49 protein-coding genes and 1 pseudogene (2 of these 50 running past the window's edge) are annotated in these 57,671 nt (G+C 60.3%); 28 read left to right on the forward strand and 22 right to left on the reverse strand.

The features are described 5' to 3' along the window. The 10 genes from hutH to HU718_RS02910 form a co-directional block, all read left to right on the forward strand. Positions 1-1,037 carry the 3' portion of a histidine ammonia-lyase gene (gene hutH, locus HU718_RS02865; protein ID WP_095047186.1) on the forward strand. 496 nt of this gene lie to the left of the window's left edge, so the window shows 1,037 of its 1,533 coding nt (coding positions 497-1,533); the start codon falls outside the window, past its left edge; it ends in the stop codon at positions 1,035-1,037. A gap of 246 nt (positions 1,038-1,283) precedes the next feature. Continuing rightward, on the forward strand, positions 1,284-2,489 hold the full coding sequence (gene hutI / locus HU718_RS02870) for an imidazolonepropionase (protein ID WP_186613022.1): 1,206 nt from the start codon (positions 1,284-1,286) through the stop codon (positions 2,487-2,489). Between the two features lie 10 nt (positions 2,490-2,499). Beyond that, entirely contained in the window at positions 2,500-3,303 is an 804-nt protein-coding gene (hutG, locus tag HU718_RS02875) for an N-formylglutamate deformylase (RefSeq protein WP_186613020.1), read from the forward strand. A 243-nt stretch (positions 3,304-3,546) separates the two neighbouring features. Then, on the forward strand, positions 3,547-4,518 hold the full coding sequence (gene pip, locus HU718_RS02880; RefSeq protein ID WP_008080611.1) for a prolyl aminopeptidase: 972 nt from the start codon (positions 3,547-3,549) through the stop codon (positions 4,516-4,518). Next, positions 4,515-4,952, forward strand: coding sequence for a D-aminoacyl-tRNA deacylase (gene dtd, locus HU718_RS02885; RefSeq protein ID WP_095120743.1), 438 nt, complete (start codon positions 4,515-4,517; stop codon positions 4,950-4,952). Before pip ends, dtd begins: the two co-directional genes overlap by 4 nt. A 274-nt stretch (positions 4,953-5,226) precedes the next feature. Then, positions 5,227-7,041, forward strand: coding sequence for a glucan biosynthesis protein G (locus tag HU718_RS02890; RefSeq protein WP_186613018.1), 1,815 nt, complete (start codon positions 5,227-5,229; stop codon positions 7,039-7,041). Continuing rightward, on the forward strand, positions 7,034-9,604 hold the full coding sequence (gene mdoH, locus HU718_RS02895) for a glucans biosynthesis glucosyltransferase MdoH (protein WP_102899536.1): 2,571 nt from the start codon (positions 7,034-7,036) through the stop codon (positions 9,602-9,604). Before HU718_RS02890 ends, mdoH begins: the two co-directional genes overlap by 8 nt. 376 nt (positions 9,605-9,980) lie before the next feature. Beyond that, positions 9,981-10,778, forward strand: a complete 798-nt coding sequence (locus HU718_RS02900) for a transporter substrate-binding domain-containing protein (RefSeq protein ID WP_034152980.1) — start codon at positions 9,981-9,983, stop codon at positions 10,776-10,778. Between the two features lie 130 nt (positions 10,779-10,908). Continuing rightward, positions 10,909-11,868 carry an amino acid ABC transporter permease gene (locus tag HU718_RS02905; protein ID WP_186613016.1) on the forward strand — a complete coding sequence of 320 codons (960 nt, stop codon included), beginning with the start codon at positions 10,909-10,911 and terminating at the stop codon, positions 11,866-11,868. Beyond that, positions 11,861-12,595: an amino acid ABC transporter ATP-binding protein gene (locus HU718_RS02910; protein ID WP_110719494.1), complete on the forward strand. Its 735-nt coding sequence runs from the start codon at positions 11,861-11,863 to the stop codon at positions 12,593-12,595. The genes HU718_RS02905 and HU718_RS02910 overlap by 8 nt, the downstream gene beginning before the upstream one ends. Positions 12,596-12,727: 132 nt before the next feature. Here the strand turns inward: HU718_RS02910 and HU718_RS29950 are convergent, their stop codons facing one another. The 11 genes and pseudogenes from HU718_RS29950 to ubiE form a co-directional block, all read right to left on the reverse strand. After that, positions 12,728-13,600 carry a methyl-accepting chemotaxis protein gene (locus tag HU718_RS29950; protein ID WP_435038515.1) on the reverse strand — a complete coding sequence of 291 codons (873 nt, stop codon included), beginning with the start codon at positions 13,598-13,600 and terminating at the stop codon, positions 12,728-12,730. Further along, positions 13,583-14,644 (reverse strand): annotated as a pseudogene (locus tag HU718_RS29955) (methyl-accepting chemotaxis protein); the annotation flags it as partial. The gene HU718_RS29950 and the pseudogene HU718_RS29955, both read right to left, overlap by 18 nt. A gap of 205 nt (positions 14,645-14,849) precedes the next feature. Continuing rightward, entirely contained in the window at positions 14,850-15,557 is a 708-nt protein-coding gene (locus HU718_RS02920; RefSeq protein WP_186613011.1) for a 16S rRNA (uracil(1498)-N(3))-methyltransferase, read from the reverse strand. Next, complete coding sequence (gene tatC / locus HU718_RS02925) at positions 15,554-16,345, reverse strand: twin-arginine translocase subunit TatC (RefSeq protein ID WP_007909342.1); 792 nt, start codon at positions 16,343-16,345, stop codon at positions 15,554-15,556. The genes HU718_RS02920 and tatC overlap by 4 nt, the downstream gene beginning before the upstream one ends. After that, positions 16,342-16,797, reverse strand: coding sequence for a Sec-independent protein translocase protein TatB (tatB, locus tag HU718_RS02930; protein ID WP_102899531.1), 456 nt, complete (start codon positions 16,795-16,797; stop codon positions 16,342-16,344). Before tatB ends, tatC begins: the two co-directional genes overlap by 4 nt. A gap of 10 nt (positions 16,798-16,807) precedes the next feature. Further along, complete coding sequence (locus HU718_RS02935; RefSeq protein ID WP_003220847.1) at positions 16,808-17,089, reverse strand: twin-arginine translocase TatA/TatE family subunit; 282 nt, start codon at positions 17,087-17,089, stop codon at positions 16,808-16,810. Positions 17,090-17,114: 25 nt separating this feature from the next. Beyond that, positions 17,115-17,447 (reverse strand): phosphoribosyl-ATP diphosphatase, encoded by a 333-nt coding sequence (locus tag HU718_RS02940; RefSeq protein WP_186613010.1) that lies wholly within the window; start codon positions 17,445-17,447, stop codon positions 17,115-17,117. After that, complete coding sequence (hisI, locus tag HU718_RS02945) at positions 17,440-17,841, reverse strand: phosphoribosyl-AMP cyclohydrolase (protein WP_186613008.1); 402 nt, start codon at positions 17,839-17,841, stop codon at positions 17,440-17,442. Before hisI ends, HU718_RS02940 begins: the two co-directional genes overlap by 8 nt. Positions 17,842-17,961: 120 nt before the next feature. Further along, complete coding sequence (gene ubiB / locus HU718_RS02950; protein WP_186613006.1) at positions 17,962-19,566, reverse strand: ubiquinone biosynthesis regulatory protein kinase UbiB; 1,605 nt, start codon at positions 19,564-19,566, stop codon at positions 17,962-17,964. Next, positions 19,563-20,186, reverse strand: a complete 624-nt coding sequence (locus tag HU718_RS02955) for a ubiquinone biosynthesis accessory factor UbiJ (RefSeq protein WP_007909360.1) — start codon at positions 20,184-20,186, stop codon at positions 19,563-19,565. Before HU718_RS02955 ends, ubiB begins: the two co-directional genes overlap by 4 nt. Next, positions 20,186-20,956, reverse strand: a complete 771-nt coding sequence (gene ubiE / locus HU718_RS02960; protein WP_008080626.1) for a bifunctional demethylmenaquinone methyltransferase/2-methoxy-6-polyprenyl-1,4-benzoquinol methylase UbiE — start codon at positions 20,954-20,956, stop codon at positions 20,186-20,188. Before ubiE ends, HU718_RS02955 begins: the two co-directional genes overlap by 1 nt. Positions 20,957-21,122: 166 nt before the next feature. Here ubiE and HU718_RS02965 point away from each other — a divergent pair, with 166 nt between their 5' ends. From HU718_RS02965 to HU718_RS02975, 3 genes are all read left to right on the forward strand, one after another. After that, on the forward strand, positions 21,123-21,398 hold the full coding sequence (locus HU718_RS02965) for a polyhydroxyalkanoic acid system family protein (RefSeq protein WP_077570393.1): 276 nt from the start codon (positions 21,123-21,125) through the stop codon (positions 21,396-21,398). A 248-nt stretch (positions 21,399-21,646) separates the two neighbouring features. Continuing rightward, positions 21,647-22,069, forward strand: a complete 423-nt coding sequence (locus HU718_RS02970) for a phasin family protein (protein ID WP_122599416.1) — start codon at positions 21,647-21,649, stop codon at positions 22,067-22,069. A gap of 10 nt (positions 22,070-22,079) precedes the next feature. Then, the gene (locus HU718_RS02975; protein ID WP_186613004.1) at positions 22,080-23,000 is read left to right on the forward strand and encodes a phasin family protein; all 921 of its coding nucleotides are present in this window, start codon (positions 22,080-22,082) and stop codon (positions 22,998-23,000) included. A 253-nt stretch (positions 23,001-23,253) separates the two neighbouring features. Here HU718_RS02975 and HU718_RS02980 read toward each other — a convergent pair whose 3' ends face one another. From HU718_RS02980 to argS, 9 genes are all read right to left on the reverse strand, one after another. Then, positions 23,254-23,874, reverse strand: coding sequence for a TetR/AcrR family transcriptional regulator (locus HU718_RS02980; protein ID WP_038360043.1), 621 nt, complete (start codon positions 23,872-23,874; stop codon positions 23,254-23,256). A 30-nt stretch (positions 23,875-23,904) separates the two neighbouring features. Continuing rightward, entirely contained in the window at positions 23,905-25,587 is a 1,683-nt protein-coding gene (phaC, locus tag HU718_RS02985; protein ID WP_186613002.1) for a class II poly(R)-hydroxyalkanoic acid synthase, read from the reverse strand. 139 nt (positions 25,588-25,726) lie between these two features. Next, positions 25,727-26,581, reverse strand: coding sequence for a poly(3-hydroxyalkanoate) depolymerase (gene phaZ / locus HU718_RS02990; protein WP_007909378.1), 855 nt, complete (start codon positions 26,579-26,581; stop codon positions 25,727-25,729). Positions 26,582-26,675: 94 nt separating this feature from the next. Then, the gene (gene phaC, locus HU718_RS02995; protein WP_102899527.1) at positions 26,676-28,355 is read right to left on the reverse strand and encodes a class II poly(R)-hydroxyalkanoic acid synthase; all 1,680 of its coding nucleotides are present in this window, start codon (positions 28,353-28,355) and stop codon (positions 26,676-26,678) included. Between the two features lie 258 nt (positions 28,356-28,613). Continuing rightward, positions 28,614-28,985 carry a gamma-butyrobetaine hydroxylase family protein gene (locus HU718_RS03000; protein ID WP_095120731.1) on the reverse strand — a complete coding sequence of 124 codons (372 nt, stop codon included), beginning with the start codon at positions 28,983-28,985 and terminating at the stop codon, positions 28,614-28,616. A gap of 83 nt (positions 28,986-29,068) precedes the next feature. Next, positions 29,069-30,406 carry an ATP-dependent protease ATPase subunit HslU gene (gene hslU / locus HU718_RS03005; protein ID WP_175552953.1) on the reverse strand — a complete coding sequence of 446 codons (1,338 nt, stop codon included), beginning with the start codon at positions 30,404-30,406 and terminating at the stop codon, positions 29,069-29,071. A gap of 54 nt (positions 30,407-30,460) precedes the next feature. Beyond that, positions 30,461-30,991: an ATP-dependent protease subunit HslV gene (gene hslV, locus HU718_RS03010; protein WP_016984593.1), complete on the reverse strand. Its 531-nt coding sequence runs from the start codon at positions 30,989-30,991 to the stop codon at positions 30,461-30,463. A 246-nt stretch (positions 30,992-31,237) separates the two neighbouring features. Beyond that, on the reverse strand, positions 31,238-31,954 hold the full coding sequence (locus HU718_RS03015) for an SPOR domain-containing protein (RefSeq protein ID WP_007909385.1): 717 nt from the start codon (positions 31,952-31,954) through the stop codon (positions 31,238-31,240). A gap of 1 nt (position 31,955) precedes the next feature. After that, complete coding sequence (gene argS / locus HU718_RS03020; RefSeq protein WP_186613000.1) at positions 31,956-33,692, reverse strand: arginine--tRNA ligase; 1,737 nt, start codon at positions 33,690-33,692, stop codon at positions 31,956-31,958. On the opposite strand from argS, the gene HU718_RS29785 reads away from it, so the two are divergent. Beyond that, a complete protein-coding gene (locus tag HU718_RS29785; RefSeq protein WP_256579857.1) occupies positions 33,691-33,813 on the forward strand; it encodes a hypothetical protein in 123 nt (40 codons plus the stop codon). The genes argS and HU718_RS29785 overlap by 2 nt on opposite strands. A gap of 76 nt (positions 33,814-33,889) precedes the next feature. Here the strand turns inward: HU718_RS29785 and HU718_RS03025 are convergent, their stop codons facing one another. Beyond that, positions 33,890-36,109, reverse strand: coding sequence for a primosomal protein N' (locus HU718_RS03025; protein WP_122599408.1), 2,220 nt, complete (start codon positions 36,107-36,109; stop codon positions 33,890-33,892). Between the two features lie 289 nt (positions 36,110-36,398). Here HU718_RS03025 and rpmE point away from each other — a divergent pair, with 289 nt between their 5' ends. The 3 genes from rpmE (at position 36,399) to HU718_RS03040 (ending at position 38,893) form a co-directional block, all read left to right on the forward strand. After that, positions 36,399-36,626 (forward strand): 50S ribosomal protein L31, encoded by a 228-nt coding sequence (rpmE, locus tag HU718_RS03030; protein ID WP_016984589.1) that lies wholly within the window; start codon positions 36,399-36,401, stop codon positions 36,624-36,626. A gap of 14 nt (positions 36,627-36,640) precedes the next feature. Then, positions 36,641-37,441 (forward strand): thermonuclease family protein, encoded by an 801-nt coding sequence (locus HU718_RS03035; protein WP_186612998.1) that lies wholly within the window; start codon positions 36,641-36,643, stop codon positions 37,439-37,441. A 183-nt stretch (positions 37,442-37,624) separates the two neighbouring features. Then, positions 37,625-38,893 (forward strand): malic enzyme-like NAD(P)-binding protein, encoded by a 1,269-nt coding sequence (locus HU718_RS03040; RefSeq protein ID WP_102899524.1) that lies wholly within the window; start codon positions 37,625-37,627, stop codon positions 38,891-38,893. A gap of 319 nt (positions 38,894-39,212) precedes the next feature. Here the strand turns inward: HU718_RS03040 and HU718_RS03045 are convergent, their stop codons facing one another. Beyond that, positions 39,213-41,657, reverse strand: a complete 2,445-nt coding sequence (locus HU718_RS03045; RefSeq protein WP_437180876.1) for a penicillin-binding protein 1A — start codon at positions 41,655-41,657, stop codon at positions 39,213-39,215. Positions 41,658-41,876: 219 nt separating this feature from the next. Between HU718_RS03045 and HU718_RS03050 the strand changes: the two genes are divergently transcribed. From HU718_RS03050 to hemE, 11 genes are all read left to right on the forward strand, one after another. After that, entirely contained in the window at positions 41,877-42,941 is a 1,065-nt protein-coding gene (locus HU718_RS03050) for a pilus assembly protein PilM (protein WP_150692970.1), read from the forward strand. Further along, positions 42,941-43,507 (forward strand): PilN domain-containing protein, encoded by a 567-nt coding sequence (locus tag HU718_RS03055; protein WP_095120724.1) that lies wholly within the window; start codon positions 42,941-42,943, stop codon positions 43,505-43,507. The genes HU718_RS03050 and HU718_RS03055 overlap by 1 nt, the downstream gene beginning before the upstream one ends. Further along, positions 43,504-44,127 (forward strand): type 4a pilus biogenesis protein PilO, encoded by a 624-nt coding sequence (gene pilO, locus HU718_RS03060; RefSeq protein ID WP_150707956.1) that lies wholly within the window; start codon positions 43,504-43,506, stop codon positions 44,125-44,127. The genes HU718_RS03055 and pilO overlap by 4 nt, the downstream gene beginning before the upstream one ends. Next, a complete protein-coding gene (locus HU718_RS03065; RefSeq protein WP_186612996.1) occupies positions 44,124-44,651 on the forward strand; it encodes a pilus assembly protein PilP in 528 nt (175 codons plus the stop codon). The genes pilO and HU718_RS03065 overlap by 4 nt, the downstream gene beginning before the upstream one ends. A gap of 13 nt (positions 44,652-44,664) precedes the next feature. After that, on the forward strand, positions 44,665-46,743 hold the full coding sequence (locus HU718_RS03070; protein ID WP_186612994.1) for a type IV pilus secretin PilQ: 2,079 nt from the start codon (positions 44,665-44,667) through the stop codon (positions 46,741-46,743). A gap of 4 nt (positions 46,744-46,747) precedes the next feature. Further along, positions 46,748-47,266 carry a shikimate kinase AroK gene (gene aroK, locus HU718_RS03075; protein WP_011332081.1) on the forward strand — a complete coding sequence of 173 codons (519 nt, stop codon included), beginning with the start codon at positions 46,748-46,750 and terminating at the stop codon, positions 47,264-47,266. Between the two features lie 152 nt (positions 47,267-47,418). Beyond that, entirely contained in the window at positions 47,419-48,519 is a 1,101-nt protein-coding gene (gene aroB, locus HU718_RS03080; RefSeq protein ID WP_186612992.1) for a 3-dehydroquinate synthase, read from the forward strand. A gap of 10 nt (positions 48,520-48,529) precedes the next feature. Then, positions 48,530-50,122 (forward strand): AAA family ATPase, encoded by a 1,593-nt coding sequence (locus HU718_RS03085; RefSeq protein ID WP_102899518.1) that lies wholly within the window; start codon positions 48,530-48,532, stop codon positions 50,120-50,122. A 350-nt stretch (positions 50,123-50,472) separates the two neighbouring features. Continuing rightward, the gene (gltB, locus tag HU718_RS03090) at positions 50,473-54,918 is read left to right on the forward strand and encodes a glutamate synthase large subunit (protein WP_186612990.1); all 4,446 of its coding nucleotides are present in this window, start codon (positions 50,473-50,475) and stop codon (positions 54,916-54,918) included. A gap of 126 nt (positions 54,919-55,044) precedes the next feature. After that, a complete protein-coding gene (locus tag HU718_RS03095) occupies positions 55,045-56,463 on the forward strand; it encodes an FAD-dependent oxidoreductase (RefSeq protein WP_039757038.1) in 1,419 nt (472 codons plus the stop codon). Between the two features lie 252 nt (positions 56,464-56,715). After that, positions 56,716-57,671, forward strand: the 5' portion of a protein-coding gene (gene hemE, locus HU718_RS03100; protein WP_016983859.1) for a uroporphyrinogen decarboxylase. The gene runs 112 nt beyond the window's last position; only the first 956 of its 1,068 coding nucleotides appear in the window; the start codon lies at positions 56,716-56,718; its stop codon lies off the right edge, out of view.

Raw genomic sequence — 57,671 nt, forward strand, 5'->3', positions numbered from 1 at the left:
AGGGTGAGTGGATGGAAGCCACCGAAGCGCTGAAAGTGGCTGGCCTGACGCCGCTGACGCTGGCGGCGAAAGAAGGTCTGGCGCTGCTCAACGGTACTCAGGTTTCCACCGCGTTCGCCCTGCGTGGTCTGTTTGAAGGTGAAGACTTGTTTGCCGGTGCCTTGGCGTTGGGCGGTCTGACGGTTGAAGCGGTATTGGGCTCGCGTTCGCCGTTCGATGCACGCATTCACGCGGCTCGCGGCCAGAAAGGGCAGATCGACGCGGCTGCCGCTTACCGCGATCTGCTCGGTGAGCGCAGCGAAGTCTCTGACTCGCACCAGAACTGCGAGAAGGTTCAGGATCCGTATTCGCTGCGTTGCCAGCCGCAAGTCATGGGCGCTTGCCTGACGCAGTTTCGTCAGGCTGCTGAAGTGCTGGCGGTTGAAGCCAACGCCGTTTCCGACAACCCGTTGGTCTTCGCCGCTGAAGGTGACGTGATTTCCGGCGGTAACTTCCACGCCGAGCCGGTTGCCATGGCCGCCGACAACATGGCCCTGGCCATCGCCGAAATCGGCTCGCTGAGCGAGCGCCGCATCTCGCTGATGATGGACAAGCACATGTCGCAACTGCCGCCGTTCCTCGTTGCCAATGGTGGGGTGAACTCCGGGTTCATGATTGCTCAAGTGACGGCAGCGGCATTGGCCAGCGAGAACAAGGCGTTGTCGCATCCGCATTCGGTGGACAGCCTGCCAACTTCGGCCAACCAGGAAGACCACGTTTCCATGGCGCCTGCTGCGGGCAAGCGTCTGTGGGAAATGGCTGAAAACACCCGTGGGATTCTTGCGGTGGAATGGCTGGCGGCGGTGCAGGGGCTGGATCTGCGTAACGGTCTGAAGACCTCGGCGAAGCTGGAACAGGCGCGGGCGATTTTGCGTAAGGAAGTGCCGTTTTATGAGAAGGACCGGTTTTTTGCTCCGGACATCAATGCGGCGACTGAATTGCTGGCTTCGCGGTGTTTGACTGAGCTGGTTTCGGCGAAGCTTTTGCCTAGTTTGTAAGTGGACTGTCAGGGGGATTTTTGTTGTTCGAGACATCGATCCCCCTCACCCCAACCCTCTCCCCCAGGGGGGAGAGGGGGAAGGGAGCCAATCTTCATGATTTTCAGAACCTGAGTTCGGCACAGAAATTTCAGGTCGATGTACCTCGACAGAACAACCCGGTCAGTCCCCTCTCCCTCCGGGAGAGGGCTAGGGTGAGGGGCTTTTCAGGGCCGCCCACCAAACCAGCCCCAACGGAGGCCAACAGTGAAAACCCTCTGGCAACACTGCCACGTCGCAACCATGGCGCAGGGCGTCTACTCGATCATCGAAGATGCGGCCATCGTGACGTCCGGTGCGCTCATTGAGTGGATCGGCCCGCGCAATCAATTGCCGTCCGGCGAATACCCGGCGGTCAATGACTTGCAAGGCGCGTGGGTCACCCCCGGCCTGATCGACTGCCACACCCACACCGTGTTCGGCGGTAACCGCAGTGGCGAATTTGAAAAGCGACTGCAAGGCGTCAGTTACGCGGAAATCGCGGCGGCGGGCGGCGGCATCGCCAGCACCGTGCGTGCGACGCGCGAAGCGACTGAAGACGAACTGTTCGTCAGCGCCGCCAAACGTCTGAAAAGCCTGATGCGCGACGGCGTGACCACGGTCGAGATGAAATCCGGCTACGGCCTCGATCTGGTCAACGAACGCAAAATCCTTCGCGTCATCCGTCGCCTGGAAAAAGAGCTGCCGATCAGCGTGCGCAGCACTTGTCTGGCTGCCCACGCGTTGCCACCTGAATACAAAGACCGCGCCGACGATTACATCGATCTGATCTGCACTCAGATGCTGCCAGCGTTGGCCGCCGAAGGTCTGGTCGATGCCGTGGATGCTTTCTGCGAATACCTGGCGTTCTCCCCTGAGCAGGTCGAGCGCGTATTTATTGCCGCACAAAAACTCGGTCTGCCAGTGAAACTGCACGCCGAACAACTGTCGTCGCTGCACGGCTCCAGTCTTGCCGCGCGTTACAAGGCGATGTCCGCCGATCACCTGGAGTTCATGGACGAAGCCGACGCCATCGCCATGGCAGCATCCGACACCGTCGCCGTGCTGCTGCCGGGCGCGTTCTATTTCCTGCGTGAAACCCAGTTGCCGCCGATGGACGCCCTGCGCAAACACAAAGTGAAAATCGCCATTGCCAGTGACCTCAACCCCGGCACCTCGCCAGCGCTGTCATTGCGGCTGATGCTGAACATGGCCTGCACCTGTTTCCGCATGACCCCGGAAGAAGCCCTGGCCGGCGCCACCATCCACGCCGCGCAGGCGTTGGGCATGGCCGACACCCACGGTTCGCTGGAAGTCGGCAAGGTCGCGGATTTCGTTGCCTGGCACATCGATCGTCCGGCGGATCTGGCCTATTGGCTCGGCGGTGATCTGGACAAACGCGTCGTGCGCCACGGCGTCGAATCAAGTCTGTAGGAGAGCGGTTGTGGATAAGGTTCTGAACTTCAAACAAGGTCGCGTGCCGCTGCTGATCAGCATGCCGCATGCCGGTGTGCGGTTGACGCCTGCGGTCGAGGCAGGGTTGATCCCCGATGCGAAAAGCCTGCCGGATACCGACTGGCATATTCCGCAGCTGTATGACTTCGCCGAGGAATTGGGCGCGAGCACTCTGGCTGCCGAGTACTCGCGGTTCGTCATCGACTTGAACCGTCCGTCCGACGACAAACCGTTGTACGCCGGTGCCACCACCGGGTTGTACCCGGCAACGCTGTTCGATGGCATTCCGTTGTTCCGCGAAGGCCACGAGCCGTCGAAACAAGAGCGCGCGACTTATCTGGAGCAGATCTGGACGCCGTACCACCGCACGCTGCAAGAAGAGCTGGCACGACTGAAAGCCGAGTTCGGTTACGCGCTGCTGTTCGATGCGCACTCGATCCGTTCGATCATCCCGCATCTGTTCGACGGCAAACTGCCGGACTTCAATCTCGGCACCTTCAACGGCGCCAGTTGTGATCCGCAACTGGCCAGCCAGCTGGAAGCGATCTGCGCGCGCCACGACGATTACAGCCACGTGCTCAACGGCCGTTTCAAGGGTGGCCACATCACCCGCCAATACGGCAACCCGGCCGAGAACATCCACGCGGTGCAACTGGAGTTGTGCCAGAGCACCTACATGGAAGAGTTCGAACCGTTCCGCTACCGCGCGGATCTGGCCGAACCGACGCGGGTGGTGCTCAAGGAATTGCTGCAGGGCTATCTGGCCTGGGCAAAGTCTCACTACACCGCATAACCCCCTTGTGGGAGCGAGCCTGCTCGCGAAGGCGTCCGTTCAGCCAACATCTACGTTGAATGACACGCCGCTTTCGCGAGCAGGCTCGCTCCCACAGGAGTGTGTACAGCCTGCGAAGTTTATGGCTGACAAACGGTGACTGCGCTGGAGCATGCTCATTGACGTAAATCGGGTTTATGATGCCCAACGGCAGAATAATAGAAGTCCCCCCAGGGATGACCTCGACCCCTTACGGAGCGCGCAATGCAGACTTTGTTTCCGCAGATCAAACCTCACGCCCGGCACGATCTGGCTGTCGATGACACCCATACGCTGTACGTCGACGAAAGCGGTTCACCGGAGGGTTTGCCGGTTGTGTTCATCCACGGCGGCCCCGGCGCCGGTTGCGACGCGCAGAGCCGTCGCTATTTCGATCCGAACCTGTATCGCATTGTCACCTTCGATCAGCGCGGCTGCGGGCGCTCCACGCCGCATGCCAGCCTCGAGAACAACACTACCTGGGATCTGGTCGCCGACCTTGAGCGCATCCGCAAACATTTGGGCATCGACAAATGGGTGCTGTTCGGCGGTTCGTGGGGTTCGACCTTGGCGCTGGCTTATGCGCAAACCCACCCTGAGCGCGTTCACGGTCTGATCCTGCGCGGGATCTTTCTCTGCCGTCCGCAGGAAATCGAGTGGTTCTATCAGGCGGGTGCCAGCCGTCTGTTCCCCGATTACTGGCAGGATTACATCGCACCGATCCCACTGGACGAGCGCGACGACCTGCTCAGCGCTTTCCACAAACGCCTGACCGGCAACGACCAGATCGCCCAGATGCACGCGGCCAAAGCCTGGTCGACCTGGGAAGGGCGCACCGCGACCCTGCGGCCGAACCCGCTGGTGGTCGATCGCTTCTCCGAGCCGCAGCGTGCACTGTCGATCGCGCGGATCGAATGCCACTACTTCACCAACAACGCCTTCCTGGAGCCGAACCAGTTGATTCGCGACATGGGCAAGATCGCCCATTTGCCCGGCGTAATCATTCACGGTCGCTACGACGTGATCTGCCCGCTCGACAATGCCTGGGAGTTGCATCAAGCGTGGCCGAACAGCGAACTGCAGGTGATCCGTGATGCCGGCCACGCGGCCTCTGAACCGGGCATCACCGATGCACTGGTGCGTGCGGCGGGCAACATGGCGCGGCGCCTGCTCGACCTGCCGCCCGAAGAAGCATGAAAGGGCTTTTACAGCGCGTAAGCGCAGCAAGAGTCGAAGTCTCGGGTGAGGTGGTTGGCGCTGTTGATCATGGATTGTTGGTGCTGGTAGCGGTGGAACCCGACGACACGCGTGCCAGCGCCGACAAACTTCTGCATAAGCTGCTTAACTATCGGGTATTCAGTGATGCGGAGGGCAAGATGAACTTGTCCCTCGCCGATGTCGGTGGCGGGTTGCTGCTGGTCTCGCAGTTCACCCTCGCGGCCGACACCAAAAGCGGGTTGCGCCCGAGCTTTTCGACGGCCGCGCCTCCAGCCTTGGGCGAGGAATTGTTCGACTATCTATTGAGCAGTGCGAAACAGGTGCATGGCACTGTGGCATCAGGTAGATTCGGCGCCGATATGCAGGTGCATTTGGTCAACGATGGCCCGGTTACCTTTTTGTTACAGACCTGAATGCGCTTGAAACACCTTTTTGGGAAATTTCGACTGTTTTTAGGGTGTTTTCGCGATAAATACTTTGTTACCCCTGATGCGTTGTCATGCGGGCTACTAGATAATCGCGCGCACTGGGATCAGCGTTCGCTGATCCATTTTCACTTAGGTAGAGACTTGTCCGGATCCGATTGGGGAATCATTTTGCCCCAGCGGAGTCGGAACAATGCTCGCCAACCTGGCATATAGATAGCTGGCCGTTGGTTTTTTGATCTGTTTTCGGCGAGGGTTGCTCGTGATTGTTAGTCCCTGTAATGCAGCAAAATTGTCTGCCAAACGCGTGCGAAGTGCTCTGGTAGCGGGCTCGGCGCTCCTGTGCCTGCTCAGCGCCGGCCAGCTTTGGGCGTTCAATCTTGACGATGTATCGGCGAAAGCTAAAGAACTGGCCGGGCAGAAGTTCGAAGCCCCGCGCAGCAATCTGCCGAACGAGTTCCGCGACATGAAGTTCGCGGACTATCAGAAAATCCGCTTCCTCACCGAAAAGGCTGAGTGGGCTGATCAGAAGACCCCGTTCAAACTTTCCTTCTATCACCAGGGTATGCACTTCGATACGCCGGTGAAAATCAACGAAATCACCGCGAACACCGTCGAAGAGATCAAATACGATCCGACACGCTTCGATTTCGGCGACCTGAAATTCGATCCGAAAGCCACCGAACAACTGGGCTACGCCGGTTTCCGTGTGCTGTACCCGATCAACAAGGCCGACAAGCAAGACGAAATCATGACCATGCTCGGCGCGAGTTACTTCCGCGTTGTCGGCAAGGGCCACACCTACGGCCTCTCGGCGCGTGGTCTGGCGATTGATACCGCGCTGCCGTCGGGCGAAGAATTCCCGCGTTTCCGCGAGTTCTGGATTCAACAGCCGAAGCCGGGCGACAAGCACCTGGTGATCTTCGCTCTGCTCGATTCGCCGCGTGCTACTGGTGCCTACCGTCTGATCCTGCGTCCGGGCAGCGACACCATTGTCGACGTCAAAGCGCAGATGTTCCTGCGTGACAAGGTCGGCAAACTGGGCATCGCACCGCTGACCAGCATGTTCCTGTTCGGCGCCAACCAGCCGTCGAAAGTCCTCAACTACCGTCGTGAACTGCACGACTCCAGCGGTCTGTCGATCCATGCCGGTAACGGTGAGTGGATCTGGCGCCCGTTGAACAACCCGAAACACCTGGCCGTGAGCAACTTCAGCATCGAGAACCCGCGTGGTTTCGGTTTGCTGCAACGTGGCCGCGACTTCAGCCACTACGAAGACCTCGACGATCGCTACGACAAGCGCCCAAGCGCTTGGATCGAGCCGAAGGGTGAGTGGGGCAAAGGCACCGTTGATCTGGTAGAAATTCCGACCGCCGACGAAACCAACGACAACATCGTTGCGTTCTGGAGCCCGGAAAAAATGCCGGAGCCGGGTCAGCCGCTGGACTTCGCTTACCGCATGCACTGGACCATGGACGAAGCGGCGATTCATGCGCCGGACAGCGCTTGGGTTTCGCAGACTCTGCGTTCGACCGGTGACGTCAAGCAATCGAACCTGATCCGTCAGCCGGATGGCAGCGTTGCTTATCTGGTCGACTTCGAAGGTCCATCGCTGGCCGCCCTGGCACCGGATGCCGACGTGCGCAGTCAGGTCAGTGTCGGCGACAACGCCGAACTGGTTGAGAACAGCGTGCGCTACAACCCGGAAACCAAGGGCTGGCGCTTGACCCTGCGGATGAAAATCAAGGACGCGAGCAAGTCGACCGAGATGCGTGCCGCCCTGGTGCAGCCAATCGTCACGGCTGATCTGGCCAAGTCTTCGGTACCGGCGTCCAACTCGTCCGTTGCCAAGGCCGACAAGGTTGCCGCCAAGCAACAAGAGAAAATCGACAAGGAAGCCAAAGCCGCCGAGGCCAAACAGGCCGACGCCAAGCCAGCTGCAGATGCCAAGGACAAGGCCAACAAAGACGCCAAGCAGCCAGTTGCTGCGGACGCGGCCCCAGCCACACCGGAATCGGCACCGACTGAAGAAGTCCTGACCGAGACCTGGAGCTATCAGTTGCCTGCCGATGAGTAACTCTCAAGTACAGCCAGAGACTCTGTCCGAGTATCTGGCGCATCTGCCGATGACCGACGAGCAGCGCGCGGAACTCGCGGGCTGCCAGTCGTTCAGCGAGCTGCATGAACGCCTGTCGTCTTCAACGTTCGACGCTCCTGCCGAGGCCGCCCAGGCTTCGGTGGGCAAGCGCCTGACCCTGAGCACCGCCGAAGAGCTGGAAGACGCGGAGATGCTGGTGCTCGACGCCAGCGGTCGCGTCAGCATGAAGGCAACGCCGCCGATCCGTCGGACCAAGGTCGTGCCGGAGCCGTGGCGCACCAATATTCTGGTGCGTGGCTGGCGCCGTATGACCGGCCGCACCAACCCGCCACAACCGCCGAAAGACGAAAACGTCCTGCCGGCCGCGCGCTGGCGCACCGTCGGTTCGATCCGTCGCTACATTCTGTTGCTGCTGATGCTTGGCCAGACCATCGTTGCCGGCTGGTACATGAAAGGCATCATGCCGTACCAGGGCTGGTCGTTCGTTGATCTCGAAGAAGTTCTGCATCAACCGCTGCTGCAAACCGCCACGCAAGTGCTGCCGTATGCGCTGCAAACCAGCATCCTGATTCTGTTCGGGATTCTGTTCTGCTGGGTGTCGGCCGGTTTCTGGACGGCGTTGATGGGCTTCCTCGAGTTGCTCACCGGTCACGATAAATACCGTATCTCCGGCAAAAGCGCCGGCAACGAGCCGATTGCCAAAGACGCGCGTACCGCGTTGGTCATGCCGATCTGCAACGAAGACGTACCGCGCGTGTTCGCCGGTCTGCGCGCGACGTTCGAATCGGTGGCTGCCACCGGTGATCTGGACCGTTTCGACTTCTTCGTCCTCAGTGACAGTAACGACACCGACATCTGCGTGGCCGAGCAACAGGCCTGGCTGGATGTCTGCCGCGAAGCCAAAGGCTTCGGCAAGATCTTCTATCGCCGCCGCCGCCGTCGCGTGAAGCGCAAGAGCGGCAACCTCGACGACTTCTGCCGTCGCTGGGGCGGTGACTATAAATACATGGTCGTTCTCGACGCCGACTCGGTGATGAGCGGCGAGTGCCTGACCAGTCTGGTGCGCTTGATGGAAGCCACGCCGGACGCCGGGATCATCCAGACCGCGCCGCGTGCGTCGGGCATGGACACCCTGTATGCACGCATGCAGCAGTTTGCGACCCGTGTTTACGGCCCGCTGTTTACCGCCGGTCTGCACTTCTGGCAGTTGGGTGAATCCCACTACTGGGGTCACAACGCGATCATCCGCATGAAGCCGTTTATCGACCACTGCGCCTTGGCGCCGTTGCCGGGTAAAGGCGCGTTCTCGGGTGCGATTCTGTCCCACGACTTCGTTGAAGCGGCGTTGATGCGCCGTGCCGGTTGGGGCGTGTGGATTGCCTACGACTTGCCGGGCAGCTACGAAGAACTGCCGCCGAACCTGCTCGACGAACTCAAGCGTGACCGTCGCTGGTGCCACGGCAACCTGATGAACTTCCGTCTGTTCCTGGTCAAAGGCATGCACCCGGTGCACCGCGCGGTGTTCCTCACCGGCGTGATGTCGTACCTGTCGGCGCCGTTGTGGTTCTTCTTCCTGGTGTTGTCGACCGCGCTGCTGGCGGTTAACACGCTCATGGAGCCGCAGTACTTCCTTGAACCGCGCCAGCTCTATCCGCTGTGGCCACAATGGCACCCGGACAAGGCGATCGCGCTGTTCTCGACGACCATCGTGCTGCTGTTCCTGCCGAAACTGTTGAGCATCATCCTGATCTGGGCCAAGGGCGCGAAAGAGTTCGGCGGCAAGTTCAAGGTGACCCTGTCGATGTTGCTGGAGATGCTGTTCTCCATGCTGCTGGCGCCGGTGCGGATGATTTTCCACACGCGTTTCGTCCTCGCCGCGTTCCTCGGCTGGGCGGCGACCTGGAATTCCCCGCAGCGTGACGACGACTCGACGCCATGGAGCGAAGCGGTCAAACGCCACGGTCCGCAGACCCTGCTGGGTTTCTGCTGGGCGCTGCTGGTGATCTGGCTGAACCCGAGCTTCCTCTGGTGGCTGGTGCCGATCGTCGGTTCGCTGATGCTGTCGATCCCGGTGTCGGTGATTTCCAGCCGTGTCGGTCTGGGCCTGAAGTCCCGTGACGAGAGCCTGTTCCTCATTCCTGAGGAATACAATCCGCCACAGGCGCTGCTGGCGACCGATCAGTACACCCACGAAAACCGTTACCACGCCCTCAACGACGGCTTCGTCCGCGCGGTGGTCGATCCTCAGCAGAACGCTCTGGCGTGCTCGCTGGCGACCTCGCGTCACGGTCAGGCCGAGCCGATCGAGTGGCTGCGTCAGGAACGAGTGCGTCACGCGATCAAGGTTGGCCCGGCCGGGCTGAACAACCATGATCGTCTGCAACTGCTGAGCGACCCTGTGGCGCTGGCGCGTCTGCATGAGCAGGTTTGGGCTGAAGGTCTCGCTGAGTGGCTGGATGCCTGGCGGGCTTCGGTGAAAGCCGATCCGCATGCGCCGTTGCTGCCGTTGCGACCGGTGAGCTTGCAGGCGCAACCGGCCTGATCAGAAAACCCCGCTGATTCAGCGGGGTTTTTTTATGGCGCCGAAAAGCCCCTCACCCTAGCCCTCTCCCAGAGGGAGAGGGGACTGACCGAGGTGTCTGGCGCTATCCGTCGACCTGAAGCATCGAGTCGATTATGGATTCGGCAAATCCGCTTCAGGTCGGCGTACCCCTGAAGCATCCCCCGATCGGCCCCCTCTCCCTCCGGGAGAGGGCTGGGGTGAGGGTCAGCTCTTGATTGTTAAACAAATCGTCCATTAAACCTTGTGCAAAAAAACGAGTGCGTTAGCATCCGTCCCCGAATTGGCGCACCCGGGCTTTTTTGCCCGTCACTGTTGGTTTTCGCGCCGCAAACGCAATGGTTTTGGGGACTTGAAGATGAAGAAGTATCTGTCGATGCTGCTGGTCGGTGTCACGGCACTGGTTGCAGTCAATGCGGCGCAGGCCGGCGCAATCGATGACGCGGTCAAGCGCGGCACGCTGAAAGTCGGTATGGATCCGACCTACATGCCGTTCGAAATGACCAACAAACGCGGCGAAATCATCGGCTTTGAAGTCGACATCCTCAAGGCCATGTCCAAGGCCATGGGCGTCAAGCTGGAGCTGGTTTCCACCGGTTACGACGGCATCATCCCGGCGCTGATGACCGACAAGTTCGACATGATCGGCAGCGGCATGACCCTGACTCAGGAACGCAACCTGCGCCTGAACTTCAGCGAACCGTTCATCGTGGTCGGCCAGACCCTGCTGATCCGCAAGGAACTGGAAGGCACCATCAAGTCCTACAAAGACCTGAACACAGCCGACTACCGCATCACCTCCAAGCTCGGCACCACCGGCGAAATGGTCGCCAAGAAGCTGATCTCCAAAGCCAAGTACCACGGCTACGACAACGAGCAGGAAGCCGTGCTTGACGTGGTCAACGGCAAGGCTGACGCCTTTATCTATGACGCCCCGTACAACGTCGTTGCGGTGACCAAGGTCGGCGCCGGCAAACTGGTGTTCCTCGACAAACCGTTCACCTACGAGCCTTTGGCGTTTGGTCTGAAGAAGGGTGACTACGACAGCCTCAACTTCATCAACAACTTCCTGCACCAGATCCACGAAGACGGCACCTACGATCGCATCCATGACAAGTGGTTCAAGAGCACCGAGTGGCTCAAGGACATGGAATAACGCTGGTCTGCCAGACCGCGTCGCCCCTTTCGCGAGCAGGCTCGCTCCCACATTGGAATGCATTTCAAATGTGGGAGCGAGCCTGCTCGCGAAGAGGGCCTTGAAAGCAACACCAATTCCGGAACCTGCAATGAAACAGAAAAAAGCCCAATGGCCCTGGCACGTCCTCACCGTGCTGGTGCTGGTCGGCCTGGCCGGTGCGTTGTATTACGCCACGTCGCTGATGTCCTACGAATGGCGCTGGAACCGCGTGCCGCAGTACTTCGCCTATCAGGCCGAAGAAACCCAGCGTGCCACCGACATCTCCACTGTCACCGAACTTGTGCGCAAGGGCAGCAGCGCGCAAGTCACCCTGCGTAATGACACCGGTGACGAGCAGCACCTGACCGTCGACGAGAACAGCCTGCAATTCGCTCAGGGCGACGATGTGGCCGAAGGCGACGTCGTGGGCGTCACTCGCCATTGGGCGGCAGGACCGCTGTTGTGGGGCCTTTGGACAACGCTTTGGCTGTCAGTTGTCTCTGGTGTACTCGGTTTGCTGATCGGTCTGGTCACTGGCCTGTGCCGGCTGTCGAACAACCCGACCCTGCGCGACCTGTCGACAATCTATGTCGAACTGGTGCGCGGCACGCCGCTGCTGGTGCAGATCTTCATTTTCTACTTCTTCATCGGCACGGTGATGAACCTGTCCCGCGAATTCGCCGGGATCGCCGCGCTGTCGCTGTTCACTGGCGCCTACGTGGCCGAGATCATCCGTTCCGGCGTGCAATCGATTGCCCGTGGCCAGAACGAAGCGGCGCGTTCGCTCGGTCTGAGTGCCGGTCAATCGATGCGTCACGTGGTGCTGCCGCAAGCGTTCAAACGCGTGCTGCCGCCGCTGGCCGGGCAGTTCATCAGTCTGGTCAAGGACACCTCGCTGGTGTCGGTGATCGCCATCACCGAGCTGCTGAAAAGCGGCCGTGAAGTCATCACCACCTCGTTCTCGCCGTTCGAGATTCTGTTCTGCGTTGCCGGCCTGTACCTGTTGATCAACCTGCCGCTGTCGAAAATCGCCAGCCGGCTTGAGCGGAGGCTCGCGCAAAGTGATTGAAGTCCGCGATCTGGTAAAAGTCTTCGACACCCGTGGGCAAGTGGTGCGCGCGGTGGATAACGTCAGCACCACGGTGGCCAAGGGCGAAGTGCTGGTGGTGATCGGCCCGTCGGGTTCCGGCAAGTCGACCTTCCTGCGCTGCCTCAATGGCCTGGAAGAATTCGATTCCGGCTCGGTGAGCATTGACGGCCTGCAACTGGCCGACCCGAAAACCGACGTCAACGCCTACCGCCGCGAAGTCGGCATGGTGTTCCAGCATTTCAACCTGTTCCCGCACATGACCGTGCTGGAAAACCTCTGTCTGGCGCAGAAAGTCGTGCGCAAGCGCGGCAAGCAAGAGCGCGAAGCCAAGGCGATGGAGTTGCTGAAAAAGGTCGGGATTGCGCAGAAGGCCAACGAGTTTCCATCGCGCCTTTCCGGCGGACAACAGCAACGGGTGGCGATTGCCCGGGCGCTGGCGATGGAGCCGAAGGTCATGCTGTTCGATGAACCGACCTCGGCGCTCGACCCGGAAATGGTCGGTGAGGTGCTGGACGTGATGAAGAACCTGGCCGTGGAAGGCATGACCATGGTCTGCGTGACCCACGAGATGGGCTTTGCCCGGGAAGTGGCGGATCGGGTGTTGTTTTTCGATCACGGCAAGTTGCTGGAAGATGCCGCACCGGCGGAGTTCTTCGATGCGCCGAAGGATCCGCGCGCGCAGGCCTTCTTGCGTCAGGTCCTGTAATTTCAGCATCTCTCAGGACGCCTTCGCGAGCAGGCTCGCTCCCACAGTTGATCGAGTTGTCCAATGTGGGAGCGAGCCTGCTCGCGAATGGCATCACCTCGGTCCAGAGCGAACCGAGGCCGATGAATCACTTCAAACCTTGAATCGGCCCACCAGCATCTGCAGGTGGTTGCCAAGGCGCGCCAGCTCAACGCTGGAAGCCGCGGTCTCTTCACTCGCCGCCGAGGTCTGATCCGACACATCCCGCACATTCAGCACGCTACGGTTGATCTCTTCCGCCACCGCGCTCTGCTGCTCGGCCGCCGCCGCAATCTGCTGGTTCATCGCCTGAATCGCCGACACGGTACGAGTGATGCTTTCCAGCGAACCGCCCGCGCGGCGGGTCAGCTCAACGCTGCTGTCGGTGAGGGTGCGGCTGTTGTCCATGATCGTTGCCACTTGCTGAGTGCCGTTTTGCAGCCCGACGATCAGCTCTTCGATCTCTTCGGTGGACTTCTGCGTGCGCTGGGCGAGGCTGCGCACTTCATCGGCAACCACGGCAAACCCACGCCCGGCTTCACCGGCACGCGCCGCTTCGATGGCCGCGTTTAGGGCCAGCAGATTGGTTTGCTGGGCCACGGATTTGATCACGTCGAGGACGCTGCCGATCTTGTCGCTTTCGCGCTTCAATTCGCCCATGGCTTCAGTGGAATGACCAACCTCAACCGCCAGACGCTCGATCTGCGCAATCGCTTCGCCGACGACTTTGTCGCCTTCGCGGGCCTGTTGGTCAGCAGCGACGGCGGCTTCGGAAGCCTCTTCGGCGTTACGCGCGACTTCCTGCACGGTGGCGGCCATTTCGTTCATGGCCGTGGCGACCTGATCGGTCTCGATTTTCTGATTGTTGACCCCGGCGCTGGTCTGCTCGGTCACGGCCGACAGTTCTTCAGCGGCGCTGGCGATCTGGGTGACGCCATCGCTGATCCCGCCCACCAGTTCACGCAGGCCTTGGGTCATGCTCTGCATCGAGCGTTGCAGTTGGCCCAATTCGTCACGACGCAGGGAAACCAGGTTGTGGGTCAGGTCGCCGGCGGCTACGCGCTCGGCCACTTTCAAGGTCTGGTTCAGCGGGATGATGATCTGGCGAGTGATCGCCCAAGCGGCCAGCAGGCCGAAGGCTACGGCCAGTGCGGTGGCGATCAGCAACAGGTTTTTGGCGCGTGCGGCGTCAGTGTCGCGAACCACAGTCTGCGATTCAGTCAGTTTCTTGCTGACGGCGATCAAAATGTCGCCCTGAGCAGACATGTTGGCCAGTGCTGCAGCGTTTTTTACTTGAGAATCACGGAATTGAGCCACGGCTGCACGGTAAGCCTTAAGCGAGTCGGTGGCTTGCTGCAGGTTGGCGATATGCTGATCTGGGACGCGGGACGGCAGGCTTTCGAGGTTTTTCAGGGCATTGTCGATGGCGGTCAGGGCTGGTTGCTCGGCATCGGCCTTGCCGCTGTAGGTGTAACCGCGCACCTGATAGCGCGCTTGCTGCAGCAGTTTGCTCAGTTCGATCACCGCGTTGTATTGCGCGACGCTGTCGCCTTGTAGCAGTGCGCTCTCGACCTCGCCGACCTTGGACACGGCATTGTCGGCATTGGCGCCTAGTTTGCTGCGTGCGTCTTCACGCTGCACGGTGGCCTGTGTCATTTCACCGAAGGCACGCTTGTATTCGGCCACGGCAGCCAATTGTTGATCGACCATCGCCACATCGGACGGCTGCTCGATCATGCCGCGTGCCGATTGCAGACCGCTTTCGAGTTTGCTCAGGAATTCGTTGGCCGTGCCCGGCCCCTGCTCGCCGCGACGCATGTCGTAGTCCATGCGCGCGAGGCGCAGGTCCTTGGTCAGCTCGTTAAGGCTGGAGATAAACCCGAGTTTGTCACCGCGGCTGATGATGCCGCTCATGCCGGTCCAGCCGGTGAAGGTGATCAACAGTGTCAGCAACAGCACCAGGCCGAAACCGATTCCCAGCTTGCGTTTGACGCTGACGTTTCCAAGACTCTCGGCTAACCAACGGTACATGCGACCACTCCCTTCGGACCACTAATTGGACTTATGGAGAAGGTATCGGCCGAATGATGGCAATCTGTAACACCATTTATCCGCCGGCCCTGCACGGTATCAATGTAGGGAGCTGCCGAAGGCTGCGATCTTTTGATCTTGCTTCTAAAAAACAACATCAAAAGATCGCAGCCTGCGGCAGCTCCTACAGGGGATTGGTGTTGGGTTAGAAGAGCCGGGCGAGCAGGGCGGTGACGGCGGTTTCGACGCGCAGGATGCGTTCGCCCAGTTGCACCGGTTGCAGGCCGGACTTGGCCAGCAGATCGATTTCGTAGGGGATCCAGCCGCCTTCAGGGCCGATGGCCAGTGTCACCGGTTCGCTGAGCGCGCGCGGGCACGGCGGGTAGTTGCCGGGATGGCCGACCAGACCGAGGGTGCCTTCGGTAATCGCCGGCAGCCGATCTTCAACAAACGGCTTGAAGCGCTTCTCGATGATGATCTCCGGCAGCACGGTATCGCGGGCTTGTTCGAGGCCGAGGATCAAGTTTTCGCGAATCGCCTCAGGCTCAAGAAACGGTGTCTGCCAGAAGCTTTTTTCGACCCGATAGCTGTTGACCAGAATCACCTTGGACACGCCCATGGTCGCCACGGTCTGAAACACTCGGCGGAGCATTTTCGGCCGCGGCAGCGCCAGCACGAGAGTCAGCGGCAGTTTGGCCGGTGGCGGCTGATCGAGAGTGACGCGCAGCTCAGCTTCGCCTGTTTCCAGTCGCAGCAACTCAGCCGAACCCATCAGCCCGTTGATGCGCCCGACGCGCAGGCTGTCACCGACTTCCGAACGGTGAACTTCCTGCATATGGGTCAGGCGGCGATCACGCAGCACCACGCGGTCGGCCGCAATGAAATCGGCCTCTTCGAGCAACAGCAGGTTCATGCCTGGGTCGCTGGCGGCTGGTCGTTGTGGTCGTCGGCCGGGTTCTCGTCCGGGCGTTCGCGCTTGCTGATCAGGCCACCGAACAGGATGCCGATTTCGAACAGCATCCACATCGGCACGGCCAGCAGGGTCTGCGAGAAGATGTCCGGCGGCGTCAGGATCATGCCGACCACGAAGCAGCCGATGATCACGTACGGACGGATTTTCTTCAGGTAGGCGACGTCGACCACGCCGATCCACACCAGCAGCACCACGGCCACCGGGATTTCGAACGCCACGCCGAAGGCGAAGAACAGCGTCATGACGAAATCGAGGTAACTGGCGATGTCGGTCATCATTTCCACGCCGGCCGGGGTGGCCGCGGCGAAGAATTTGAAGATCAGCGGGAACACGAAGTAATAGGCGAACGCCATGCCGGTATAGAACAGCAGAATGCTCGACACCAGCAGCGGCACCGCGATGCGTTTCTCATGCTTGTACAGGCCTGGCGCGATAAAGCCCCAGATCTGATGCAGGATCACCGGAATCGCAAGAAACAGCGAGACCATCATCGTCAGCTTCAGCGGCGTCAGGAACGGCGACGACACGTCGGTGGCGATCATCGTCGCACCGACCGGCAGGTACTGGCGCAGCGGCGTCGAGACGAAGGTGTAGATCTGCTGGGTGAAGGCGAACAGCCCGGCGAAGATGATGAAGATCGCCGCCACACAACGCAGCAGACGGGTGCGCAACTCGGTGAGGTGCGAAACCAGCGGCATGTGCTGGTCGTTTTCGGGGAGATCGCTCATGGGGCTCGCGGCGGCAAAGTGGTGTCGTGAGGCGCAGGTGTGATCGGCGCGGCGGTTGGAGATACATGTTCAACCGAAGTTTCTGCAGTAGCGGGCACGGTTTCTGTCGGCGCTACAACGGCAGCAGGTGCAGGTGTCGGAGCAGGTGCAGCGGGCGCATGAATCGTCTGCTGACCCACATGCTCAACCGGCGTCGGTTCCTGTTGAACCGGGCTGAAAATCTTCCGCGCCTCCTGCTCCAGCGACAGAATGTGCTCGTTGTGCAGTTGCCGACGGATCTCGTCGGCACCGATTTCACGTTCAACTTCCTGTTTGATCGCGTTGAAGCTGCGCTTCAGCCGACCGACCCACAGGCCAGCAGTGCGCGCAGCGCCCGGCAGACGCTCGGGGCCCAGCACCAGCAGGGCCACGAGGCCGACGAGCAGCAGTTCAGAGAAGCTGATACCAAACATTAGTCAGTGCTCACACGTCTTTGCGGATCGGCTCTTCGACTTTTTGCGCCTGCACGTCGATGGTGTGCGGCGGGTTGGCCTGAGCGGTGGCTTGCGGCTGCACCGGTGGCACCGGCTGCGCAGGCGTCACGGTTGGATCGGCAGCCGGTTTTTCATCGTCGTTCATGGCTTTGCGAAAGCCCTTGATCGACTCGCCAACGTCGGTGCCGAGGTTTTTCAGTTTCTTGGTGCCGAACACCAGCACCACGACAACCAGGATGACGATCCAGTGTTTCCAGTCAAAAATGCCCATGTTGCTGTTCCTCTCTAAAAATTGTTCAGACGGACGGACGCGAGGCTTTCTCGACGTGTCCGGACAGGCCGAAGCGACGGTCCAGTTCATCCAGCACGGCCTGCGGATGCTGCCCCAGTTGGGCGAGCATGACCATGCTGTGGAACCACAGGTCGGCGGTCTCGTAGATCACGTCGCTGCAGTCGCCGCTGATCGCGGCGTCCTTGGCGGCAATAATGGTTTCGACCGACTCTTCGCCGACTTTCTCCAGAATCTTGTTCAAACCCTTGTGATACAGACTGGCCACATAGGAGCTGTCGGCGGCTGCGCCTTTGCGCTCTTCAAGTACCTGAGCGAGGCGGGTCAGGGTTTCACTCATGTTTGTGTCCTGCGGAATAGATAGCGTGCGGGTCTTTCAGAACCGGGTCGACTATCTTCCAGTCGCCGTTTTCGAAGACACGATAAAAGCAGCTTTGACGGCCGGTATGGCAAGCGATGTCGCCGATCTGTTCAACCATCAGGATGATCACGTCGGCGTCACAGTCCAGACGCATTTCATGCAGGGTCTGCACATGGCCGGACTCTTCGCCCTTGCGCCACAGCTTGCCACGGGAACGTGACCAGTAGATTGCACGGTTTTCCGCAGCGGTCAGTTCGAGCGCTTCGCGGTTCATCCAGGCCATCATTAGCACGCGTCCGGTCTTGTGATCCTGGGCAATCGCCGGCACCAGGCCATCAGCGTCCCACTTGATCTCGTCCAGCCAGTTTTTCATCTTCAATTCCCGAAACGCAGCTACAAGCTTTGAGCTTCAAGCTGCAAGTAAAAGCAGATTGCGGTGTTCCAGTATCGTCAGGCTTGCAGCTCGCAGCTTATAACTTGCAGCTGATTCGTGCTATCGGCGAACGACCAGATACAAGCCCACGGCCACCATGATTCCCGCCGGCCAATGCCCCAATTCGTGCAGCGGGCCACCGATGGCAAGGATCACCCCGCCGGCCAGATGCGCGCAACCGAGCAAGCGCAGGAACCAGCCGTCCTTGCGTTTATGCCATGGCGGAGGCGGGTCGTAGGCGTGCGGCTGGGACATGCGCTCGAGCAGATCACGGGCCATATTCGCCAGGTGCGGCAGTTGCTCCAACTGGCTCTGCACATTGCCCAGCAAGGCTTTCGGGCTGACGCGCTCGCGCATCCAGCGCTCCAGAAACGGCTGCGCGGTGTTCCACAGATCCAGCTCCGGATACAGCTGACGGCCAAGACCTTCGATGTTCAGCAGGGTCTTTTGCAGCAGCACCAGTTGCGGCTGCACTTCCATGTTGAAGCGCCGCGCGGTCTGGAACAGGCGCATCAGCACCTGGCCAAATGAAATATCTTTTAACGGTTTTTCGAAGATCGGTTCGCATACCGTACGTATCGCCGCTTCGAATTCGTTGAGTTTGGTTTCCGCCGGCACCCAGCCAGAATCGATATGCAACTGCGCCACGCGACGGTAGTCACGCTTGAAGAAGGCGAACAGGTTGCGCGCCAGATAATCCTGGTCTTCCGGGGTCAGGCTGCCGACGATGCCGCAGTCGATCGCGATGTACTGCGGGCTCCACGGATTGACGGTGCTGACGAAGATGTTGCCCGGGTGCATGTCGGCGTGGAAGAAACTGTCGCGGAACACTTGGGTGAAGAAGATCTCCACACCGCGTTCGGCAAGCATTTTCATGTCGGTGCGCTGGTCGGCGAGGGTTGCCAGATCGGTGACCTGAATGCCGTAGATACGCTCCATCACCAGCACTTTCGGCCGGCACCAGTCCCAATAGACTTGCGGCACGTAGAGCAGCGGCGAACCTTCGAAGTTACGCTTCAACTGGCTGGCGTTGGCCGCTTCGCGCAGCAGATCCAATTCGTCGTAGATGGTTTTTTCGTAGTCCTGGACCACGTCGACCGGGTGCAGCAGACGTGCGTCGGCAGAGAGTTTTTCAGCGGCGCGGGCGAGGATGAACAGCCACGCCAGATCCTGCGCGATGATCGGCTTCAGGCCCGGCCGGATCACCTTGACCACCACTTCTTCGCCGGTTTTCAGCTGCGCGGCATGCACCTGCGCCACCGAGGCCGAAGCCAGCGGTTCGACGTCGAAACGGCTGAACACGTCGCTGATTTTCTTGCCCAGCTGTTCTTCGATCAGCTTGATCGACAGCTGCGAATCGAACGGCGGCACGCGGTCCTGCAAGCGCATCAGCTCATCGGCGATGTCTTCCGGCAGCAGATCGCGGCGGGTCGAAAGGATTTGCCCGAACTTGATGAAAATCGGCCCGAGATCCTGCAACGCCAGACGCAAACGTGCGCCCCGGCTCAGGTCCAGCGGCTTGCGCGGGAACCAGCGCCACGGCAGCACATAGCGCAGCGCCAGGAGAAACCAGGGCAGCGGCAGATCGAACAGCAGGTCATCGAGGCGGTAGCGGATCACGACAGACTGGATGCGCAACAGACGGCGGACGGCGAGCAGCTTCATGCGTTATCGCTTGGGTCGAGGGATCGGGAAAGGCGCTCGAAACGCGCCTCGAGACGTTCCAGATCAAGTTTGATCCGGTCCAGTTCGCTGAACCGCGCTTCGGCTTCGCGCTGCCCGACAAGGGTGCGCGATTCTTCGGCGAGGTATTCGGCGAGGTTCTGGTTGAGGCTGGCAAATCCTTGTTGATACCAGCGTGCGCGGCTGCGCAGATGGCCACCGACCAGTTGCGTGGCGACCGGGCCGAGCCAGCGCGAGAGTTCGTACTCCCAGTCCAGCTCAAGGTCTTGCAGGACACCCGCCAGCTCCAGCAGCACGCCGCTGTCGCCATCGAGCTCGACTTCCGGGGCGTGCAACACCGCGGTCTTGTCTTTGCTCACGGCCAGTTTGATCAGGCTCGAGGCCGGCGCACGCAGGGTGCAGTCGACGCCGGTTTCCCAGTGCGAGGCCAGCATCAGACCTTCGTCGCTCGGCAGGATGAACAGTTGCAGCGCCGGGCTGCGGCAGTCGACGGCAATCACCTTGCCAGTCAAATGCGCCAGCCGCGGCAACGCCGTGCTGTCGAGACGCAGCACCCGGTTGAGGCCGAGTTCAACGCTGGCGAGCAGCCCGGTGAGCAACATCAGGGCTTGATGCCACGGTGCAGGGCGACGATGCCTGCGGTCATGTTGTGATAGGTCACGCGGTCAAAACCGGCGTCGACCATCATCGACTTCAGGGTTTCCTGATTCGGGTGCATGCGGATCGATTCGGCCAGGTAGCGATAGCTTTCCGAGTCGTTGGTGATCAGCTTGCCCATCAGTGGCATGAAGGCGAACGAGTAGGCGTCGTAGGCTTTCGACATCAGCGCGTTGGTCGGCTTGGAGAATTCCAGCACCAGCAGGCGTCCGCCGGGCTTGAGCACGCGCAGCATCGAACGCAGGGCGTCTTCTTTATGCGTCACGTTGCGCAGGCCGAAGGCGATGGTCACGCAATCGAAATGGTTGTCCGGGAACGGCAGTTTTTCTGCGTCTGCCTGAACGAATTCGACGTTGCCGGCGACACCCAGATCCAGCAGGCGGTCACGACCGACCTTGAGCATCGATTCGTTGATGTCGGCCAAAACGACCTGACCGGTCGGGCCGACCAGGTGCGAGAACTTTTTGGTCAGGTCACCGGTACCGCCGGCGATGTCGAGCACGCGGTTACCGCTGCGCACGCCCGACAATTCGATCGCGAAACGCTTCCACAGACGGTGCATGCCGCCCGACAGAAGGTCATTCATCAGGTCGTACTTGGCGGCTACCGAGTGGAAAACCTCAGCGACTTTTTCCGCTTTCTGGCTTTCCGGAACGTTTTTGAAGCCGAAGTGAGTGGTGGGTTCGGCATCGCTGCCTTTGCGCTGATCAGTCATATCGCTGTCACCAAAAGAGAATGCGCGACATTCTAATCCCCAAGCCATGCTTTGTCTTGGAATGGCTAAAGGTAAGATGGGCAACCCTCGGGACGATTTGCCGCAGCGGCGGTCAAGATTTACCGACACATCTTTTTCGCCCCATTCAAAAAGCAGGAGTCAATCAATGGCCAAAATCACTGTTGAGCGTGCCCACAATCTGGGTAAGGAAGCCGCCCGCGAGAAGGCCGACAAGCTGGCGCAGAAACTCTCCGAGCAATATGGCCTGGAGCCGCAATGGTCCGGCGACACCCTGAACCTCAAGCGCTCGGGCGTGAAAGGTGCGGTGCATGTGGCGGACGATTCGATCAAGGTCGACGTGGAACTGGGCATCATGATGTCGGCCATGAGCGGCATGATCAAAGCCGAGATCGAAAAAGCCCTCGATAAAGCCCTGGTCTGATCGCGATTTTCGGTAAACCGAGATCCCCTGTGGGAGCGAGCCTGCTCGCGAAAGCGGTGCGTCAGTCGACTCAAATATTGACTGATACACCGTTTTCGCGAGCAGGCTCGCTCCCACATTTGTTTTGTGTACGGCCAGAGGTTCATGTCAGTTGTTAGGGTGCCGTTTCTAATTTTTCTGCCTACTTTGTGCCTGAGCCCGACACTTTCGCGGGCAGTTCCTCAAACCTTCTGCGCGTGAGGTGCACCATGGCCAAAGTAATTTTGAAGAAAAAAATCGACGCTTCGACTTCTGCTCTGAGCGACGTCAAATCCTATGCCCGCAAGATCTGGCTGGCAGGCCTGGGTGCCTACGCCAAGGTCGGCCAAGAGGGCAGCGATTACTTTCAAGAGTTGATTAAGGCTGGTCAAACTGTTGAAAAGAAAGGCAAAAAAGCCGTCACCGAAAAACTCGAAGCGGCCAACGCCGAGATCGATGAAGCCAAGAGCGAAGTGAGTTCTTTCAAAGGTCGTGTCGAAGTTCAACTCGACAAGGTCGAGAAAGCTTTCGACACCCGCGTAGCAAGCGCCTTGAATCGTATCGGCATTCCGTCTAAACATGACGTTGAGACACTCTCTGCTAAGCTCGATGAGCTGACGGCATTGCTCGAACGCGTCGCGCGTAAATCTTAAGGAGAACGGGATGGCTGGTAAAAAGAACACCGATAAAGAAGGCAGCTCGTGGATCGGGAAAGTCGAAGACTACTCCCGCAAGATCTGGCTGGCTGGTTTAGGCGTGTACTCGAAGATCGACACTGACGGCAGCAAGCTCTTCGATACATTGGTCAAAGACGGCGAGAAAGCCGAGAAGCTCACCAAGTCCGCAGTCGGCAAAAAAGTCGATGCCGCCAAGGACTCCGCTTCTTCGGCCAAGTCGCGCATCAGCGGCGTGAAAGATCGCGCACTGGGCAAGTGGGACGAGCTGGAAGGGGCTTTCGACAAGCGCCTGAACAGTGCGATCTCGCGCCTCGGTGTACCGAGCCGCAATGAAGTCAAAGCGCTCAATAGCAAGGTCGACACACTGACCAAACAGATCGAAAAACTCACCGGTCTGAAGGCTCAACCTGTGGCGGCGAAAACCGCTGCGGCAAAACCGGCAGCGAAAACTGCGGCGGCCAAACCAGCGGCAAAATCCGCTGCCAAGCCTCTGGCCAAAGCGGCGGCTAAACCCGCAGCAAAAGCAGCGGCCAAGCCTGCAGCAAAAACCGCAGCGGCCAAGCCAGCCAAAGCAGCCGCCAAACCGGTTGCCGCCAAAGCCGCAGCCAAACCGGCAGCAAAACCTGCGGCCAAAACTGCAGCGAAACCAGCCGCAAAGCCAGCCGCGAAAACCGCGGCCGCCAAACCGGCTGCCAAGCCAGCAGCGAAACCGGCTGCAGCTAAAAAACCGGCAGTGAAAAAACCGGCCGCGCCGAAAGCCGCAGCGCTGAAGCCAGCAGCACCTGCTGCAGCCAAGCCGGCTACCCCGGCAGCTCCGGTGAGCGCGTCGAACTCCGCCGCCGCACCGACTCCGGCGGCCACCCCGACTGCTGTATCGACGCCGTCGACGCCAACCAGTCAGTCCTGATTCTTCAGGGCAAAACAAAACGCCCGGCCTGTGAAGGTCGGGCGTTTTTGTATCTGAATTCCAACAGCCCCTCACCCTAGCCCTCTCCCAGAGGGAGAGGGGACCGACCGAGGTGTCTCACGCTATACGCCGACCTGAAAGACCTTATCGATTATGGATTCGGTAACGCACTGTCAGGTCGGCGTACTTCTACAGCATCCCCCAATCAGTCCCCTCTCCCTCTGGGAGAGGGCTAGGGTGAGGGGCTTTTGATTCAGTCATGGTCTTCAAGATACTGAAGAGCCATCCGCTCCGTGGCGACCTTAACCGGCGGCAGCAAATGCGGCGCCACCAGCATCATGATCTGATAAACCACCAGCCTGACCTCCCCTTCACGATCAAGGATCCGCTGATAATCCAGCGAAAACAGCAACGTCATGGTGATCTGCTCCACCAACTGCCCCAACGCCTGCGTATCACTGACCAACTGCCCCGCAGCCTTCAATCGCGCCAGTAACGACGCCAGCGTGCGCTTCAGCGCATTGAGCAAATGTCGAATGCCCTTGGCCAGTTTCGGCAACCGTCCAGCCAAGTTCGACAGGTCCTGAAACAGAAACCGATACTGCGCCAGCCGCTCGACGATCAAATGCAGAAACAGCCAGTAATCCTCCGGCGCCAATTCCACATCCGAGGGCGGATCGAGCAGTGGCGCCAGTTCATTCTGGAAGCGTTCAAACAACCCGAGAATAAGCGGTTCCTTGCCGTGGAAGTGGTAGTAGAGGTTGCCCGGGCTGATCCCCATTTCGTTGGCGACCTCCATGGTGGAGACGTTCGGCTCGCCCTTTTCGTTGAACAGTTGCAAAGCACATTCGAGAATCCGGTCGCGGGTTTTCATCCAGTCTTCTTAGAAAAGTTCGGTTAAGCGTCAGCGCACACGCACGTAAGTACCGGGCGCTGCCTCCATCGGTGGATAGTTCGGATTGCCGAGGGTGAACGAGGTTTCGTGCTGGGCGCCGGAGCGATGCTGAATCCACTCCAGCCACTGCGGCCACCAACTGCCATCGACGTGCTTGCCGTCGTAATACCAGGCGCGCGGGTCGCTGCTCATTTTGCCGTTCTCGACGTACGCGGCTTTCGCGTTGCTTGGTGGGTTGAGGATGCTCTGCACATGGCCGCTGTTGGACAGCACGAAACGCCGCTCGCCACCGAGTAGCAGGGTCGAGCGATACACCGCATCCCACGGGGTGATGTGGTCGTTCATGCCGGCGACGCTGAAGCTGTCGACGGTGACTTTCTGCAGATCGATGGGCGTGCCGCAAACCTCCAGACCACCCGGATGGGTCAGTGGGTTGTGCTTGAAGAAGTCCAGCAGGTCACCGTGAAATGCCGCCGGCAGGCGGGTGTTGTCGTTGTTCCAGTAGAGGATGTCGAAGGCCGGTGGCTCTTTGCCCAACAGGTAGTTGTTGACGAAGTAGCTCCAGATCAAATCATTGGGACGCATCCAGGCGAAGATCCTGGCCATGTCGCGACCGTCGAGCACGCCTTTCTGATAGGAACGGCGCTTGGCGGCTTCGAGGGTTTGTTCGTCGGCGAACAGCGTGGCCGGGGTTTCGATCTGGCTGTCGAGCAGGCTGACCAGATAGGTCGCGCTGGAGACCCGGCGCAGCTGCCGCTTGGCCTGCAGGTGGCCTTGCAGGGCGGCGATGGTCAGCCCGCCTGCGCAGGCGCCCATCAGGTTGACCTCGCGGGCACCGGTGATCGCCCGGCAGATGTTCATCGCTTCCTCCACCGCTTCGACGTAGGTCGACAGGCCCCATTCGCGATGGCGTACATCCGGGTTGCGCCAGCTGATCATGAAGGTCTGCAAGCCGTTCTTCAGGGCGTACTGGACGAAGCTGTTGTGCGGGCTCAGGTCGAAAATGTAGTACTTGTTGATTTGCGGCGGCACCACCAACAGTGGTTTGGCGTACTGTTTTTCGCTCATCGGTTTGTACTGGATCAGCTCCAGCATCTCGTTGCGAAACACCACCGAACCGGTGGTGGTGGCGACGGTCTTGCCGACCTCGAAAGCCTGTTTGGTCACTTGGCGCGGCAGGCCGTCGTTGTGCAGCAAGTCATCGAATAAATGGCTGAGGCCGCGCACCAGGCTGTGTCCACCGGAGTTGAACAGCTCCTTGACCGCCAGCGGATTGAGCAGGGTGTTGGACGGCGCCACGGCGTCGTTGAGCAGGGTGAAGGCGAAGTGCGCGCGGGCGCGATCGTCATCGCTCATGTTGCTTTCATCGATCCAGCTTTTGACCTGCTTCTGCCAGGCCAGATAGGCCTGCAGGCTGCGCCGGTAAAACGGGTTCAGGCTCCACGCCGGATCGGCGAAACGGCTGTCGTTCGTGTTGGTTGGGTGCAGGGTCTCGCCGAGCAATACGCGGCCCAATTGGCCGCCGAGTTTCAAGGCATGCTTCGCACTGTGGATCGGGTTGCGCAGACCGTGGGCGGCGACACTGCGCAAGGTCGAAATCAAATCCCGCCCACGCAAGCCGGTAATCGCACTTTGTGCATTGATGAACACGGCGGGGCTGGGCACTACGCCCGTCGCTGGTTTGTCGCGCATGACTCAACACTCCTTCGTCTTCAGGCCAAAAACAAACTCACCGAACCAGAACACCATAGACGCTGTTGCGGGTTGCTGCCTGCGCGGCGTCCTGCCGCGCACTCTTTCTTGAAGCACTGCATAAAGCCTGCCGCCAGCGTTAACCGCCCAGCGGTGTCGGATGCGGGTGCATCACCGCGCGCTGACGTTCCTCCTGGAGGAATTTCATGATGATCGGCGCCACCGCTTCGGCGCGGGTAATCAGGAACAGATGACCGTCGTCGATGATGTGCAGTTGGGCGTTGGGAATGCGCCAGGCGAGCATGCGCATGTTGATCAGCGGGATCAGCGGATCGTCATCGCCGGCCAGCACCAGCGTCGGCTGATGGATCTTGTGCAGCCAATGAATGCTGGTCCAGCCGAGGCCGGCGAACAGTTGCCAGTAGTAACCGAGCTTGCCCGCCGAACGCACTTTCGCCGCGTGGCTGGCGGCCAGGGTCGGATCGCGGCGGAACGAGCCGCCGTAGATCAGCGGGGCGATGCGGATCACATGGGAAGGCTGAATGTAGCGCCGGGGACTGGCCATCATCCACAGCACTTTCGGTTTGCCCGGCACCATCACCGCACCGGCAGCGGTCGCCGCCAACACCAGTTTCTTGCAGCGCTCGGGGTAGTCGTAGGCGAACTGCTGCGCGAGCGCACCGCCCCACGACACGCCGATCACGTTGACCTGACCGTAGTCGAGGTAATCGAGCATCCGCGCGGTGAGCTTGGCCAGCCCGGGAAAGCGGTACGGCCGGTTCGGCGTCGAGGAACCGCCGACACCGGGCACGTCGAAGGCGATCACTTCCAGATCCGGGTCCAGCGCCGCGACAAACGGAAACACCAGCTCCAGGTTGGCGCCGATGCCGTTGAAAATCAGCAAGGGCGTCAAGTGAGGCTTGCCGGGGCGTACCGCCGTGCGGAGGGTCTGGCCATCCAGATCGACGGTACGGAATATGAACGGTTGCGGCATGCGTCAGGCCCTTCGGGTTAGAGTGGAGCAGCTACAAGCCGCAAGCTTCAAGCAGAACCTGCTCAGCTTGCGGCTCGTAACTTGTGGCTTGCCGCTATCTTTCGTGAACGTAAGTGCCCGGCGATGCTTCACCCGCCGGATACGCCTTGTTGCCCAGTTTCACCGGGGCCTTTTTCAGGTTGCCCGAGCGCTCGGCCTGCCACGTCTGCCAGTACAGCCACCAGGAGTCGGTGTGCTTGGTCGAGTTCTCTTGCCATTCATCGGCATTGGCAGCCACTTCTTCGCTGGTCATGTAGCGCGATTTCGGGTTGCCCGGCGGGTTCAGGATGCTCTGGATATGCCCGCTGCTCGACAGCACGAACTCCACCTTGCCACCGAACAATTGCGCCGACTTGTAGCAGGACTTCCACGGCGTGATGTGGTCGTTGGTGCCAGCCAGCGAGAAGATGTCGGCCGTGACCTGCTTGAGGTCGATCGGTGTGCCGCACACTTCCAGTGCATTCGGGCGAATCAGTGGGTTGTTTTTGAACATCTCGATCAGGTCGCCGTGGAACGCGGCGGGCAACCGGGTGGTGTCGTTGTTCCAGAACAGGATGTCGAACACCGGAGGCTCGTTGCCGAGCAGGTAGTTGTTGACCCAGTAGTTCCAGATCAGATCGTTGGGGCGCATCCACGCGAAGACCTTGGCCATGTCTTTGCCTTCGAGCACGCCGGCCTGATACGAGTGGCGCTTGGCGGTCTCCAGGGTCTGCTCGTCGACGAACAGGGCGACGTCGCTGTCCAGGGTCGTGTCGAGCACGCTGACCAGCAGCGTGAGGGCATTGACCTTCTTCTCGCCGATCGCCGCGTAGTGGCCGAGCAGGGCGGTGCAGGTGATGCCGCCGGAGCAGGCGCCGAGCATGTTCACGTCTTTGCTGCCGGTGATCGCGGTGACCACGTCGACCGCTTCTTTCAGCGCATCGATGTAGGTCGACAGGCCCCACTCACGCTGCGCCTTGGTCGGGTTGCGCCAGCTGACGATAAACGTCTGCACGTTATTGCGCAGGCAGAAGCGCGCCAGACTCTTGTCCGGGCTCAAATCGAATACGTAGAACTTGTTGATCTGCGGCGGCACCACCAGCAATGGACGCTCGTGGACTTGCTCGGTGATCGGCTTGTACTGGATCAGCTCCAGCACGTCGTTGCGAAACACCACCGCGCCTTCGGTGACACCGAGGCTCTTGCCGACCTCGAACGCGCCCATGTTGACCTGGCTCGGCATGCCGCCGTTATGTACCAGATCCTTGGCCAGATGCGAGAGGCCATCGAGCAGGCTCTTGCCGCCGGTTTCGAAAAAGCGTTTTACCGCGGCCGGGTTGGCAGCAGTGTTGGTCGGGGCCATGGCTTCGGTCATCAGGTTGATGACGAAGTGGCCGCGGGCGATGTCTTTGGGGGAGAGACTGCTGTCATCAATCCAGGCATGGAGTTCCTTGCGCCACGCCAGGTAGGTTTGCAGATAACGTTTGTAGAGCGGGTTCTGGCTCCACGCAGGATCAGCGAAGCGACGGTCATCGCCAGCCGGTTGCAGTTCGGATTTGCCGAACAACACGTTCTTCAGTTCGAGGCCGAAATGGGTGACGTGCTTGACGCTATGGATCGGTTGTCTGATGGCCTGTTTCAGCACCATACGAGCAGAGGCCAGCAGATCCTTTCCGCGTAGCCCAACGACGGGATTAAGCCCCAGGGTGTTTTCCGAGGCTTGGTACTTCAGGTCATCGTTATTCTTGTTACTCATCTACGACGCTCCATTGTCCTGAGACGAGTACCCGGTTTTCTGCTGTGCAGTTCCACAGCCAATGCCAGGTACTACTGCTCGGGTGACCGTTAATTCTGCATAGCTGCTTTACAGTCGTAGAGCATTGCAGGGAACTTGCCAGCTCCATTGGTTACCCGAGTTTAATTTTTTTCGCAAGCAGGCCGATCCTCGGCCACACAGCAGAGCATTCAAACAGATGAATTTAGAAAATGCCCTCTAATGAGCGCAAGGCTCGGGCTAGAGCATCAGCTTGACGATCGACTCGTTCGGGTCGCGGGTTTTTCCGGCAGCTTTGAGCTCGGCCAGATAATCGGCCCAGAGTGCGTCATGACGTCGCCCCAGCTCGTAGAGATAATCCCAGGTGAACAAGCCGCTGTCGTGACCGTCGTCGAAGGTCAGTTTCAGTGCGTAGTGACCGGCCGGTTCCAGCTTGCTCAGACCGACGTTGAGCTTGCCGAATTGCAGGATCGGTTTGCCGTGGCCCTGAACCTCGGCGGAGGGGGAATGCACGCGCAGAAACTCGGCGGGCAGGGTGTACTCCTCGCCGGACGCGTAGGTGAGCGTCAGGGTTTTCGAGGCTTTGTGCAGTTTGATGTCGGTGGGAATCATAAAAACAGCCCTGAGCTACAAGCAACAAGCTGCAAGCTTAACTCAGCCCGCAGCTTGTCGCTTGCAGCTCGGAGCTTGCCGCTCTACAGAATGTAGCGGGACAGGTCTTCGTTCTGCGCCAATTCGCCGAGGTGGCTGTTGACGTATTCGGCGTCGATCAGAATCGGCTTCTCATCGTGGGAGCTGGCCAGATCGCCGGCGCTGAACGACACCTCTTCGAGCAGACGCTCCAGCAGCGTGTGCAAGCGACGGGCACCGATGTTCTCGGTCTTCTCGTTGACCTGCCAGGCGATCTCCGCCAGACGCTTGATGCCTTCGGGCTGGAACTGGATGTTCAGGCCTTCGGTTTTCAGCAGCGCGCAGTATTGCTCGGTGAGCGAGGCATGCGGTTCGCTGAGGATGCGTTCGAAGTCCGACGGGCTCAGCGCTTTGAGTTCAACGCGGATCGGCAGGCGACCTTGCAACTCAGGCACCAGATCGCTCGGCTTGCTCAGGTGGAACGCACCGGACGCGATGAACAGGATGTGGTCGGTCTTGACCATGCCCAGTTTGGTGTTGACGGTGCAGCCTTCGATCAGCGGCAGCAGGTCGCGCTGCACGCCTTCACGGGACACATCGGCGCCGCCAACGTTGCCGCGCTTGGCGACTTTGTCGATCTCGTCGATGAACACGATGCCGTGCTGTTCAACCGCTTCCAGCGCTTTGGCCTTCAGCTCTTCTTCATTGACCAGACGCCCGGCTTCTTCGTCGCGCACCAGCTTCAGCGCTTCTTTGACCTTGAGCTTGCGCGCCTTCTTCTTGCCCTTGCCCATGTTGGCGAACAAGGACTGCAACTGGTTGGTCATCTCTTCCATGCCAGGCGGCGTGGCGATCTCGATGCCGGCCACTTCGGCGACTTCGATCTCGATTTCCTTGTCATCCAGCTGACCTTCGCGCAGGCGCTTGCGGAACAGCTGACGGGTGTTGGAATCGCTGCTCGGCGCTTCTTCATTGCTGAAGCCCATGCGCGCCGGCGGCAGCAGTGCGTCGAGGATACGATCCTCGGCGGCGTCTTCGGCGCGATGGCGCACGCGGGTCATTTCCTGCTCGCGGAGCATCTTGATCGCGGCGTCGGCCAGATCACGGATGATCGATTCGACGTCACGGCCGACGTAGCCGACTTCGGTGAACTTGGTCGCTTCGACCTTGATGAACGGCGCGTTGGCCAGTTTCGCCAGGCGACGGGCGATTTCGGTTTTACCGACTCCGGTCGGGCCGATCATCAGGATGTTCTTCGGGGTCACTTCAACGCGCAGCTCTTCAGGCAGCTGCATGCGGCGCCAGCGGTTGCGCAGGGCAATCGCGACGGCGCGCTTGGCATCGTCCTGGCCGATGATGTGGCGGTTGAGTTCGTGGACGATTTCGCGGGGAGTCATGGACATAGTAATTGACGGTCCTCAAGCAGAAACAAGCCGTGGCACAGGGCCGCGTCAGGCTTATTCAGCGAGATCCTGCTCCTCAATGGTCTGAGTGTGGTTGGTGAATACACAGATGTCGCCGGCGATGCCGAGGGCGGTTTCGACGATTTCACGGGCCGACAGGTCGGTCTTTTTCAACAGGGCACTGGCCGCAGCCTGCGCGTAACCGCCGCCGGAACCCATGGCGATCAGGCCATCTTCGGGTTCGACCACGTCACCGTTGCCAGTGATGATCAACGAGGCGTCCTTGTTGGCGACCGCGAGCATGGCTTCGAGGCGGCTCAGGGAGCGGTCGGTGCGCCATTCTTTGGCGAGTTCGACCGCGGCGCGCACCAGGTGGCCCTGATGTTTTTCAAGCTGGCCTTCGAAACGTTCGAAGAGGGTAAAGGCGTCGGCAGTGGCACCGGCAAAACCGGCGATGACCTGGCCGTGGTACAGGCGACGGACTTTTTTCGCGTTGCCTTTCATCACGGTATTGCCGAGAGAAACCTGGCCGTCGCCGCCCATGACGACTTTGCCGTGACGGCGGACTGAAACGATGGTGGTCAAGGGAAGAGTCTCCACACAGCGGGGCGAAAGTGCCTTATGCCCATTCATATGGGGGTGCTGGAGAGGATTTCAACCGGGGAGGGTGCGGAGGGACGAACGGCGGGGACTGATCAGGGATATGTGGTGTTGCAAACATTGCCTTCGCGAGCAGGCTCGCTCCCACAGGGACAGCGCATATCCTGTGGGAGCGAGCCTGCTCCGGGCGGCGTTCCGACGAAGAACGATGACGCGGTGCTACTGACGAAATCAGCGGCTCTGGCGTTGTTGTAACAACAGGTTGCTGAAGCCGGCGCCGGCCAGTTGTTTCTGCGCGGTGGTCAGTTGTTCGCGGTTGCTGAACGGCCCGACCAATACGCGATACCAGGTTTCATCCTTCACCGTGCCGGACTCAACCGCTACCGCCTGACCAAGCAGAATGATCTGCGCACGCACCTTGTCGGCATCGGTTTCCTTGCGGAACGAACCGGCCTGCAAGAAGAACTTGGTCACCGGCGCGGCTTTGCTCACCGGCGGTGCTGGCGGCGGGGTAATCCCGGCCAGTGCTGCCTGCGCGCGCGCAGTGTCGATCTTCGCCGCTTCTGCCGGTGTCACTGGCGTGGTCGGGATGGCCGGCACTTGTGGCGTCGGCAGGGTCTTCTCCGGGACGGCGTCCGGCGGCACGATCACTTCCGATTCCGGCAGCAGGGTGTAGAAGTCGTACTTCGGCTTCACCGGTTGCGTCGGGCTCGGCGGGGTCTTGTTGGCCTCGGCGATCTTCGACGCTTTCTGCTGTTGCGCCTGTTCGACCTTCTCACGTTTGACCGTGTCGCTACCCTTGCCCGGCTCCAGCTTCATCAGAAACACGATGAACGCGCCGACCGTGAGGCCGATGGCCATCCACAGCCAGCCCGGAATCGGTTGCTTCGCAGGAGCTTGGTAACGGCTGGCGCCACGCTTGGGTGCAGGTTTTTTCTTGGCAGCCAACTTACATACGCTCCAGAGTTTCCAGACCCAACAGCTCCAGGCCTTGCTTGAGGGTGCGACCGGTCAGCGCGGCCAGGCGCAGACGGCTCTGCATCTGGGCCGGGGTCTCGGCGGCGAGGATCGGGCAGTTCTCGTAGAAGCTGGAGAACAGACCGGCAACGTCGTACAGATAAGTGCAGAGAATGTGCGGCGTGCCTTTGTCGGACACGTTGTTCAGCACTTCGCCGAACTGCGCCAGTTTCGCCGCCAGCTCTAGTTCGTGTTCCGCCTCGAGCACGATCTGGCCATCGACTTCGCTGAAGTCCTTGCCCAATTTGCGGAACACACCGGCCACGCGGGTGTAGGCGAACAGCAGGTACGGCGCGCTGTTGCCTTCGAAATTCAGCATCAGGTCGAAGTTGAAGCTGTAGTCGCTGGTGCGGTGCTTCGACAGGTCGGCGTATTTCACTGCGCCGATGCCGACGACTTTGGCGATGTTGCGCAGTTCGTCTTCGGCAAGTTCCGGGTTCTTCTCTTTCACCAGGTTGTAGGCGCGTTCCTGCGCTTCGGTGAGCAGATCGATCAGCTTCACGGTGCCGCCGTCACGGGTCTTGAACGGACGGCCGTCGGCGCCGTTCATGGTGCCGAAGCCCATGTGTTCCATTTCCATCGGATGGGTGACGAAACCGGCCTTGCGCGCCACGGCGAACACTTGCTGGAAGTGCAGGGCCTGACGCTGGTCAACGAAGTACAGCGCACGATCAGCTTTCAGCTTGCCGCTGCGGTAGCGCACGGCCGCCAGGTCAGTGGTGGCATAGAGGTAGCCGCCGTCAGCCTTGACGATGATCACCGGCAGCGGATCGCCATCGGCGTTCTTGAACTCGTCGAGGAACACGCACTGCGCGCCGTTGCTCTCGACCAGCATGCCAGCGGCTTTCAGATCGTTGACCACGTTGATCAGGTCGTCGTTGTAGGCGCTTTCGCCCATCACGTCGGCCATGGTCAGTTTGACGTTGAGCAGTTCGTAGATCTTCTGGCAGTGCGACAGCGAGATGTCCTTGAACTTGGTCCACAGCGCCAGGCACTCGGCATCGCCGGCCTGCAACTTGACCACCAGACCACGGGCGCGGTCGGCGAATTCTGCGGATTCGTCGAAACGCTGCTTGGCGGCGCGGTAGAAGTTTTCCAGGTCAGACAGCTCGTCGCTGGTGATCGGGTTTTCCTGCAAATAAGCCATCAGCATGCCGAACTGGGTACCCCAGTCGCCGACGTGGTTCTGACGGATCACTTCGTCGCCGAGGAATTCGAGGACGCGGGCCACACCGTCGCCAATGATGGTCGAGCGCAAGTGGCCGACGTGCATCTCTTTGGCCAGGTTCGGTGCCGACAGGTCGACCACGGTGCGTTGCGCCGGGCCGGCCTTGCGTACGCCAACATGGGCATCAGCCAATGCAGCGTCGAGACGCGAGGCCAAAGCCTGGGTGTTCTGGAAGAAGTTGATGAAGCCCGGGCCAGCGATTTCGGCCTTGGTGACGTTCTCGTCAGCCGGCAGTGCGGCGATGATTTTTTCCGCCAGATCGCGCGGCTTCATGCCCGCAGGCTTGGCCAGCATCATCGCGATGTTGCTGGCGAAGTCGCCGTGAGTCTTGTCACGGGCGTTCTCCACCTGAATCGCCGGCGACAGGCCTTCAGGCAACACACCTTCGTTGACGAGTTGGGTGAGGGCTTGTTGGATCAGCTGGCGAATGGTGTCTTTCATGGTCTTCTCTTTCGACCGCAAGCGCGGCGGGCGCATCGATGCGCGGGTGGAAAAACTGGGCATTATCCGTTGCGAAGACGGGCTTGCCAACCTTAGCAGGCAGCTTATGGATATGTGGTGACAAATAGATCATTTTCGCGAGCAAGAGCGGCGCAATCCTTGTGGGAGCGAGCCTGCTCGCGAAGGCGATCTCTCTATCAATACAAATCTACAGGGTCGACATCCAGCGACCAGCGCACCGCCCGCCCACTCGGCATCTGCTCCAGCACCAGCAACCAGCTCGCCAGCAACCGGTGCAACGGTGCCCGCGCCGTCGCCTGCAACAAAAGCTGCGCACGATAACGCCCTGCCCGCCGCTCCATCGGCGCTGGCACCGGCCCGAGCAATTCAATCCCGCTCAGATTCTGCTCGGCCAACAAGCGCTCTGCCTCGCTGCACGCCTCATCGAGAAAGCCTTCCGCCTGCCCCGGTTTGTGCGCTTCGGCACGCAACAACGCCAGATGCGCAAACGGCGGCAACCCGGCGGCGCGGCGCTCACTCAAGGCCTGTTCGGCGAAGGCGAAATAGCCTTGTTCGGTGAGCTGCACCAATAAAGGATGGTCGGCGAGGTGCGTCTGAATGATCACCTTGCCCGGTTCTTCCGCTCGCCCGGCGCGCCCGGCCACCTGCACGATCAACTGCGCCATGCGCTCGCTGGCGCGGAAGTCACCGGAGAACAACCCGCCGTCGGCATCGAGGATCGACACCAGCGTCACCCGCGGAAAGTGGTGCCCTTTGGCCAACATTTGCGTGCCGACCAGAATGCACGGCTGGCCCTTCTGGATCGTCGCGAACAGTTGATTCATCGCGTCTTTGCGTGACGTGCTGTCGCGGTCGACGCGCAGCACCGGATAATCGGGGAACAGGATTGCCAATCGCTCTTCGGCGCGCTCGGTGCCAGCACCCACGGGCCGCAAATCAACCTTGTTGCACTTCGGACATTGGCGCGGCGTGCGCTCGACGTAGCCACAATGGTGGCAGCGCAATTCGCCGTAACGCTGGTGCACGGTCATCCGCGCATCGCAACGTGAACACTCGGACATCCAGCCGCAGTCGTGGCAGAGCAACGTTGGCGCAAAGCCGCGACGGTTGAGGAACACCAACACCTGTTGCCCATTCGCCAGCGTCTGACCGATGGCTTGCTGCATCGGCCCGGAAATCCCACTGTCCAGTGGACGGCTTTTCACATCCAGACGCAGGAAGCGCGGCTGCTTGGCGCCGCCCGCGCGTTCATTCAGGCGTAGCAAGCCATAGCGACCGGTGTAGGCGTTGTGCAGGCTTTCCAGCGATGGCGTGGCGGAGCCGAGCACGATCGGGATGTTTTCCTGCCGCGCGCGCACCAGCGCCAGATCACGGGCGTGGTAACGCAGCCCTTCCTGCTGTTTATAAGAGCCGTCGTGCTCTTCATCGATGATGATCAGCCCGGGGTTCTTCATCGGCGTGAACAGCGCCGAGCGGGTGCCGATAATAATGTCGGCCTCGCCATCGCGCGCTGCGAGCCAGGCGTCGAGGCGCTCGCGGTCATTGACCGCCGAGTGCAGCAGGGCGATCCGCGCGTTGAAGCGTTGCTCGAAGCGCGCCAGGGTCTGCGGGCCGAGGTTGATCTCCGGGATCAGTACCAAGGCCTGCTTGCCGGCTTCGAGGGTTTCGCGGATCAGTTGCAAATAGACTTCGGTCTTGCCGCTGCCGGTGACGCCGGCCAGCAGGAACGCGTGATAACTGTCGAACCCGGCGCGGATCGCCTCGTATGCGGCGCGTTGTTCGGTGTTGAGCGGTAATTCCGGTTGCGCCAGCCAATGTTCGTGGCGCGCGCCTGGGGCATGGCGGCGGATTTCCACTTGCACCAGACCTTTGGCCAGCAGCAAATCGAGACTGTCTTTGCTCAACATCAGTTTGCTCAGCAACTGATGGGCGACGCCGTGCGGGTGCTGGGCCAGCGTTGCGAGTGCTTCGCGCTGGCGCGGTGCGCGGGCAATGCGCGGGTCATCAAGGCTGGCGCCGGGGACGGCTGACCAGAAGCGCTCTTGCCGAGCCTCGGCCAGTTCGCCCTGACGCAATAGCACCGGCAACGCCCAGCTCAAGGTGTCGCCGAGGCTGTGCTGATAATACTGCGACGTCCACAGGCACAACTTGAACAGCGCCGGTGGCAGCGGCGGCGTGGCATCAAGCAGAGCCAGCGCCGGTTTGAGTTTTTCCACCGGGACTTCGCTGGTGTCGGTGACCTCGACCAGAATCCCGATCATCTCGCGTCGACCGAACGGTACCCGCAGGCGCATGCCCGGCTGCAATTGTTCACGCAGCACGCCGGCCGGGGCCCGATAGTCGAACAGGCGGCGCAAGGGTGAAGGCAGGGCGAGGCGCAGAATGGCGTCGGGCACGCGGGGGGGATCTCTATAAACAGACGATTAAAAGGACTGCGTACATTACCTGTGGGAGCGAGCCTGCTCGCGAAAGCGGCGTGTCAGGCGACGAAAATACTGGCTGATAGATCGTTTTCGCGAGCAGGCTCGCTCCCACAGGGACAGCGCAATGGGCCGGGAGCCTAGCAGACGGTCGGTCTCGGTGACAGCTTGCGTGTTTGAAAAGGTCTGGTAGAATCCGCGGCCTAATTACGTGCGGTATTCAACAATAGTGTTGGGTGGCGGCACGCTAGCTGAGGAAGACACCATGAAAGCTGATATTCACCCGAATTACCCAGTCATCGCTGTTACCTGCAGCTGTGGCAACAAGTTCGAAACTCGTTCGACTTTCGGCAAAGCTCTGCCAATCGACGTTTGCAACGAATGCCACCCGTTCTACACCGGTAAGCAGAAGACTCTGGACACTGGCGGCCGCGTTCAGCGCTTCGCAGACCGTTTCGGTGCTTTCGGCAAGAAACCTGCTGCTGCAGAGTAAGGTTGAAGGGCCCGGTGGGCTTTTCCTCGTTGCTGAAAAAGGCGTCCCTTGCGGGCGCCTTTTTTGTGTCTGCGATTTGGCTGTCCGGGGCGCAAGCCTTCTGCCCGGCACCTGCGGGGCTGACCAGCGTCACGGTGCAGCGCGTGGTCGATGGCGACACGCTGCGCCTGAGCGATGGTCGCAGCGTACGCATGATCGGCCTCAACACGCCTGAACTGGGCAAGCAGGGCCGCAGCGACGAACCCTTCGCCGTGGCGGCACGCAAACGCCTGCAAGCGCTGGTCGATGCCAGCGGTGGACGCGTCGGATTGCTGCCCGGCAAGCAAGCCAAAGACCATTACGGGCGTACGCTCGCGCATATTTACAGCGCCAGCGGCGCCAATCTCGAAGCGCAAATGCTCGCCGATGGCCTCGGTTTCCAGGTCGCGGTGGCGCCGAATGTCGATCTTGTCGCCTGCCAGCAAGCCGCCGAACGCAGTGCGCGAAAGGCCGGGCTGGGCCTTTGGCGGCAATCTCCTGTACTGAAAGCGGAGCAGATTCAGCGCTCGGGTTTCGCCGTGATCAGTGGGCGTGTGAGCAAGGTTCAGCGCAATCGTGGCGGAATCTGGATCGAGTTGCAGGATGCGCTTGTATTGCGCGTTGCACCCAATCTGGTCGGACAATTCGACAATGCCCGTTTGCAGGCGCTGAAAGGCAAGCAGATCGAGGCTCGCGGCTGGATCGTTGATCGTTCCCGGCGCGATGGATTGCAATCCGGTCAGTCGCGCTGGCTACTTCCGTTGACGGATCCTGCGATGTTGCAAACGCCGCGCTGAAGAAAAATTGTAGACATTTTTTCTATCGATTGTGAACAGTCCAGCCCTTGTGCGCCGTGGCTCTTGGCCCAAAGTCGTAGGGCAGGGCGCTTGACAGGGGTGACCGCTCAGTCTTGTGGGGACTTTGCGAGGCGCGTATCCTCGCTGACCAGTCTGTCCAACAGTAAAAAGCGGAATGCCAAAATGTCTGATCTGAAAACTGCCGCTCTCGAATATCATGCCAATCCTCGTCCAGGGAAGCTGAGTGTCGAGCTCACCAAGGCCACTGCTACCGCTCGCGACTTGTCGCTGGCCTACAGCCCCGGCGTAGCTGAACCAGTGCGTGAGATCGCTCGCGATCCTGAACTGGCCTACAAATACACCGGCAAGGGCAACCTGGTTGCAGTCATTTCCGATGGCACCGCGATTCTCGGTCTGGGCAACCTCGGCCCATTGGCTTCCAAGCCAGTGATGGAAGGTAAAGGCGTACTGTTCAAGCGCTTCGCCGGCATCGACGTTTTCGACATCGAAGTCGACTCCGAAAGCCCGCAAGCCTTCATCGACACGGTAAAACGCATCTCCATCACCTTCGGTGGCATCAACCTGGAAGACATCAAGGCGCCAGAGTGCTTTGAGATCGAACGTGCTCTGATCGAGCAGTGCGACATTCCGGTGTTCCACGATGACCAGCACGGCACCGCGATCGTGACTGCTGCGGGCATGATCAACGCCCTGGAAATCGCTGGCAAAACCCTGCCAGACGCCAAGATCGTCTGCCTGGGCGCCGGCGCTGCGGCCATCTCCTGCATGAAACTGCTGGTGAGCATGGGTGCACGCATCGAAAACATCTTCATGGTTGACCGTACCGGCGTGATCCACTCCGGCCGTGACGACCTGAACCAGTACAAAGCCGTATTCGCTCACGCGACCGACAAGCGCAGCCTGGCTGACGCACTGGCGGGCGCTGACGTGTTCGTCGGTTTGTCCGGCCCGAACCTGCTCAGCGCTGAAGGCCTGCTGTCGATGGCACCGAACCCGATCGTGTTCGCCTGCTCGAACCCGGATCCGGAAATCTCCCCGGAGCTGGCGCACGCTACCCGTAGCGACGTGATCATGGCCACCGGCCGTTCGGACTACCCGAACCAGGTCAACAACGTGCTGGGCTTCCCGTTCATCTTCCGTGGTGCCCTGGACGTTCGCGCCAAGCGCATCAACGAAGAAATGAAAGTGGCTGCGGCCAACGCCCTGCGTGAACTGGCCAAGCTGCCTGTTCCACAGGACGTGTGCGATGCCTACGGTGGCGCGCCGCTGGAATTCGGTCGTGAGTACATCATTCCGAAGCCAATGGACAAGCGCCTGATCACCCTGATCTCCGACGCTGTGGCCAAGGCAGCAATCGAGACTGGTGTGGCGACCCTGCCGTATCCGAAGAACTACCCGCTGAAAAGCGTGGATGACGTGTTCAACGGCTAAGTCGTTGTAGCGCTTCAACCGAAAGCCCCGGCTCGTGAGAGTCGGGGCTTTTTATTGCCTGAGGATCAAGAGCCCCTCACCCTAGCCCTCTCCCGGAGGGAGAGGGGACTGACTGGGGGATGCTCGGGAGTTGCACCGACCTGAACATGCCCTGCCGAATCCATAATCGACACCATACTTTCAGGTCGATGTAGGAAGCCAGACAACTCGGTCAGTCCCCTCTCCCTCCGGGAGAGGGTTAGGGTGAGGGGCTCTTGATCCTCAGGCAATAAAAAGCCCCGCACTTCTCACGAAAGCGGGGCTTTTCAATACCGTTAGATCAGAACAAATCGATCGGCGCCTGCTCATCAGCCGGCAGCGGACTGCCCGGCGCCGTGCCATTGCCCAGCTCATTCACCGACGGCGGCGTGTCCTCAGACTTGAACAGCTCGAAGTACGCGCCCGGCGTGCTCGGCGTAGCTGCACGGCCACTGACCGGATCCACGCGCAGGCTCAACAAACCTTCCGGCTCAGGCTGAACATGCGGCGGCTTGTCCTTCAGCGCGGCCGACATGTAGTTCATCCAGATCGGCAGCGCCACGGTGCCACCGAACTCGCGACGACCGAGGCTTTCCGGCTGGTCGAAGCCGGTCCAGACCGTGGTCACGTAATCGGCGTTGTAGCCGGAGAACCACGCATCTTTCGATTCGTTGGTGGTACCGGTTTTACCGGCGATATCGCTGCGGCCCATGGCCAGCGCGCGACGGCCGGTGCCGAGCTTGATCACGTCCTGCAACATGCTGTTGAGGATGTACGTGGTGCGACCATCGACGATCCGCTCAGCCACTGCCGGCGTTTGTGGCACGGCTGCGTTGCCCGGTACTTCACCTGCAACCGGTGTGGCGTTGACCGTAAACGACTCACTGTTCGGTGCTGCGATACCGTCCGTCGCCGATCCGCCCTGAGGCACGGTCGGCGGGTTGGCGAGGAACAGCGTGTCGCCGTTACGGCTTTCGATCTTGTCGATGATGTACGGGGTGATCTTGTAGCCGCCGTTGGCGAACGTACTCCAACCGGTGGCGATCTCCATCGGCGTCAGCGTTGCGGTGCCCAGCGCCAGCGACAGATTTGGCGGCAGATCCTGCTTGTTGAAGCCGAAGCGAGTGATGTAGTCGATGGTCTTGCCCACGCCCATCGCTTGCAGCAAGCGGATCGACACGAGGTTACGCGACTTGTACAGCGCCTCGCGCAAGCGGATCGGGCCGAGGAAGGTGTTGGTGTCGTTCTTCGGGCGCCAGACCTTGTCCAGGTACTCGTCGACGAACACGATCGGCGCATCGTTGACCAGCGTCGCAGCGGTGTAGCCGCTGTCCAGCGCAGCGCTGTAGACGAACGGTTTGAAGCTCGAACCCGGCTGACGCTTGGCCTGCATGGCACGGTTGTAGTTGCTCTGTTCGAAGGCGAAACCGCCGACCAGCGAGCGAATCGCACCGTTCTGCGGATCCAGCGAAACCAGTGCACCTTGTGCCTGCGGGATCTGGCTGAACTTCAGCGAATTGTCTTTCTGACGCTGCACGCGAACCAGATCGCCGACCGCCGCGACATCCGACGGCTGACGCGGGTTGGCGCCCATGCTGTTGGTGTTGAGGAACGGACGCGCCCATTTCATGGTGTCCCAGGCGACGTGCTCTTCGCCGGTGCGGGTCAGCACTTGCAGGCCGTTCTTGTCGACCTGAGTGACGATGGCCGGCTCGAGGCTGCTGATGGTGCGTTGTTTGGTCAGCTCACTGGCCCACGCTTCGCGCGTCTTGCCTGGCAAGCGCGACTCGGGGCCGCGGTAGCCGTGACGCTGGTCGTAGGTCATCAAACCTTCGTGCAGCGCGGTATTGGCCATTTCCTGCAGATTGCTCGGCACCGTGGTGGTGACGCGGAAACCTTCCGTATAGGCATCGCTGCCGTAGCGGCCGACCATTTCGGCACGGGCCATTTCGGCGATGTACGGCGCGTTCACTTCCGGGGTCGGCACGTGATAGCTGGCGTTTAGCGGCTCATTGATGGCGGCGGTGTAATCCGCTTCGCTGATCTTGCCGAGCTTGTACATGCGCCCGAGGATCCAGTCGCGGCGTTCTTTACTGCGCGCCGGGTTGGCCAGCGGGTTGAAGCGCGACGGCGCTTTCGGCAGGCCGGCGATCATCGCCATCTGCGCCAGGCTGACATCGCGGATCGACTTGCCGTAATACACCTGCGCCGCCGCTTCGATGCCATAGGCGCGGTTGCCCAGATAGATCTTGTTCACGTACAGCTCAAGGATTTCATCCTTGGTCAGCTGCCGCTCGATCTGCAGGGCCAGAAGAATTTCGGTGGTTTTGCGCGAGAAGCTGCGTTCGCTGGTCAGGAAGAAGTTCTTCGCCACCTGCATGGTGATGGTGCTGCCGCCGGACTGAATGTGTCCGCTTTTGACCAGTTGGGTCGCGGCGCGCATCAGGCTGCTCGGATCGACGCCATAGTGGTTGGCGAAATTGTCGTCTTCAGCACTTAGTAACGCATTAATGAAATTGGGGGGAATGTCGGCGAAACGGATCGGTGTACGGCGCATTTCGCCAAATTCTGCGATCAACTTGTTGTCGCTGGAGTAGACCCGCAGGGGAATCTGCAACTGAATGCTTCGCAGAGCCTCCACAGAGGGCAAACCCGGACTAAGGTAAAGAAACGCGCCGCTGAGACCTAAAAGCAGTCCGCAGAAAACGGCGACGATGGACCAACCGAAAAATTTCAGCAGACGAATCAAGGCGTTTGAACATCCAGGGCAAAGAATGAATTTGGCGACGGGGTTCCGGCTACACACAGAACCATCCGCGCTTGCAGTAAAAAGCGGAAAAAAACACTGGGCATTATAAGCACTTTTCTGCTGGGGGCGTCATTTGCGCTTCTGTCAAGACGGGGTGAAGGAACGCAATGCGTATTACAGAGTCCGTAACTCACGGAAAGTCATAGGGAATTGGTAGTGCTGGGACTCTTCAATAAAAAGGCCAAAACGTTACTGGGGATCGACATCAGCTCCACGTCAGTGAAGCTGCTGGAACTGAGCCGTCAGGGTGACCGCTACCGGGTCGAGGCATACGCGGTAGAGCCATTGCCGGTCAATGCCGTGGTCGAAAAGAACATCGCCGAGCTTGAAGGCGTCGGTCAGGCCCTGAGCCGCGTGCTGGTCAAGGCGCGTACCGGGCTCAAGAGCGTGGCGGTGGCGGTGGCCGGTTCCGCCGTGATCACCAAGGTCATCGAAATGGACGCCGGGCTGTCCGACGATGAACTGGAAAACCAGCTCAAGATCGAAGCCGACCAATACATTCCCTACCCGCTGGACGAAGTCGCCATCGACTTTGAAGTCCAGGGCGTATCACCGCGCAATCCCGAGCGGGTCAACGTGTTGCTCGCCGCCTGTCGCAAGGAAAACGTCGAAGTCCGTGAAGCGGCGCTGGCTCTCGCCGGGCTGACCGCGCGGGTGGTCGATGTCGAGGCTTATGCGCTGGAGCGCTCGTTCGGCTTGCTCGCAACGCAACTGGCAGCCTCTCAGGAGCGTCTGACCGTGGCGGTGGTCGACATCGGCGCGACCATGACCACCCTCAGCGTCCTGCACAACGGCAAGATCATCTATACCCGCGAGCAACTGTTCGGGGGGCGGCAATTGACCGAAGAAATCCAGCGGCGTTATGGCCTGACCCTCGAGCAAGCGGGGCTGGCGAAAAAGCAGGGTGGTCTGCCCGATGATTACATCAGTGAGGTCTTGCAGCCGTTCCGTGAGGCGCTGGTGCAGCAGGTCTCACGCTCATTGCAGTTCTTCTTCGCCTCCGGGCAATACAACGCCGTCGATCACATTCTGCTCGCCGGTGGCACGGCGTCAGTGCCTGGGCTGGACCGGCTGATCGAGCAACGCCTGAACACGCCGACGCAAGTGGCCAACCCGTTTTCCAATATGGCCTTGAGCAGCAAGGTCAACGCCGGTGCGCTGGCCAGCGATGCGCCGGCGCTGATGATTGCCTGCGGGCTCGCGCTCAGGAGTTTCGACTGATGGCGCGGATCAACCTCCTGCCCTGGCGCGAAGAGCGTCGCGAAGAACGGCGCAAACGCTTTTTGCTGGCCTTGATCGGCGTGGTGGTCGGCTCGGTCGGCGCGGTGCTGATTGCCGACCAGATCATCAGTGCGGCGATTACGCGGCAAGTGGCGCGCAATGATTACATCGGCAAGCAGATCGCTGTGGTCGACGAGCGGATCAAACAGATCAGCGATCTCAAGGCCCGGCGTCAGCAACTGGTCGAACGCATGCGCATCATCCAGGACTTGCAGGGCAACCGGCAGATCAGCGGCCGAATCTTCGATCAATTGGCACGCACGCTGCCTGACGGGGTGTATTTCACCGATGTGAAGATGGCCGGCAAAACCCTGTCGATCAGTGGCGCCGCAGAGTCCAACAACCGCGTCTCGGACCTGATGCGCAATCTGGAGGCGTCGGACTGGTTTGATGCGCCGAGTCTCAACGAAGTCAAGGCGACGACTGCCGGCCAGGTGGACCAGACCAACACGTTTGAACTGACCGTACGGCAGACCCAGCCGCAAGCTGTGGAGGACGACCAATGAAACCGTCCGAATGGCTTGAAAGTTTGCGCGACATCGATTTCAACGATCTCGACACCAGCAACATCGGTTCCTGGCCGGCGGCGGTGAAATTTATCGCCGGAGCGCTGTTGATGGTGCTGGTGTTGGCGCTTGGCTATAACTTTTTCATCAGTGACATGGAAAATCAGCTCGACCTCAAACGTGAGGAAGAGATCACCCTCAAAGAGCAGTTCGCCAGCAAGGCGCGCCTGTCAGCCAATCTTGAGCTGTACACCCAGCAAATGAAGGAAATGGAAAATACCTTCGGCGTGCTGTTGCGCCAATTGCCCAGTGACACCGAAGTGCCGGGGCTGCTCGAAGACATCACGCGTACCGGTCTGGGCAGTGGTCTGGAGTTCGAAGAGATCAAACTGCTGCCGGAGGTCACCCAGCAGTTCTACATAGAACTGCCGATTCAGATCACCGTCACCGGCGCCTATCACGATCTCGCCACCTTCGTCAGCGGCGTGGCTGGACTGCCGCGCATCGTTACCCTGCATGATTTCGAACTCGCTCCTGCCGATAAAGAGGGCGGGCCGAAGTTACGCATGAGCATACTTGCCAAGACCTACCGCTATAACGACAAGGGGCTGCAGAAATGAGCCCGATTCGTTGTATTGCGTTGTCGATGACGCTGCTCGCGTTGAACGGTTGTGGTGGTAGCGATGACTCCGGTGACCTCGATGCCTACTTGAATGAAGTGCGCCTGCGCCCGGCAGGCAAGATTGAACCAACCCCGACATTTCGGTCTTACCCAACATTCACTTACAGCGCTGCCAACCTGCGCAGTCCGTTCTCGCGCCAGGTGCGCGTCGATCTGGCCGGGCAGAAGCACGGCTCGCGTAACGTCAAGCCCGACCCCAACCGGGTCAAGCAATACCTCGAAGGTTTCAACATCGAGCAGTTCGAGATGGTTGGCACGATCTCCAATGTTTCCGGCTCCTTTGCGTTGTTGCGCGGTGCTGGCGGCGTACATCGGTTAAAAGTCGGCGATTACCTGGGGCGCAACGACGGTCGCATCGTCGCCATCAGCGCCACCCAGGTCGATGTCGTCGAAATCGTGCCCGACGGCGAAGGCGCCTGGCTGGAGCGCCCGCGCACCATTCCTTTGAAAGAGCACTCATAGTGGAAGTCGAACAATGAACAGGATTTTCTCCACCCTCGGTTTTTCGCTATGGATAGCGCTGATGTCGCCGATGGTATTCGCGGCCAATCTGAAGACGCTCGACGTGGCGGCGTTGCCGGGTGATCGCGTCGAGCTGAAGTTGTCGTTCGACGGCCCGCCGCCGCAACCCAAGGGCTACACCACCGAATCACCGGCGCGGATTGCGCTGGATCTGCCCGGTGTCGCCAGTCAGTTGGCCAGCAAGAATCTTGATCTGGGCAGTGGTAATGCGCGCACGGCCACGGTGGTCGAGGCCAAGGAGCGGACGCGGCTGATTGTCAGTCTCACGCAACTGGCGCCTTACACCACGCGGGTCGAAGGCAATAACCTGTTCGTGGTGGTTGGTCAGGGCGCACCGGCAGCGGCGACGCGTCCTGCTGCCGTCGCACCTCGTGCTACCGCTAAAGCGCCTGCGCCCGCCAAGGCCTTTGTGCCGAAAAACCGGGCGATTCGCGGTGTGGACTTCCAGCGCGGTACGGCAGGTGAAGGTAATGTCGTCATCGACCTGTCCGACCCGACCATCGCTCCGGATATCCAGGAACATGACGGCAAGATCATCCTCAACTTTACCCGCACGCAGTTACCAGACAAGTTGCGGGTACGCCTCGACGTCAAGGATTTTGCTACTCCGGTGCAGTTCGTCAATGCCGGGGTGAGCGGTGATCGCACGGTTATTACTGTCGAACCCAGCGGCACCTACGAGTACTCCACCTTCCAGACCGACAACAAGCTAACCGTCAGCATCCGCCCGATGACCGTCGATGACCTGCAGAAACGTAATGCCGACCGTCAGGCGTACGTCGGCGAAAAGCTCTCGCTGAATTTCCAGGACATTGATGTGCGCTCGGTGCTGCAACTGATCGCCGATTTCACCAACCTCAATCTGGTCGCCAGCGATACGGTGCAGGGCGGCATCACCTTGCGTCTGCAAAACGTGCCGTGGGATCAGGCGCTGGATCTGGTGCTGAAAACCAAAGGTCTGGATAAACGCAAGATCGGTAACGTGCTGCTGGTCGCTCCCGCCGATGAAATCGCTGCCCGCGAGCGCCAGGAACTGGAGTCGCAGAAGCAGATTGCCGAACTGGCGCCGTTGCGCCGTGAGCTGCTGCAAGTGAATTACGCCAAGGCGGCGGACATCGCCAAGCTGTTCCAGTCGGTGACCAGTGCTGAGGCTAAAATCGACGAGCGCGGTTCGATTACTGTCGATGAGCGGACCAACAACATCATTGCCTACCAGACTCAGGATCGTCTCGACGAACTGCGGCGGATCGTGGCGCAGCTGGATATTCCGGTGCGTCAGGTGATGATCGAGGCGCGGATCGTCGAGGCTAACGTCGATTACGACAAAAGCCTCGGCGTGCGCTGGGGCGGCTCGATCCAGAACAAGGGCAACTGGAACGCTTCCGGGGTCAACGGTTCATCAACCACCATTGGTACGCCGGGCAGCACCAGTACCAACTCACCGTTTGTCGATATGGGGGCCGTGGGTAATACCTCGGGGATCGGCATTGCCTTCATCACTGACAATGTCTTGCTCGATCTTGAGCTGACAGCGATGGAGAAAACCGGCAACGGCGAAATCGTCTCGCAGCCGAAAGTGGTCACCTCCGACAAAGAAACCGCAAAAATCCTCAAAGGCACCGAGATTCCGTATCAGGAAGCCAGCTCCAGCGGTGCCACGTCGGTGTCGTTCAAGGAGGCATCGCTGTCGCTGGAAGTCACGCCGCAGATCACCCCCGACAATCGCATCATCATGGAGGTCAAGGTCACCAAGGACGAACCGGATTACCTGAACAAAGTGCAGGATGTGCCGCCGATCAAGAAAAACGAGGTCAACGCCAAGGTACTGGTCAATGACGGCGAAACCATCGTGATTGGCGGTGTTTTCTCAAATACTCAAAGCAAGGTCGTAGATAAGGTGCCATTTCTTGGCGATGTGCCGTATCTTGGCCGCCTTTTCCGGCGTGATGTGGTTTCGGAGAAAAAATCCGAGCTGCTGGTATTTCTCACACCACGTATCATGAATAACCAGGCGATTGCTGTGAGTCGTTGATTCTGTGCGAAATTTGATTCTTGTAGGACCGATGGGCGCTGGCAAAAGCACCATCGGCCGGTTGCTGGCCAAAGAGCTGCGCCTGCCGTTCAAAGATTCCGACAAGGAAATTGAACTGCGCACGGGCGCCAATATCCCGTGGATCTTCGACAAGGAAGGCGAACCCGGCTTTCGTGACCGTGAGCAGGCGATGATCGCCGAACTGTGCGCGTTCGATGGCGTGGTGTTGGCGACCGGCGGTGGCGCAGTCATGCGCGATGCCAATCGCAAGGCCCTGCATGAGGGTGGGCGAGTGGTGTATCTGCACGCCTCCGTTGAACAGCAGGTCGGCCGTACGTCTCGCGACCGCAATCGGCCATTGCTGCGCACCGCCAATCCGGAGAAAACCCTGCGCGACCTGCTGGCGATTCGGGATCCGCTCTATCGGGAAATCGCCGATCTGGTGGTGGAAACCGACGAACGGCCGCCGCGCATGGTGGTGCTCGACATTCTCGATCGTCTGGCGCAACTTCCTCCCCGTTAAAGCAGCGCTCGAAATGCGCTATCCTCGGCGTCCTGTCACAGCTCGTCGAGGTTGTGGCGGATGGCGTGCGAGCGGCGTCATACCCGCAATAGGCCGCAGATAACCAATAATTCAGGGCAGGACGCCTGCTTCCATCTTCACTGTGGGGACACATGCAGACACTCAAGGTCGATCTAGGCGAGCGCAGCTACCCGATTCATATTGGCGAAGGTTTGTTGGATCAGCCCGAACTGCTGGCTCCGCACATCCATGGGCGGCAGGTGGCAATCATCTCCAACGAGACCGTTGCGCCGCTCTATCTCGAACGTCTGACCCGCAGCCTGGCGCAGTTCTCGGTGATCTCCGTGGTGTTGCCGGACGGCGAAGCCTTCAAGAACTGGGAAACCCTGCAACTGATCTTCGACGGTCTGCTGACTGCCCGTCATGACCGCCGCACCACCGTGATCGCCCTCGGCGGCGGTGTGATCGGCGACATGGCCGGCTTCGCCGCTGCCTGCTACCAGCGCGGTGTCGACTTTATCCAGATTCCTACTACGTTGCTGTCCCAGGTCGATTCGTCGGTGGGCGGCAAGACCGGCATCAACCATCCGCTGGGCAAGAACATGGTCGGCGCGTTCTATCAGCCGAACGTGGTGCTGATCGATACGGCGTCCCTGAAAACCCTGCCAGAGCGCGAGCTGTCCGCCGGTCTGGCCGAAGTCATCAAATACGGGCTTATCTGTGACGAGCCGTTCCTGACCTGGCTCGAAGAAAACGTCGATGCCCTGTGTGCGCTCGACCAGAAAGCCCTGACTTACGCGATCGAGCGCTCTTGCGCAGCGAAGGCTGCGGTGGTCGGTGCCGATGAGAAGGAAACCGGCGTGCGCGCCACGCTCAATCTTGGCCACACCTTCGGCCACGCCATCGAGACCCACATGGGCTATGGTGTCTGGCTGCACGGTGAGGCCGTCGCGGCTGGCACGGTGATGGCGCTGGAAATGTCCGCGCGCCTGGGCTGGATCAGTGAACAGGAGCGTGATCGCGGCATTCGTCTGTTCCAGCGCGCCGGTCTGCCGGTGATCCCGCCGACGGAAATGACCGAAGCCGATTTCCTGGAACACATGGCAATTGATAAAAAAGTGATCGACGGTCGTCTGCGCCTGGTGCTGCTGCGCCGGATGGGCGAAGCGGTAGTGACCGACGATTATCCGAAAGAGGTTCTACAGGCCACGCTGGGAGCGGATTACCGCGCCCTGGCTCAGCTTAAAGGTTAATAAGATTCCGATGACTAGTTTGCATGCCGACGAGGCGTTCCTCGGCCATTTCCAGTTAAGCCACGACCCGTTCGCGCCGCGTGTGCCGGGCTTCAAGTTCTTCCCGGCTCAGCGCAAACCGGTGCTGGGTCAATTGCATCATCTGGCGCGCTATAGCCAATTGCTACTTGTGGTCACTGGTCCGCAAGGCAGTGGTAAAACCCTGCTGCGTCAGGCGCTGGTCGCCAGCACTAACAAGCAATCGGTGCAGAGCGTGGTGGTTTCCGCGCGTGGCGCCGGTGATGCTGCTGGCGTGTTGCGTCAGGTCGCGCAGGCGCTGAACGTCGCTCAGGCCGAAGTTGGCGCGATTCTGGACCAGGTTGTGCAACTCGCGCTGACCGGCCAGGAAGTCTATCTGCTGGTGGATGACGCCGAGCAACTCGACGAATCCGCCCTGGAAGCGCTGATGGCGCTGGGTGCCGGCGCTCCGGAAGGTCGCCCGCATGTGTTCCTGTTCGGTGAGTCCTCGCTGATCGCTCAGCTCGAGGCGTTGCACCTTGAGGAAGAGCGCTTCCACGTCATCGAATTGCAGCCTTACACCGAAGAAGAGACTCGCGAGTATCTCGACCAACGGCTCGAAGGTGCCGGTCGCGGTGTCGAACTTTTCACCGCGGATCAGATCTCTGATATTCACGAAAGTGCCGAGGGTTGGCCGGGCAACATCAACCAGGTCGCTCGCGATGCTCTGATCGAAGTCATGATTGCCAGCCGCTCTGCGGTCAAGCGTCCAAGTATGGGGTTCAACATGCCGAAGAAACACGTATTGGCGATTTCCGCCGTCGTTGTGGTCGCGGTCGCCGCCGCCTGGCTGATGCCGGGTCGCAACAAGGCGCCAACCACCGGCGCACCGGCCAATGAACAGGCGCAGTTGCCGTTGGGCCAGGGCGCAGCCAATGGCGGCGCGCCGAACGTCGAATTCGCCGGTAATACGCAGCCGATGCCGCTGCCGTTGGTCGGCAACTCGCAACCGGTGATGCGCGGTCCGTTGGCTGAAGCAGCGGGCGGTATCACTGAAGGTGACGACGGTGTGCCGCTGGAAGGTTCCAGCGACACCCCGCCAACCGTGACCACTTCGGCGCCACCCGCGGGTGTTCCGGCAGGTCCTGCGCCAACACCGGTTCCTGTCCCGGCAGCCAAGCCGACCCCCGCGCCAACTCAGGTTGCCACCGCCAAGCCTGCTCCAGCAGCGCCAGCAGCCAAACCGGCTCCGGCGCCAGCCAAACCTGTTGCAGCCGCGAAACCGGCCGAGAAGCCGGTTACTGTCGCCAAAGCGGCCGGTGGCAGCTGGTACGCCGGTCAGCCGACCGGTAACTACGTGGTGCAGATTCTCGGCACCAGCTCGGAAGCTGCCGCGCAAAGCTTCGTCAAGGAGCAGGGTGGTGAGTACCGTTATTTCAAGAAAGTCCTCAACGGCAAGCCGCTTTACGTGATCACCTACGGCAACTTTGCCAATCGTGATGCGGCCGTTTCTGCCATCAAGGCCTTGCCAGCGAAGGTTCAGGCTGGTAAACCTTGGCCTCGCACTGTCGCCAGCGTCCAACAGGAACTGGCAACAACTCGCTGAAGATTCGGCGGCCTTACCCAGGCCGCCTCTCCAAGCACCTCAAAATTTCTACGAGTGCGCGCCGCCTTCACAGGCCGCGTGCCTTGTGGTGTCTGCGTCACAGTAGTCTTTGAGTCGTTGCGGTCAAAATTAAAAAAGTTTTGACTAGCACAGCAGATCGCTTTAAACCTTTCACAAATGCGACATGAATTTGCGACATTTCGTCGTCAAATTTGTGAGCCTCTGTGTCGCTGTGTACAATGACCACCCTTTTGCCCCTGCTAAGCCGGCGTACGTTCGGCGCGGGATGCAAGTGGTTGAATTGAAAAGAAATTTGCCTCGAAAAGAGGCAGCCTGGTGAGAAAGTGTCTATGAAAGCAGGTCTGTACCAACCAGATGAATTCAAGGATAACTGCGGTTTCGGCCTGATAGCCCATATGCAGGGCGAGCCCAGTCATACCCTTTTGCAAACGGCCATCGAGGCCCTGACCTGCATGACCCACCGCGGTGGGATTAATGCCGACGGCAAGACCGGTGACGGTTGCGGTCTGCTGATTCAGAAGCCTGACGCGTTCCTGCGAGCCATTGCCCAGGAAACCTTCAGCGTCGAACTGCCCAAGCAATATGCAGTGGGCATGGTTTTCTTCAACCAGGATCCGGTCAAGGCCGAAGCCGCTCGCGAGAACATGAACCGCGAGATCCTCGCTGAAGGTCTGCAACTGATCGGCTGGCGCAAAGTGCCGATCGACACCAGCGTCCTCGGCCGCCTGGCCCTTGAGCGCCTGCCGCAGATCGAGCAGGTGTACATCGGCGGTGAAGGCCTGAGCGATCAGGACATGGCCGTGAAGCTGTTCAGCGCACGTCGTCGTTCGTCGGTGGCCAATGCCGTCGACTCCGACCACTACATCTGCAGCTTTTCGCACAAAACCATCATCTATAAAGGCCTGATGATGCCGGCCGACCTGGCCGCGTTTTATCCAGACCTGAGCGACGAGCGCCTGCAAACCGCGATCTGCGTGTTCCACCAGCGCTTCTCCACCAACACCCTGCCGAAATGGCCGCTGGCGCAGCCATTCCGCTTCCTCGCCCACAACGGCGAGATCAACACCATCACCGGTAACCGTAACTGGGCGCAGGCCCGTCGGACCAAGTTCACCAACGATCTGATGGATCTGGAAGAGCTCGGCCCGCTGGTCAACCGTGTCGGTTCCGACTCCTCGAGCATGGACAACATGCTCGAACTGATGGTCACCGGTGGCATCGACCTGTTCCGTGGCGTGCGGATGATCATTCCGCCGGCGTGGCAGAACGTCGAAACCATGGACCCGGATCTGCGTGCGTTCTACGAGTACAACTCGATGCACATGGAGCCGTGGGACGGCCCGGCTGGCGTAGTAATGACCGACGGTCGTTACGCGGTGTGCCTGCTCGACCGTAACGGTCTGCGTCCGGCGCGCTGGGTCACCACCACCAACGGTTTCATTACCCTCGCCTCGGAAATCGGCGTGTGGGACTACAAGCCAGAAGACGTGATTGCCAAAGGCCGTGTCGGCCCGGGCCAGATCTTCGCGGTGGACACCGAAACCGGGCAGATCCTCGACACCGATGCGATCGACAACCGTCTGAAATCCCGTCATCCGTACAAGCAATGGCTGCGCAAGAATGCCCTGCGCATTCAGGCGACCATGGAAGACAACGACCACGGTTCGGCGTTTTACGACGTCGATCAGCTCAAGCAATACATGAAGATGTATCAGGTCACGTTCGAAGAGCGTGATCAGGTGCTGCGTCCGCTCGGCGAACAAGGCTACGAAGCCGTGGGCTCGATGGGCGACGACACGCCGATGGCCGTGCTGTCGCAGCGCGTGCGCACGCCGTACGACTATTTCCGCCAGCAGTTCGCGCAGGTTACCAACCCGCCGATCGACCCGCTGCGTGAAGCGATCGTGATGTCGCTGGAAATCTGCCTCGGTGCCGAGCGCAACATTTTCCAGGAGTCGCCGGAACACGCTTCGCGCGTGATCCTCAGCTCGCCGGTCATTTCTCCGGCCAAGTGGCGCTCGCTGATGAACCTCGACCGCCCGGGTTTCGAGCGGCAGATCATCGATCTCAACTACGACGAAAGCGTCGGCCTCGAAGCGGCGATCCGCAATGTTGCCGATCAGGCTGAAGAGGCCGTGCGCGCCGGTCGCACCCAAATCGTTCTGAGCGACCGTCATATCGCCCCGGGCAAGCTGCCGATCCACGCCTCGCTGGCGACCGGTGCCGTGCACCACCGCCTGACCGAAAAAGGTCTGCGTTGCGATTCCAACATCCTCGTTGAAACCGCGACCGCCCGTGACCCGCATCACTTTGCGGTGCTGATCGGTTTCGGCGCCTCGGCGGTGTATCCGTTCCTGGCCTACGAAGTGCTGGGCGACCTGATCCGTACCGGTGAAGTGCTGGGCGACCTCTATGAGGTGTTCAAGAACTACCGCAAAGGCATCACCAAAGGTCTGCTGAAGATCCTCTCGAAGATGGGCATCTCGACCATCGCTTCGTACCGTGGCGCTCAGTTGTTCGAAGCCATCGGCCTGTCCGAAGAAGTCTGCGACCTGAGCTTCCGTGGCGTGCCGAGCCGCATCAAGGGTGCGCGTTTCGTCGACATCGAAGCCGAGCAGAAAGCACTGGCTACCGAAGCCTGGAGTCCGCGCAAGCCGATCCAGCAGGGCGGTCTGCTGAAGTTCGTTCACGGTGGCGAATATCACGCGTACAACCCGGACGTGGTCAACACTTTGCAAGCCGCTGTGCAGCAGGGCGACTACGCCAAGTTCAAGGAATACACCTCGCTGGTGGACAACCGTCCGGTGTCGATGATCCGCGACCTGTTCAAGGTCAAGACCCTCGACACGCCGCTGGACATCAGTGAAATCGAGCCGCTGGAATCGGTGCTCAAACGCTTCGACTCCGCCGGTATCTCGCTGGGCGCACTGTCGCCGGAAGCTCACGAAGCCCTGGCCGAAGCCATGAACCGCCTCGGTGCGCGTTCCAACTCCGGCGAAGGTGGTGAAGACCCGGCGCGTTACGGCACCATCAAGAGTTCGAAAATCAAGCAGGTTGCCACTGGCCGTTTCGGGGTAACCCCGGAATACCTGGTCAATGCCGAAGTGCTGCAGATCAAGGTCGCGCAAGGCGCCAAACCGGGCGAGGGCGGGCAACTGCCGGGCGGCAAGGTCAACGGGCTGATCGCCAAGCTGCGTTACGCAGTGCCGGGCGTAACCCTGATTTCGCCGCCGCCGCACCACGACATCTATTCGATCGAAGACTTGTCGCAGCTGATTTTCGACCTGAAACAAGTCAACCCGAAAGCACTGGTTTCGGTGAAACTGGTGGCTGAAGCGGGCGTCGGCACCATCGCCGCTGGTGTGGCCAAGGCCTATGCGGACTTGATCACCATCTCCGGCTACGACGGTGGCACCGGTGCTTCGCCGCTGACTTCGATCAAATACGCTGGCGCACCGTGGGAACTCGGCCTCGCCGAAACCCACCAGACCCTGCGCGGCAACGACCTGCGCGGCAAAGTCCGGGTGCAGACCGACGGCGGCCTGAAAACCGGCCTCGACGTGATCAAGGCAGCGATTCTCGGCGCCGAAAGCTTCGGCTTCGGTACCGCGCCAATGATCGCGCTGGGCTGCAAATACCTGCGTATCTGCCACTTGAACAACTGCGCCACCGGCGTTGCGACGCAGAACGAGAAACTGCGCAAGGATCACTACATCGGTACCGTCGACATGGTGGTGAATTTCTTCACCTACGTCGCCGAAGAAACCCGTGAGTGGCTGGCCAAGCTCGGCGTGCGCTCCCTCGAAGAGCTGATCGGTCGCACCGATCTGCTGGAAATCCTCGAAGGCCAGACCGCCAAGCAAAACCACCTGGACCTGACGCCGCTGTTGGGCAGCGATCACATCCCGGCGGACAAGCCACAGTTCTGCGGCGTTGAGCGCAACCCGCCGTTCGACCAAGGCCTGCTGGCCGAGAAGATGGTCGAGATGGCCTCGTCGGCGATCAACGACATGAGCGGCGCTGAGTTCGATCTGGACATCTGCAACTGCGATCGTTCGATCGGCGCGCGGATCTCCGGCGAAATCGCCCGCAAGCACGGCAACCAGGGCATGGCGAAAGCGCCAATCACCTTCCGCTTCAAAGGCACTGCCGGTCAGAGCTTCGGCGTGTGGAACGCTGGCGGTCTGAACATGTACCTCGAAGGCGACGCCAACGACTACGTCGGCAAAGGCATGACCGGTGGCAAGCTGACCATCGTGCCGCCGAAGGGCAGCGTTTACAAAACTCAGGACAGCGCCATCATCGGCAACACCTGCCTGTACGGCGCCACGGGCGGCAAGTTGTTCGCCGCCGGCACCGCAGGCGAGCGTTTCGCCGTGCGCAACTCCGGTGCCCACACGGTTGTGGAAGGCACTGGCGATCACTGCTGTGAGTACATGACCGGTGGTTTCGTCTGCGTTCTGGGCAAGACCGGTTACAACTTCGGCTCTGGCATGACCGGTGGTTTCGCCTACGTGCTCGACCAGGACAACACCTTCGTTGACCGGGTCAACCACGAACTGGTGGAAATCCAGCGGATCAGCGGCGAGGCGATGGAAGCCTATCGCAGCCACCTGCAAAACGTGCTGAACGAGTACGTCGCGGAAACCGACAGCGAGTGGGGTCGTGAACTCGCCGAAAACCTCGATGACTACCTGCGCCGTTTCTGGCTGGTCAAACCGAAGGCGGCGAGTTTGAAATCTCTGCTCTCCAGTACTCGTGCGAGTCCGCAATAACGGCGCAGCTGCAAGCCACTGGCTTCAAGCGGCAAGCTGGAGCCAGTGCGCGCTGTAACGGACTAATGTGATTTTCTTGCAGCTTGAAGCTTGTAGCTTGGAGCTGTCGTGTAAGAGGTTTTGAAGATGGCCGAACGTCTCAGTAACGACTTTCAATTCATCGATGTCGGGCGCAAAGATCCGAAGAAGAAACTGTTGCGTCAACGCAAGAAAGAGTTCGTCGAGATCTACGAACCGTTCAAACCCCAGCAGTCGGCCGATCAGGCCCACCGCTGCCTGGGTTGCGGCAACCCGTATTGCGAATGGAAGTGCCCGGTGCACAACTTCATTCCCAACTGGCTGAAGCTGGTGGCCGAGGGCAACATCCTTCAGGCCGCCGAGCTGTCGCACCAGACCAACACCTTGCCGGAAGTCTGCGGCCGCGTGTGCCCGCAAGATCGTCTGTGCGAGGGTGCCTGCACCCTTAACGACGGCTTCGGCGCGGTGACCATCGGTTCGGTCGAGAAGTACATCACCGACACCGCGTTCGCCATGGGCTGGCGCCCGGACATGTCCAAGGTCAAGCCGACCGGCAAACGTGTCGCGATCATCGGTGCAGGCCCGGCGGGTCTCGGTTGTGCCGACGTGCTGGTGCGTGGCGGCGTAACTCCGGTGGTGTTCGACAAGAACCCGGAAATCGGCGGTCTGCTGACCTTCGGTATCCCCGAGTTCAAGCTTGAGAAGACCGTGCTGAGCAATCGTCGCGAAGTCTTCACCGGCATGGGCATCGAGTTCCGTCTGAACACCGAAGTCGGCAAAGACGTGACCATGGAACAACTGCTCGCCGAGTACGATGCGGTGTTCATGGGCATGGGCACTTACACCTACATGAAGGGCGGTTTTGCCGGTGAAGATCTGCCGGGCGTTTATGACGCACTGGACTTCCTGATTGCCAACGTCAATCGCAACCTGGGCTTTGAAAAGTCGCCGGAAGATTTCGTCGACATGAAAGGCAAGAAGGTTGTGGTACTCGGCGGCGGCGACACGGCGATGGACTGCAACCGCACGTCGATCCGTCAGGGCGCCAAATCGGTGACCTGCGCTTATCGTCGTGACGAAGCGAACATGCCCGGCTCGCGCAAAGAGGTGAAGAACGCCAAGGAAGAAGGCGTGAAATTCCTCTACAACCGCCAGCCGATCGCTATCGTCGGTGAAGACAAGGTCGAAGGCGTGAAAGTGGTCGAGACCCGTCTCGGCGAACCGGACGCCCGTGGCCGTCGCAGCCCTGAGCCGATCCCGGGTTCCGAAGAGATCATCCCGGCCGACGCCGTGGTTATCGCTTTCGGTTTCCGCCCGAGCCCGGCGCCGTGGTTCGAACAGTTCGAGATCCAGACCGACAGCCAGGGCCGCGTCGTTGCGCCTGAGCAAGGTCAGTACAAGCACCAGACCAGCAACCCGAAAATCTTTGCCGGTGGCGACATGGTGCGCGGTTCCGACCTGGTGGTGACGGCGATCTTCGAAGGCCGCAATGCCGCCGAAGGGATCCTCGATTACCTGGGCGTCTGATTACATTTCAAGCTGAAGTGCGATCAAAAATGTGGGAGCGAGCCTGCTCGCGAAAGCGGTCTGTCAGCCAACTTAAATGTTGGATGTGCCGGCCTCTTCGCGAGCAGGCTCGCTCCCACAGTTGTTTTTGGGGGCTGCAAATTCTGCATTCCAGCGCAATAAATTGACCCGATAGACAAAAGGCTGACCTGCATCCGTGCCTTTTGCGTCGCGCTCTGAGAAAATGCCCGCACTTTTTTTCCGGATGCCGACATGACTGCCCTGAAGAACGACCGTTTCCTCCGCGCCCTGCTCAAGCAACCCGTTGACGTCACCCCGGTGTGGATGATGCGCCAGGCCGGCCGCTACCTGCCGGAATACCGCGCCAGCCGCGCCCAGGCCGGTGATTTCATGAGCCTGTGCATGAATCCGGAATTCGCCTGCGAAGTCACCATGCAACCGCTCGACCGCTATCCACAACTGGACGCGGCGATCCTGTTTTCCGACATCCTCACCATCCCCGATGCCATGGGCCAGGGCCTGTACTTCGAGACCGGTGAAGGTCCGCGCTTCAAGAAAGTCGTCAGCACCCTCGCCGACATCGAAGCCCTGCCGATCCCGGATCCGCACAAAGACCTCGGCTACGTGATGGACGCAGTCAGCACCATCCGTCGCGAACTGAACGGTCGCGTGCCGCTGATCGGTTTCTCCGGCAGCCCTTGGACCCTGGCGACCTACATGGTTGAAGGCGGTTCGTCGAAAGACTTCCGCAAGACCAAAGCGATGCTCTACGACAACCCGCAAGCCATGCACCTGCTGCTGGATAAACTGGCGCAGTCGGTGACCTCGTACCTCAACGGCCAGATCATGGCTGGCGCGCAAGCGGTGCAGATTTTCGACACCTGGGGCGGCAACCTGTCGGCGGCGGCGTATCAGGAGTTCTCGCTGGCTTACATGAAGAAAATCGTCAGCGGCCTGATCCGCGAACACGACGGGCGCAAAGTACCGGTGATCCTCTTCACCAAAAACGGCGGCCTGTGGCTGGAAAGCATCGCCGACGCTGGCGCGGATGCACTGGGCCTGGACTGGACCTGCGACATCGGCAACGCCCGCGCCCGTGTTGGCGATAAAGTGGCGCTGCAAGGCAACATGGACCCGACCGTGCTCTACGCCAAACCGGAAGCGATCCGCACTGAAGTCGGGCGCATTCTGGCCAGCTACGGCAAAGG

The sequence above is a fragment of the Pseudomonas tensinigenes genome, assembly GCF_014268445.2.
In the GTDB taxonomy this organism is placed as follows: Bacteria; Pseudomonadota; Gammaproteobacteria; order Pseudomonadales; family Pseudomonadaceae; genus Aquipseudomonas; species Aquipseudomonas tensinigenes.

What these genes read in the sequence shown, in the direction of transcription:
- pip (WP_008080611.1), top strand. Translation starts at nt 3,547, where the DNA reads ATGCAGACTTTGTTTCCGCAGATCAAACCTCACGCCCGGCACGATCTG.
- dtd (WP_095120743.1), top strand. Translation starts at nt 4,515, where the DNA reads ATGAAAGGGCTTTTACAGCGCGTAAGCGCAGCAAGAGTCGAAGTCTCG.
- mdoH (WP_102899536.1), top strand. Translation starts at nt 7,034, where the DNA reads ATGAGTAACTCTCAAGTACAGCCAGAGACTCTGTCCGAGTATCTGGCG.
- HU718_RS02900 (WP_034152980.1), top strand. Translation starts at nt 9,981, where the DNA reads ATGAAGAAGTATCTGTCGATGCTGCTGGTCGGTGTCACGGCACTGGTT.
- HU718_RS02905 (WP_186613016.1), top strand. Translation starts at nt 10,909, where the DNA reads ATGAAACAGAAAAAAGCCCAATGGCCCTGGCACGTCCTCACCGTGCTG.
- HU718_RS29950 (WP_435038515.1), bottom strand. Translation starts at nt 13,600, where the DNA reads ATGCAGAGCATGACCCAAGGCCTGCGTGAACTGGTGGGCGGGATCAGC.
- HU718_RS02920 (WP_186613011.1), bottom strand. Translation starts at nt 15,557, where the DNA reads ATGAACCTGCTGTTGCTCGAAGAGGCCGATTTCATTGCGGCCGACCGC.
- tatC (WP_007909342.1), bottom strand. Translation starts at nt 16,345, where the DNA reads ATGAGCGATCTCCCCGAAAACGACCAGCACATGCCGCTGGTTTCGCAC.
- tatB (WP_102899531.1), bottom strand. Translation starts at nt 16,797, where the DNA reads ATGTTTGGTATCAGCTTCTCTGAACTGCTGCTCGTCGGCCTCGTGGCC.
- HU718_RS02935 (WP_003220847.1), bottom strand. Translation starts at nt 17,089, where the DNA reads ATGGGCATTTTTGACTGGAAACACTGGATCGTCATCCTGGTTGTCGTG.
- HU718_RS02940 (WP_186613010.1), bottom strand. Translation starts at nt 17,447, where the DNA reads ATGAGTGAAACCCTGACCCGCCTCGCTCAGGTACTTGAAGAGCGCAAA.
- hisI (WP_186613008.1), bottom strand. Translation starts at nt 17,841, where the DNA reads ATGAAAAACTGGCTGGACGAGATCAAGTGGGACGCTGATGGCCTGGTG.
- ubiB (WP_186613006.1), bottom strand. Translation starts at nt 19,566, where the DNA reads ATGAAGCTGCTCGCCGTCCGCCGTCTGTTGCGCATCCAGTCTGTCGTG.
- HU718_RS02955 (WP_007909360.1), bottom strand. Translation starts at nt 20,186, where the DNA reads ATGTTGCTCACCGGGCTGCTCGCCAGCGTTGAACTCGGCCTCAACCGG.
- ubiE (WP_008080626.1), bottom strand. Translation starts at nt 20,956, where the DNA reads ATGACTGATCAGCGCAAAGGCAGCGATGCCGAACCCACCACTCACTTC.
- HU718_RS02965 (WP_077570393.1), top strand. Translation starts at nt 21,123, where the DNA reads ATGGCCAAAATCACTGTTGAGCGTGCCCACAATCTGGGTAAGGAAGCC.
- HU718_RS02970 (WP_122599416.1), top strand. Translation starts at nt 21,647, where the DNA reads ATGGCCAAAGTAATTTTGAAGAAAAAAATCGACGCTTCGACTTCTGCT.
- HU718_RS02975 (WP_186613004.1), top strand. Translation starts at nt 22,080, where the DNA reads ATGGCTGGTAAAAAGAACACCGATAAAGAAGGCAGCTCGTGGATCGGG.
- HU718_RS02980 (WP_038360043.1), bottom strand. Translation starts at nt 23,874, where the DNA reads ATGAAAACCCGCGACCGGATTCTCGAATGTGCTTTGCAACTGTTCAAC.
- phaC (WP_186613002.1), bottom strand. Translation starts at nt 25,587, where the DNA reads ATGCGCGACAAACCAGCGACGGGCGTAGTGCCCAGCCCCGCCGTGTTC.
- phaZ (WP_007909378.1), bottom strand. Translation starts at nt 26,581, where the DNA reads ATGCCGCAACCGTTCATATTCCGTACCGTCGATCTGGATGGCCAGACC.
- phaC (WP_102899527.1), bottom strand. Translation starts at nt 28,355, where the DNA reads ATGAGTAACAAGAATAACGATGACCTGAAGTACCAAGCCTCGGAAAAC.
- HU718_RS03000 (WP_095120731.1), bottom strand. Translation starts at nt 28,985, where the DNA reads ATGATTCCCACCGACATCAAACTGCACAAAGCCTCGAAAACCCTGACG.
- hslU (WP_175552953.1), bottom strand. Translation starts at nt 30,406, where the DNA reads ATGTCCATGACTCCCCGCGAAATCGTCCACGAACTCAACCGCCACATC.
- HU718_RS29785 (WP_256579857.1), top strand. Translation starts at nt 33,691, where the DNA reads ATGGTCTTCTCTTTCGACCGCAAGCGCGGCGGGCGCATCGATGCGCGG.
- argS (WP_186613000.1), bottom strand. Translation starts at nt 33,692, where the DNA reads ATGAAAGACACCATTCGCCAGCTGATCCAACAAGCCCTCACCCAACTC.
- rpmE (WP_016984589.1), top strand. Translation starts at nt 36,399, where the DNA reads ATGAAAGCTGATATTCACCCGAATTACCCAGTCATCGCTGTTACCTGC.
- HU718_RS03040 (WP_102899524.1), top strand. Translation starts at nt 37,625, where the DNA reads ATGTCTGATCTGAAAACTGCCGCTCTCGAATATCATGCCAATCCTCGT.
- HU718_RS03055 (WP_095120724.1), top strand. Translation starts at nt 42,941, where the DNA reads ATGGCGCGGATCAACCTCCTGCCCTGGCGCGAAGAGCGTCGCGAAGAA.
- pilO (WP_150707956.1), top strand. Translation starts at nt 43,504, where the DNA reads ATGAAACCGTCCGAATGGCTTGAAAGTTTGCGCGACATCGATTTCAAC.
- HU718_RS03065 (WP_186612996.1), top strand. Translation starts at nt 44,124, where the DNA reads ATGAGCCCGATTCGTTGTATTGCGTTGTCGATGACGCTGCTCGCGTTG.
- HU718_RS03070 (WP_186612994.1), top strand. Translation starts at nt 44,665, where the DNA reads ATGAACAGGATTTTCTCCACCCTCGGTTTTTCGCTATGGATAGCGCTG.
- aroB (WP_186612992.1), top strand. Translation starts at nt 47,419, where the DNA reads ATGCAGACACTCAAGGTCGATCTAGGCGAGCGCAGCTACCCGATTCAT.
- HU718_RS03085 (WP_102899518.1), top strand. Translation starts at nt 48,530, where the DNA reads ATGACTAGTTTGCATGCCGACGAGGCGTTCCTCGGCCATTTCCAGTTA.
- gltB (WP_186612990.1), top strand. Translation starts at nt 50,473, where the DNA reads ATGAAAGCAGGTCTGTACCAACCAGATGAATTCAAGGATAACTGCGGT.
- HU718_RS03095 (WP_039757038.1), top strand. Translation starts at nt 55,045, where the DNA reads ATGGCCGAACGTCTCAGTAACGACTTTCAATTCATCGATGTCGGGCGC.